Consider the following 57671-nt stretch of genomic DNA (forward strand, 5'->3'; position numbering starts at 1 on the left):
CGTGACCTCCGCGGCTTACAGCTTCACGGCCACGGCGGGCAGCGCCTACACGCTGAACGAAGCCATGGCGCCGGGCAGTGTTTCGGCGCTGTCGCTCTATACGCAAGGGGTCTCGTGCAGCAACGCGGGCGGGCCGACCAACGTGAGCGGCATCGCCACGCTGCCGATCAACATCACGCCCGCTGGGGGCGACAACATCAGTTGCCTGATCACCAACTATCCGACACTGGGTCCCGATGGCGGACCAGGGCCGAACCCGGGGCCGACGCCGATCTGCAATGCAGATCCGGTCATCGCGGGCACGACCTTCACCAACGGCGCTTGGGTCAGGTCGGGGTGGACCACCACAGGGAACAGTTTCTCTGCCTTGAGGAACAACGGACCCGCCAACCAGACCCAGGTCCTCAGCGGCGTGACGCCGGGCGCGCTGCTCAATTTCGTCTGGAACTTCGGCAACGGCACGGTCGCCGGCACATCCAGCACCCTCACCGCGAGCTATGGCCCCGCTGGAGCGGAAACGGTGTACTGGACCGCCACCGTCAGCAACAACGCCATCGATCCGACCGCCGTGGCCAGCGCCAGCAACGGCGCCGTGTGCGTGACCGGCTGTGCCTCGCCGGTTAAGGACATCGCCAACTCCGTGCAGCTCCGGCTGCCGGTCGGCATCCCGAAGAACGCCAGGCTCAGGTTCACCGCTACGGGCGCCAACGGCACTGGCTCCCCCTACATCGCCGTCGGTGCACCGATCTCGATCCAGAACACCGGCATCTGCCTGGCCAAGACGAGCCTGGGCACCACGGGCACGTTCAACTACACGACCACCGGTGTCGATACCACCATGGGCGGCGGCGGCACCACGGCCAGCATCACCACCGCGGCGGTCAACACCACGCGCTACTACGACGCGAGCGCCACCCTTGCGAACAACCAGCCGCTGCTCATCACCAGCCCGGGCGCCACGGCCAACGTCACCATCAACGAGACGCCGGCGACCGGCTTCGTGCTCGACAGCGTCAGCTGCCCCGGCCTGAGTCCCGTGCGAACGGGCAATTCAGTCACCATCGCCAACGTGCCGCGCGACACGGTGACCACCTGCACCTTCACCAACCGGCCCTCGATCATCAACCTGAGCAAGGCGCTCTCCGGCAACCGCGTCGGCGCAGGCGACAACTTTTCGGTGGCCATCCGCACCGGGGGGGCCACCGGTCCCATCGTAAGCTCGCCGGTCTCCGCCACCAGCACCGGTAGCGGTTCCACCATCGACCCCGGCACCGGCACCACCGACGACTTCTATACCGTTCCCGGCACGCTCTACACGCTGACCGAATCGGGCACCGGCGGCGCCAACCTCGCCAACTACAACGCCTCGCTCACCTGTACCGATGCGACGGGCCTGACCCCGGCATCGTCCTTGCCCACCAACGAGCCCTTCAACCCAGCCGTCGGCCGGGCCGTGACGGCGGCGACCGGCGCGAACCTGCGCTGCGTCATCACCAACAGCGCCGGCACGCCCACCGTCACCGGCCGCGTGTTCCTGGACACCGGCACTGGTGGGGGCACCGCCAACGACGGCCTCCTCAACGGCGGTGAGGCTCCGCAGGCCGGCGTCACCGTGCGGCTGACCAACTGCGCGGCCACCGTGTACGCCACGGCCGTCACCAACGCCGTGGGCGGCTACAGCCTCGCGCCGCCCTCGGGCACCGCCAGCGGCGCGGCCCTGTGCGTCGAAGAGACCAACGCCAGCGGCCACGCCTCCACCGGCGCCTCCGCCAGCGGCACCGCGCTGCCTTCGGGCACCGCCACCGCGGTGGGCGGCACCAGCTACACCTACACCCGCACCGGGGCAGGCGACCGCATCGCCTTCGCCTGGAACGGCACCGGCCATAGCAACCTCGACTTCGGCGACGTGCCCAACGCCACCTTCGCCACCAGCGGCGCCAAGAACGGACTGCCCGGCACCACCGTCACCTACGGCCACACCTTCACCGCGGGCACCGCCGGGGCCGTGCGCTTCGTCATCGCGAGCGAGACCGCCACGCCGGCCATCGCCGGCTGGACGGCCAGGATCTTCGACGACACGGGCTGCACCGGCAGCCTGCAGCCTGGCGCGGCGCAGCTGTACCCGCCTGCGGCCGGTGCCGGTGCGCCCGTTGCCACTGGCGGGCAAAAGTGCATCGTCGTGCAGCAGTTCATCCCGGCCACCGCCACGCTGGGTGCGAACAACAAGCTCGTGGTGCAGGCGAACTTCGACTATGCCAACGCCACCCCCGCGCTGAGCGCGAGCTACGTGCTGGAGGACACCACCACCGTCGGCAGCCAGGCGCTGGACCTGAAGAAGGAGGTGCGCAACGTCACGCAGGGCGTGGCGACCTTCGGCATCAGCAACCAGGCCAAGTCGGGCGAGACGCTGGAATACCGCATCACGTACCTGAACAACAGCGCCGCGCCGATCAGCAGCCTGGTGGTCAACGACACCACGCCGGGCTACACGACCTTCGTGAGCGCGAGCGCGGGCACGACGCCGGCGAGCCTGACGAGCTGCACCAAGAACACACCGGCCAATGCGCTGCCGGCGGCGGCCGTGTCTTGTGGGACGGCACAGACTGCGGGTGGCACGGGGCCTATCGAATGGAAGTTCGTCGGCACGGTCGAGCCGGGCAGCTTGGGTATGGTGCTGTTCAGAGTGAAGGTGGACTGACGAGCGTGAAGATGCTCAGGAATGCCCGTCCACCCGCATCTGGAACAGAAAGTAGGGCGGAATGCATGCGCCGCGTCCTTCGGGCCGGCCCTCGGCCTGGGCGCAGATGTAGTCGTCGCGGCACGGCTCGCCGGCCGAGCAGCTTCGAAGGTTGCCGGGCCGTGTGTGCTTCGCGAGGCATTCGCCGAACGGCCGGTTGGCGGCCAGGCACTGGTTGAAATCGCTGAGCACAGCGATGCCGCCGCAGGTGCCGAGGCGGTCGTTGGGGTCGCAGGGGCCCGAGCACATGCCGCCCGGGAAACCGACCAAGGTCTTTTCGCAGACGGAGGACGCGCCCTCGCAGGCTACGCGCGCCAGCTTGACGGCGCGGTCGCGCCATGGGTCGGCCGAGGGCGTGATGCGTGTTGGCTCGCAACTTGCGCCCACCACGGCCCGGCCTCTCGTGCCGCCGATGACGCCGGGCTCGGCAAGCGGGCGAAACGCGTCGGGCCGCGGCGTCCACAGCGCTGCCTGCAGGTAGCGGCCACGCCGCGCCAGCTCGTCCTGCAGATGCGGCGAATGCGCCAGCGCGAGCGCGTTGCCCGCTGTGAAAGTGCGCGAGGCGCCGCGCCGATCGACGCCGAGCAGGTGGAAGCCCGCGACCGCACGGCTCTGGTGGCAGCCCGCGCAGCCCAGGTCGTCGAGCCGGCGCAGCACGGCCTCGGGCGACTGCAGCGTGCGGCTTGCGGGCACCGCCTGCCATTCGCCGGGCTGGAAGACCTGGGCAAAAGGCCGGTTCGCGAGACGCTCCAGGCCGCGCGGCGCCACCGACACGGCCTCGGTGGCGAGGAACTTCTCGGGAATGCGCAGCGTGGCGTCGTCGAGCGCGCGCAGGTTGGCGGACTGCTGCAGCCATTGGCGCAGCTCTTTCTTCAGCGCGGCATCGGCCTTGAGGCGTGCGACATCGGGCGTGTTCTCGAGGGGCGCCACATCGAAGCGCTGCGTGCCCGCGTTCCAGCGGAACGCGCGCAGCATGTATTCGGCATGGCCGCCCAGGTCCGGCCGCACCGCCGAGGGCCAACGCACGCTCTGGAGGTTGGTCGTGACTTGCGCGATGCGCGCCGGCGCGAGGCGCTCGCGCGCGAGCGGGCCCGTGGACGACACCAGCCAGCGACCGAGCGCCTCGTCCGCCATGCCGGCCCGCGGCGGCTGCCAGCGCCTGGCAGCGTCCGCGCAACTGCCGGCTGCATCGGGCGCATCGCCGCGCAACTCGACCGCGACCGTCATCGGAAGGCGCGACTGCATCGCGGCCGTGCGGTAGGCGAGCCGGTAAACCAGCCGCGTCTCGCCGCAGGCGCCGTCCTGGAACGGACGCCGGTCCATCCGGTTGGCAACGCCCACGAGTTCGAAGAACGCGTCTGCGCTCGAAAGCCAGCGCGCGTCGAACAGGCGGTGCGGATAGCGCGCGATGCCGACGCCCGCCTGCCGGTCGCGACGCTGCAGGGCGGCGAGGCTGCCGTTCAGCGGCCCGGCGACCGACTGCCACGATGGTGAACGCGCGATGGCCTGGTTGGTTGCGATGCCGCTTGCAGCTGCAGGCACGTCGAACCAGCGGCCGAATGCGGCCCCGCCTTGCTCGGCGGCTTGCAGGGCCAGCGGCGAGGTGACGAGCAGAAGCGGTTCTGCCGCGTGGCCGCGCGGCGCGACGAGCGAGAAGGCCAGCGAAAGTCCGAGGGGAAGAAGAAGGCGAGCGATGGGGCGCACGCGCACGATTGTGCCGCCGCGCGCCGCGCGCCGGGCGGCTCAGCGGCGTGGAATGCCGAGCGCGCGGCAGAACTCGTAGAAGTCCTCGAGCTGCAGCGATTTGTCGAACACCGCATCGACACCCGCCGACAGCGCGTCCTCGCGCACTTCGGAGGTGGCGTGGTTCATGAACACCACAGTGCGCTGCGCGGGCGACTTGCGTTCTTTCAAATGGTTGACGACGGTCAGCCCGTTGCCCTGGGCGAGGAAGATGTCGATCACCGCAGCGTCCCAGCCATCGGGGTTCGCGTCGAGCCAGTCGATCGCCTCGTCGGCGCTGGCGGCGGTGGCGACGACTTCGCATCCGGAGAACTCGCGCAGCCCGTCGGACAGGGTGGTGGCGATCAGGGGGTTGTCTTCTATGAGGTAGATGCGGGTCATCGGTGCGGAACCTGGAGAGGGAATGCGTCGGCTTCGTGCACGTCAGATGGGGGGCGGGCCGCCGCAGGTTTACCCATTGTCACGAATGCAGGCGCGATGCGGAGTCGGACAAGACCCACCCATCCGCGTCCGCAACGCGCCCCAAACTCGTCGTTGTGCAGTGCGGAAAACCATCGCGTGAGAAACTACCGGCCCGAGCCAGCGCCCGCGTATGAACGACAAGTCCTTGAATCTGAAAGAGAAAACCCTCTCCATCGCACCCATGATGGACTGGACGGACCGCCATTGCCGGTTCTTCCACCGCCTCATGACGCGCCATGCGCTGCTCTACACCGAGATGGTGACCACCGGCGCGCTCATCCATGGCGACGTGCCGCGGCATCTGCGCTTCCACGACGCGGAGCATCCGGTGGCGCTGCAGCTCGGCGGCAGCGAGCCGGCCGACCTTGCGCACTGCGCGAAGCTCGGCGAAGAGTGGGGCTACGACGAGATCAACCTCAATTGCGGCTGCCCGAGCGAGCGGGTGCAGCGCGGAGCATTCGGCGCCTGCCTCATGAACGAGCCGCAGCTGGTGGCCGACTGCGTGAAGGCGATGGTCGACGTGGTGGATGTGCCTATCACGGTCAAGCACCGCATCGGCATCGACAAGATCGAGCGCTACGAATTCGTGCGCGACTTCGTCGGCGCGGTGAGCGAGGCCGGCTGCAAGACCTTCATCGTGCATGCGCGCAATGCCTGGCTCCAGGGCCTGAGCCCGAAGCAGAACCGCGAGATCCCGCCGCTGCGCTACGAGATCGTGCACCGGCTGAAACACGAGTTTCCTCATCTCGACTTTTCCGTCAACGGCGGCCTCACGACCAATGCACAGGTGCACGAGCACCTGCGGCTGCTCGACGGCGCGATGATCGGGCGTGAGGCGTACCACAACCCGTGGTGGCTGGCCGAATGGGATGCCGAGTTCTACGGCGCCCAAGCGCAGCCGCTCACACGAGAAGACGTGGAATCGCTGATGTGCGACTACATGGAGCGCGAGGCGGCCGAACACGGCACGCTCTGGTATTCCATCGCACGCCACATGCTGGGCCTGCGCAACGGCCTGCCCGGCGCGCGGCGCTGGCGGCAGGTGTGGAGCGACCACAAGCTCAAGACGCGCCCGCCGCGCGAGGTGATGGCGCTCGCGCACGAGCCTGTCGCCCAAGCCGCGTAGCCGACAAGGTCATGCCAGGAACACCGTGGAACCGGCTTTGCCGGGCCACCGGTGTTGCCCCCTTGAGGGGGAGACGGCTACACGAAGTGAGCCGTTTCGGGGGTGGGCCTAGTTCGCGGCTTCCAGCCCGTTCGCGAAGTGTTCGCGCATGCGCGCCATGGCCGCCGTCGCGTCGCGCGTGTCGATCGCCGCCATGACCGCGCGGTGCTCGGCCAGCGATTCGGCGATGCGCCCCGCCTTCAGCAGCGAGTTGTGGCGGTTGAGCTTCATCACCTTGCGGAGGTCGGCCACCATCTGGTCGCGCCACTTGTTGTTGGCAATCGCCAGCAGCCGCATGTGGAAGCGCTCGTTGACCGCGAAGAAGTGTTCGCGGTCGACCTTGCCGGGCGCGGCGGCGGCCTCGAGTTCGGCATGCAGCGCCTTGAGTTCCTGGCGCTGCTCGGCGCTGGCGCGCTCGGCCACCACGCCCGCCGCGTCGCTCTCGAGCAGCGACAGCAGGTGGTACACGTCCGCCAGGTCCTGCTCCGACACCTCGGTCACGTAGGCGCCGCGGCGCACCTTCATCGTCACCAGGCCCTCGGCCGCGAGCACTTTCAGCGCCTCGCGCAGGGGGGTGCGGCTGATGCCGTATTCGTCGGCCAGCTTGAGTTCGTCGATCCAGCTGCCGGGCTCGAGCTCGCGGCGGAAGATCCGCTGGCGCAGCAGCTCGGCCACCTCTTCATAGAGGGCGCGCGGGGTGAGGGTGACGGCGGACATGGGCGCGAATGTACCTCAAAACTGGGTTTGAATTAATAATTACGGATCGGTTAGACTCGCGGCCGACCTGCAAATCCGTGCGGGCGCATGCGACGATTCCTGCAAGACGACACTGCACCACGGCCCCTTCATGAGCAGCACACCCGAACCCACTTTCAAGCCCGCAACCCTCGACGACTGGGCCAAGGCCGCGGCCAAGTCGGCGCCCGGCGGCGACCTGAACGCGCTGAACTGGCTCACGCCCGACGGCATCACCGTGAAGCCGCTCTACACGGCCGCCGACCTGAAGGGGCTGAAGTACGCCGACACGCTGCCGGGCTTCGAGCCGTACCTGCGCGGCCCGCAGGCCACGATGTACGCGGTGCGCCCGTGGACCATCCGTCAATACGCCGGCTTCTCGACCGCCGAGGAATCGAATGCCTTCTACCGCAAGGCGCTGGCTGCCGGCGGCCAGGGCGTGAGCGTGGCCTTCGACCTGGCCACGCACCGCGGCTACGACAGCGACCATCCGCGTGTGACCGGCGACGTTGGCAAGGCCGGCGTGGCGATCGATTCGGTCGAGGACATGAAGATCCTGTTCGACCAGATACCGCTCGACAAGGTGAGCGTCTCCATGACGATGAACGGCGCGGTGCTGCCGGTGCTGGCGGGCTATGTGGTGGCGGCCGAGGAGCAGGGCGTCGCGCAGGACCAGCTGAGCGGAACCATTCAGAACGACATCCTCAAGGAGTTCATGGTCCGCAACACCTACATCTTTCCGCCCGCGCCGAGCATGCGGATCATCGGCGACATCATCGAGTACACGGCCCAGAAGATGCCGAAGTTCAACTCGATCTCGATCAGCGGCTACCACATGCAGGAGGCTGGCGCCAACCAGGCGCTGGAGCTGGCCTTCACGCTGGCCGACGGCAAGGAATACGTGAAGACCGCGCTCGCAAAGGGCCTCGACGTCGACGGCTTCGCCGGGCGGCTGTCGTTCTTCTGGGCCATCGGCATGAACTTCTACCTCGAGGTGGCCAAGATGCGCGCGGCGCGCCTCTTGTGGTGCCGCATCATGAAGGAGTTCAACCCGAAGAACCCCAAGAGCCTGATGCTGCGCACGCACTGCCAGACCTCGGGCTGGTCGCTGACCGAGCAGGACCCGTACAACAACGTGGTGCGCACCACCATCGAGGCCATGGCCGCGGTGTTCGGCGGCACGCAGAGCCTGCACACCAACGCGCTCGACGAAGCGATCGCGCTGCCGACGGAGTTCAGCGCGCGCATCGCACGCAACACGCAGCTCATCATCCAGGAAGAGACGCACATCACGAACGTGATCGACCCCTGGGCGGGCAGCTACATGATGGAGAAGCTCACGCAGGACATGGCCGATGCGGCCTGGGCCATCATCGAGGAGGTCGAGGCCATGGGTGGCATGACCAAGGCGGTGGACAGCGGCTGGGCCAAGCTCAAGATCGAGGCCGCGGCGGCCGAGAAGCAGGCGCGCATCGACTCGGGCCGCGACGTGATCGTGGGCGTCAACAAGTACAAGCTCAAGACCGAAGATGCGATCGACAGCCTGTCGATCGACAACGTGATGGTGCGCGAGCAGCAGGTGGCGCGGCTGCAGAAGACCCGCGCCTTGCGCGATGCTGCCAAGGTGCAGGCCGCGCTCGACGCGCTGACCGAGGCGGCCGAGAACGGCACCGGCAACCTGCTCGCGCTGAGCATCGACGCGGTGCGCCTGCGCGCCACGGTGGGCGAGATCTCCGACGCCCTCGAAAAATCATTCGGCCGCCATCGAGCCGACACGCAAAAGGTGACCGGTGTGTACGCTGCTGCCTACGACTCGGCCGAAGGCTGGGAAGCCCTCAAGACCGAGATCGACGCCTTTGCCGAAGCGCAGGGCCGCCGCCCGCGCGTGATGATCTCCAAGCTCGGGCAGGACGGCCACGACCGCGGTGCCAAGGTGGTGGCTACCGCCTTCGCCGACCTGGGCTTCGACGTCGACATGGGGCCGCTGTTCCAGACGCCCGAGGAGTGCGCGCGCCAGGCGATCGAGAACGACGTGCACGCGGTGGGCGTGAGCACGCTCGCGGCGGGGCACAAGACGCTGGTGCCCGCGATCATCGAAGAGCTGAAAAAGCAGGGCGCCGACGACATCATCGTGTTCGTCGGCGGCGTGATCCCGAGGCAGGACTACGACTTCCTGTACGAGGCGGGCGTCAAGGGCATCTATGGCCCCGGCACGCCGATCCCGGCCAGCGCGAAGGACGTGCTCGAGCAGATCCGCGCCGCGGTGTCTTCCTGAATCAGGCGCGTGTGGGAAGCAACGTGAAAGATCTCCTGTCGCGGCTGTCGCTGCAGCCGGTGGACTCCGGCGATTTCGAGGCCATGCTGGCCCTGCGCATCGATGCGATGCGCCCGAGCCTGGAGCGCGTCGGGCGCTTCGATCCCGAGCGTTCGCGCGAGCGGCTCTCGGCAGGCTTCGTCGTGCCGTACATGCACCACATCGTGCTCGACGCAGACCAGCGCATCGGCTTCGTCACGCTCAAGCCCGAGGGCGGCGATGCGCTGCGCCTCGATCACCTCTACCTGCGCACCGGCTTCCAGAACCTGGGCATCGGCGAATGGGTGCTCGAATGGGCCAAGTCGGAGGCGCGCGCGCAGCAGCGAGACATCAAGCTCACCGCGCTTGTGAAGAGCGATGCCAACCGCTTCTACCTGCGCCACGGCTTCGTGCTCGAGGCCGAGGACGGCTTCGACCTGCATTACCGATGGCGCGCGGCAGTGGGGGAGGCGTGCTGAACTCGGCCGAGGCGCTCGACCGGGCGCTGGCCGCGCCACAGGGCATGGCGCAGCGCCGTGCCATCGCCAAGGCCATCACGCTGCTCGAATCGACCCGCGCGGACCATCGCGCCGAGGCCGACGCGCTGCTCACGGCGCTGCTGCCGCGCACCGGCCAGTCGTTCCGGCTCGGCATCTCGGGCGTGCCGGGCGTGGGCAAGTCGACCTTCATCGAGACGCTCGGGCTGCTGCTGATCGAGCGCGGCCACCGCGTGGCGGTACTCACGATCGATCCGTCGTCCACTGTCTCGGGCGGCTCCATCCTCGGCGACAAGACGCGCATGGAGCGGCTGTCGGTGCACGAGCGCGCGTTCATCCGGCCGAGCCCGTCGAGCGGCACGCTGGGCGGCGTGGCCGAGAAGACGCGCGAGGCCATGCTGGTGTGCGAGGCCGCGGGCTACGACATCGTCATCGTCGAGACCGTGGGCGTGGGCCAGAGCGAGACGGCGGTGGCCGGCATGACCGACATGTTCGTGCTGATGCAGCTACCCAATGCGGGCGACGACCTGCAGGCGATCAAGAAGGGCGTGATGGAGCTCGCCGACCTCGTCGTCATCAACAAGGCCGACCTCGACCGCGACGCTGCTACGCGCGCCGAGGCGCAGATCACTTCGGCGCTGCGGCTCTTCGGCCACCAGGGCAATCCCGATCACGCGCATGCGGCGCACGACGCGCACAGCGGCGCCGAGGTGCGCTTCTGGCTGCCCCGGGTGCTGCAGCTCAGCGCGCTCGCGAACACCGGCGTCGACGCTTTCTGGGACGCGGTGACGCAGTTCAAGGCGCTGCAGACGTCCAACGGCAAGCTCACCAGGCGCCGCGAAAAACAGGCCACCGCGTGGATGTGGGAGCGCATCGACGCGGGCCTCAAGCAGGCCTTCAGGCAGCATCCGCAAGTGCGCGAGCTGCTGCCGCAGCTCACGCGCCAGGTGGCCGAGGGCGCGCTGCCCGCGTCGACCGCGGCGCGCCAGCTGCTCGCGGCCGCGGCCATTGCGGCCAAGGCATGAAGCCACCACCCACAGATTCAGGACCACAGCTTCGGAAGCACAACATGCAAGAACTGATCGAACAACTCGAAAAGCGCCGCGCCCAGGCGCGTCTCGGCGGCGGGCAGAAGCGCATCGACGCGCAGCATGCCAAGGGCAAGCTCACCGCGCGTGAGCGCATCGAACTGCTGCTCGACGACGGCACCTTCGAAGAATGGGACATGTTCGTGGAGCACCGCTCGGTCGATTTCGGCATGGCCGAGCAGAAGATCCCGGGCGACGGCGTGGTCACCGGCTACGGCATGATCAACGGGCGCCTGGTGTTCGTCTACAGCCAGGACTTCACGGTCTTCGGCGGCGCGCTCAGCGAAGCGCACGCCGAGAAGATCTGCAAGGTGATGGACCAGGCCATGAAGGTCGGGGCACCGGTCATCGGCCTCAACGACTCGGGCGGCGCGCGCATCCAGGAAGGCGTGGCCTCGCTCGGCGGCTATGCCGACGTGTTCCAGCGCAACGTGATGGCCTCGGGCGTGGTGCCGCAGATCAGCATGATCATGGGCCCGTGCGCGGGCGGCGCGGTGTACTCGCCCGCCATGACCGACTTCATCTTCATGGTGAAGGACTCGAGCTACATGTTCGTCACCGGCCCCGATGTGGTGAAGACGGTGACGCACGAGAGCGTCACGGCCGAGGAGCTCGGCGGCGCCATCACCCACACCACGCGCAGCGGCGTGGCCGACATGGCGTTCGAGAACGACGTCGAGGCGCTGATGATGCTGCGGCGCCTGTACAACTACCTGCCGCTCAACAATCGCGAGAAGCCGCCGGTGCGCCTGGGCAACAATGGCCAGGGCGACCCGGCCGACCGGCCCGACTATTCGCTCGACACGCTGGTGCCCGACAACCCGAACAAGCCGTACGACATCAAGGAGTTGATCCACAAGGTGGCCGACGACGGCGACTTCTTCGAGCTGCAGCCCGACTATGCGAAGAACATCGTGATCGGCTTCGCGCGCATGGAAGGCCAGACCGTCGGCATCGTGGCGAACCAGCCGCTGGTGCTGGCCGGATGCCTCGACATCAAGTCGAGCATCAAGGCCGCGCGTTTCGTTCGCTTTTGCGATGCCTTCAACATTCCGGTGGTCACCTTTGTCGACGTGCCCGGCTTCATGCCCGGCACCGGCCAGGAGTACGGCGGCATCATCAAGCACGGTGCCAAGCTGTTGTACGCCTACGCCGAATGCACGGTGCCCAAGATCACCGTCATCACGCGCAAGGCCTATGGCGGCGCCTACGACGTGATGGCGTCGAAGCACCTGCGCGGCGACGTCAACCTGGCCTGGCCGCGCGCCGAGATCGCGGTGATGGGCGCCAAGGGCGCGGTCGAGATCATCTTCCGCGAGGACAAGAACGACCCCGCGAAGCTCGCTGCGCGCGAGGCCGAATACAAGGCGCGCTTCGCCAATCCGTACGTGGCAGGTGCCCGCGGCTACATCGACGACGTGATCCTGCCGCACGAGACGCGCAAGCGCATCTGCCGCTCGCTCGTGATGCTGCGCGAGAAGAAGCTCGAGAACCCGTGGCGCAAACACGGCAACATCCCCTTGTGAGTGCTGCGGAGAAGAAGAACATGTTCAAGAAGATCCTGATTGCCAATCGCGGGGAGATCGCTTGCCGCGTGATCCAGACGGCCAAGAAGATGGGCATCCTCACGGTCGCCGTCTATTCCGACGCCGACAAGGAAGCGCGCCACGTCGAGATGGCCGACGAGGCCGTGCACATCGGTGCCGCGCCGAGCCGCGAAAGCTATCTGCAGGCCGACCGCATCATTGCCGCCTGCAAGGCCACGGGCGCCGAAGCGGTGCACCCGGGCTACGGCTTCCTGTCGGAGAACGAAGCCTTCGCGCGCAAGGTCGAGGAAGAGGGCATCGCCTTCATCGGCCCGAAGCACTATTCGATCGCGGCGATGGGCGACAAGATCGCCTCGAAGAAGCTCGCGAACGAGGCCAAGGTCAACACCATCCCGGGCTGGAACGACGCGATCGAGACAGCCGAGCGGGCGGTCGAGATCGCCAAGGACATCGGCTACCCGGTGATGATCAAGGCCTCGGCCGGCGGCGGCGGCAAGGGGCTGCGCGTGGCGTGGAACGACAAGGAGGCCTTCGAGGGCTTCACTTCGTGCCGCAACGAGGCACTCAACAGCTTCGGCGACGATCGAGTGTTCATCGAGAAATTCGTCGAGGAGCCGCGCCACATCGAGATCCAGGTGCTGGGCGACTCGCACGGCAATGTGATCTACCTGAACGAGCGCGAGTGCTCGATCCAGCGGCGCCACCAGAAGGTGATCGAGGAGGCGCCGTCGCCCTTCATCAGCGAGGCCACGCGCCGCGCGATGGGCGCGCAGGCGGTGGCGCTCGCCAAGGCGGTGAAGTACCAGAGCGCGGGCACGGTGGAGTTCGTGGTCGGCAAGGACCAGAGCTTCTATTTCCTGGAGATGAACACGCGCCTGCAGGTGGAGCATCCGGTGACCGAGTGCATCACCGGGCTCGACCTGGTCGAGCTGATGATCCGCGTGGCGGCCGGCGAGAAGTTGCCGCTCGGCCAGGACGACGTGAAGCGCAATGGCTGGGCCATCGAGTGCCGGATCAATGCCGAAGACCCGTTCCGCAACTTCCTGCCTTCGACCGGCCGGCTGGTGAAGTTCCAGCCGCCGCCCGAGACGATGTTCGCAGCCGACACCGAGCGCCTGAACGGCGTGCGCGTTGACACCGGCGTGTACGACGGCGGCGAGATCCCGATGTACTACGACTCGATGATCGCCAAGCTCATCGTGCACGGCAAGGACCGCAACCATGCGATCGCACGCATGCGCGAGGCGCTCAACGGCTTCGTGATCCGCGGCATCAGCACCAACATCCCGTTCCAGGCGGCGCTGCTAGCGCATCCGAAGTTCGTGGCGGGCGACTTCAACACCGGCTTCATCGCCGAACACTACGGCCAGGGCTTCCATGCCGAGGACGTGGCGCATGCCGATTCCTCGTTCCTGGTGGCGCTGGCGGCCTATGTGCACCGCCGCTATCGCGCGCGCGCCTCGGGCATCAGCGGCCAGCTCGAAGGCCACGGCGTGAAGGTGGGCGAGCAGTTCGTGGTGGTCGAGCTCGGGGCCGAGGGCCAGCATGTGCACCATCCGGTGTCGGTGACCGACTTCCACGGCAAGACCGGTGCCTGCGCGGTGGCGGTGGACGGCAAGACCTACAAGATCGACGGCGGTTCCGCGCTCGGCGCGATCCGGCTGCAGGGCACGGTGAACGACCGGCCATTCACCGCGCAGGTCGAGCGCGGCGCCGGCCGCAGCCCGCTGGCGCTGCGCGTGGCGCACGACGGCAAGCAGATCGAGGCCATGGTGCTGTCGCCGCTGGGCGCCCGCCTGCTCGCGCTGATGCCCTACAAGGCGCCGCCGGACTTGAGCAAGTTCCTGATGTCGCCGATGCCGGGGCTTCTGGTCGAGGTGTCGGTGCAGCCGGGCCAGCAGGTACGCGCGGGTGAGAAGCTCGCGGTGATCGAAGCCATGAAGATGGAGAACGTGCTGTTCGCCACGCAGGACGGTGTGGTCGGCAAGATCTCGGCGAACAAGGGCGAGTCGCTCGCGGTCGACCAGGTCATCATGGAGTTCAACTGATGGGTGCGAACGATCTGCAGCAGCCGGTCAAGCTGCACCGCCCGGCGCCCAAGGCCGCGGCACCGCAAGGCCCGTGGACGGTCGAGGCCATTCAGGCGCTGCTCGACAGGCCGCTGATGGACCTGCTGTTCGAGGCGCAGACGGTGCACCGTGCGCATTTTCCCGCAGGCGACATCGAGCTCGCGACGCTGCTCTCGGTCAAGACCGGCGGCTGTCCCGAGAACTGCGGCTACTGCCCGCAATCGGCCGAGTTCGACACCGGCGTGAAGGCGCAAAAGCTGATGGAGGTCGATGAGGTGCTGCGCGCCGCGCAGGCCGCCAAGGACGCGGGCGCCACGCGCTTCTGCATGGGCGCGGCCTGGCGCGCGCCCAAGGACCGCGACGTGGAGAAGGTGGCCGTGCTGGTCGAGGCCGTGAAGGGCCTGGGCATGCAGACCTGCGCCACGCTCGGCATGCTCGAGCCGCATCATGCGCAGCAGCTCAAGGCGGCGGGCCTCGACTACTACAACCACAACCTCGACACCGCGCCCGAGTACTACACCGACGTGGTCGACACGCGCACCTACCAGGATCGGCTCGACACACTGGCGCATGTGCGCAGCGCGGGCATCAGCGTGTGCTGCGGTGGCATCGTGGGCATGGGCGAGCAGCCGGTGCACCGCGCGGGGCTGATCGCGCAACTGGCCAACCTCGACCCGTATCCGGAGTCGGTGCCGATCAACAGCCTGGTGCGCGTGCCCGGTACGCCGCTGGCCGATTCGGAACCGGTCGACCCCTTCGACTTCGTGCGCATGATCGCGGTCGCGCGCATCACCATGCCGACCGCCCGCGTGCGCCTGTCGGCCGGCCGCCAGCAGATGGGCGATGCGGTGCAGGCGCTGTGCTTCATGGCGGGCGCCAACTCGATCTTCTACGGCGACAAGCTGCTGGTGACCGGCAACCCCGATGTCGAGGCCGACACGGTGCTGCTCAAAAAACTGGGGCTCAACGCGACGCGCTCGCAGGAGCCGCACGCATGACAACGACACAACGCCCGTTCAAGGTGCTCGGCATCCAGCAGATCGCGATCGGCGGACCCGATAAGCTGCGCCTGCAGAAGCTCTGGGTCGACATGCTCGGGCTCGAAGTGACCGGCACCTTCCGCAGCGAGCGCGAGAACGTCGACGAGGACATCTGCGCGATGGGAAGCGGACCGTTCAAGGTCGAGGTCGACCTGATGCAGCCGCTCGACCCCGAGAAGAAACCCGCGGTGCATGCGACGCCGCTCAACCATGTGGGCCTGTGGATCGACGACCTGCCGAAGGCCGTGGAGTGGCTGACCGCGCAGGGCGTGCGCTTTGCGCCCGGTGGCATCCGCAAGGGTGCGGCGGGCTTCGACATCTGCTTCCTGCACCCGAAGGCGAACGAGGAGTTTCCGATCGCGGGCGAGGGCGTGCTGATCGAGATGGTGCAGGCGCCGCCCGAGGTGGTGGCGGCGTTCGCCGCGCTCGCGGCTACGCGTTGACGATCTTCCGGATCGGCGGCTTCACGTCCGAGCGGTGCGGCGGCAGCATCGGCTGGTGCTCGCGCGCCGGGTTCAGGATGATCGAGGTCGCGGTCTCGGTGAGGATGCAGAACTTGGTGACCACGGCGTCGAGGTGGCTCACGTCGATGACCGCGATCTCGAGAATCCAGCTGTCGTCACCGGTTACGTTGTAGGCATTCACGCATTCGGGCGTCTGCTGGATCAGCTGGACCACGCGGTCGTATTCGGCGCGGCCGACGCGGATCAGCGCACGGATGCCGTAGCCCAGCTTGGAAAGATTGACAGTGGCGCGGTAGCCGCTGATGACACCCGCGGCCTCGAGCTTCTTCACGCGCTCGGTCACGGCCGGCTGGCTCAGATGCACGCGGCGGCCGAGTTCGGCCATCGTGAGGCGCGCGTCCTTCTGTAGTTCGGCCAGGATGCGCGTGTCGTGGGCGTCCAGCGTGGGGTTCAAGGCGGAATCCATGGAAGTCCTTCAAAACAACGGTGGGAAGGGCGCTAGAACCATGAGATTGGCATGGTTGAACGCGAACCGCTTTCATACCATGGCGCATTCGCCGCCACAACCATCGTCCCCATGCCCACGCTCGCCTCCCCATCTCAAGCCGCGCCCGCGTCCGCTGCCGGCACCATGCCGCCGATCCTCTGGCTCTGCCTCGCCGCCACCTGGCTGGTCTGGGGATCGACCTACCTGGCAATCAAGTACGCGCTGGTCAGCTTTCCGCCATTTCTCCAGATGGGCTCGCGCTTCCTGTTCGCCGGCGTGGTGCTGCTCGCCTGGATGCGTTGGCGCGCGGCCGCCTGGCCGTCCCCCGTGCAGTGGCGAAATGCCTTCGTGGTGGGCGCGCTGATGCTCGGCGGCGGCATGGGCGGCACGGCCGTGGCCGAGGTGTCGATCGGCTCGGGGTTGGTGGTGGCCTTCATCGCGGTGGTGCCGCTGCTGATCGCGCTGCTGAACCTGGTCTGGGGCATCCGGCCCACGCGCCTGGAAGCAGCGGGCATTGCCGTGGGACTTGTCGGCGTGCTGATGCTGACGCAGGGCAGCGGCTTCCAGTCATCGCCTGCAGGGTTGGCCGCGATCTCGATCGCCTGCGTGTGCTGGTCGATGGGCAGCGTGCTGAGCCAGCGCAGCCTGCCGCTCGCGCCGGGCGCGATGGGTTTCGCGAGCGAAATGATCTGCGGCGGCGTGGTGCTGATGGCGCTGGCGGCCGCTGCCGGCGAGCGCCTGGCCTGGCCGTTCGATCCGCTCGCGGTCGGCGCGTGGCTGTACCTGGTGGTCTTCGGTTCGCTGATCGCGTTCAACGCCTACATGGTGCTGCTCGCCAGGGCGCCGGCGGCGCTGGCCTCGAGCTATACCTTCGTGACGCCGGTGATCGCGATGCTGCTCGGCGTGTGGATCGCGAACGAGACGGTCACGCGCTTCGAGTGGTACGCGGTGGGCGTGGTGCTCGCGGGCGTGTTGCTGCTGCTGTTCAAGCGCCCGAAGAAGCGCTGACCCCCGCTCCCAACAAGTCGCTCAAGGCTTGGCCGTGGGTGGGCGCAGCAGCGAGGCAGCGCGGGCGCGCGCCAGCGCGGCCTCGACGATGGAGCGCTTGCGCGTGTCGGCGGCCTGCGGCTCGGCAGGGGTAGGCGACGGCTCGTCGATGCGCTTGGCGAGCCGGCGATGCGTGCCGTGCCGCTGGTAGCGCTGCAGCGCCGCTTCGGCTTGGGCCTCGGACCACGCGGCCCAGCCGCTGCGCCCGGCCGTTTCGACCTCGAGCGAGATGCAGTCGACCGGGCACACCGGAATGCAGAGTTCGCAACCCGTGCAGTGCGCCTCGATCACGGTGTGCATGCGCTTGTGGATGCCCAGGATGGCGTCGGTCGGGCAGGCATCGAGGCAGAGCGTGCAGCCGATGCACCAGGCTTCGTCGATGACCGCCATGCTGCGCGGGCCTTCGGTGCCGAACTGCGCGTCGAGCGGCTGCACCTCGCGGCCGGTGAGCCGCGCCAGCCTCGCAATGCCTTCGGCGCCGCCGGGCGGGCACTGGTTGATGCCTGCTTCGCCTTCGGCCACGGCCTGCGCATAGCCGGCGCAATCGGCATAGCCGCACCGTGTGCACTGCGTCTGCGGCAGTGCCTGGTGGATGCGTGCGGCCGGCGCGTTCACTTCCTGCGGGCCGCAGGCTTCCTGGCGGCAGCGGCCGTCACGGGTTTTTTGGCGGCGGCCGCGACGGTCGTCTTGCGGGCGGGCTTGACCCGGTCTTCGGCAGGCAGGGTTTCGCGTGCGCCGGCGCGGCGCTGCGGCTCGTCGTGCGCCGCGATGAACTTGGCCATCCGCGGATAGACCAGATCGCGCCAGCGGCGGCCGCTGAAGATGCCGTAGTGGCCCGCGCCCTTGACTTCGTAGTGCTCGCGCTTCGCGTCGGCGATGCCGGTGCACAGGCTGTGCGCGGCCTCGGTCTGGCCCGAGCCGGAGATGTCGTCGAGTTCGCCCTCGACCGTGAGCAGCGCGGTCGAGCGGATGTCCTGCGGCCGCACGCGCTCGAGCACGCCCTTGGGGTTGCGCACGTCCCAGGTGCCGTTCACCAGGTCGAACTCCTGGAACACGGTGCGGATGGTCTCGAGGTAATAGTCGGCGTCCATGTCGAGCACCGCGTTGTACTCGTCATAGAACTTGCGATGGGCCTCTGCGCTCGTGTCGTCGCCCTTGATAAGGTTCTTGAAGTAGTCGTAATGGCTGGTGGCGTGGCGGTCGGGGTTCATCGCCACGAAGCCCGTGTGCTGCAGGAAGCCGGGGTACACACGGCGGCCTTCACCCGGAAAGCCGTGCGGCACGCGGTAGATCACGTTGTTCTCGAACCACTCGTAGCTCTTGTTCATCGCGAGGTTGTTCACCGCGGTGGGCGACTTGCGCGCGTCGATGGGCCCGCCCATCATCGTCGTGGTGAGCGGCAGCGGCTCGCCGCGGCTGGCCATCAGCGACACCGCCGCGAGCACCGGCACCGTCGGCTGGCACACGCTCACCACGTGGCAGTTGCCGTATTCGGCCTGCAGTCGGCGGATGAACTCCTGCACGTAGTTGATGTAGTCGTCGAGGTGGAATTCGCCTTCGGAGAGCGGCACCAGGCGTGCGTTCTTCCAGTCGGTGACGTAGACCTTGTGCGCTTGCAGCATGGTGCGGACGGTGTCGCGCAGCAGCGTGGCGTAGTGGCCCGACAGCGGCGCCACGATCAGCACCACGGGCTGGCTCTTGAGCGTCTTGAGGATGTGCGGCTCGTCGGTGAAGCGCTTGAACCGGCGCAGCTCGCAGAAGGGCTTGTCGAGCTCGATGGCTTCCTGGATCACGACCTCTTCGCCGTCGACCTTGACGCTCTTGATGTTGAACTCGGGCTTCTCGTAGTCCTTGCCCAGGCGGTAGAGCAGGTCGTAGCCGGCTGCCATGCGTTGCGCCATCGGCAGCTGGCCGTACACGGCGCCATGGCCGTAGAGCTTGGACGCCGCCTGCGCGAAATCGGCAAACGGCTCCATCAGGGAGCGCTGGGCTTCGTAGAGTTGATACAGCATCGTGGTCCCGGAAAGAAAATGTTGCAGTGCAATATATCAGTCCACGGAGCGCGCTGCAGGGGGCGAACCCTAGGCCGACCCTGAAGGCAGGGTCGTTTTGGCCCGAAATGTGGAGAACTTTACATGAACAATAAAGTTCTCGTTTCGATCGTCAGATGACTTTGGCGATCGACGCACAGACGTAGTCGATGTTCTTGCTGTTGAGGGCTGCCACGCACATGCGGCCGGTGTCGGTGCCGTAGACGCCGAATTCGCTGCGCAGGCGCACCATCTGGTCCTTGCTGAGGCCCGAGTAGCTGAACATGCCGATCTGGGTGGTGATGAAGCTCATGTCTTCCTTCACGCCGGCGGCCTTGAGGCCCTCGACCAGCTTCTGGCGCATGGCCTTGATGCGCACGCGCATCTCGCCGAGCTCTTTTTCCCAGAGCGTGCGCAGCTCGGGGTTGCCGAGCACCGCGGCCACCACGGCGCCGCCGTGGATCGGCGGGTTGCTGTAGTTGGTGCGGATCGCGATCTTGAGCTGCGAGAGCACGCGGCCAGCTTCTTCCTTGCTCTCGCACAGTACCGACAGCGCGCCGACGCGCTCGCCGTAGAGGCTGAAGCTCTTCGAGAACGAGGTCGAGACGAAGAAGGTCAGGCCGGCCTCGACGAACTTGGCCACGGCGGCGCCGTCTTCCTTCAGGCCATAGCCGAAGCCCTGGTAGGCCATGTCGAGGAAGGGCACCAGGCCCTTGGCCTTGACCGCGGCGACGACCTGGTCCCACTGGGCCGGGGTGATGTCGTAGCCGGTGGGGTTGTGGCAGCAGGCGTGCAGCACCACGACCGTGCCGGCCGGTGCGGCCTGGAGCGCGGCCAGCATGCCATCGAAATCGACGCCGCGCTTGGCCGCGTCGTAATAGGGATAGCTTTCGACCTGGAAGCCGGCCTGGGTGAAGAGCGCGCGGTGGTTTTCCCAGCTCGGGTCGCTGATCAGCACCTTGGCTGCGGGGTTGAGCTTCTTGAGGAAGTCGGCCCCGACCTTCAGGCCGCCGGTGCCGCCGATGGCCTGGATGGTGGCGACGCGGCCCGACTGCACGGGCTCGCTGTCGGGCCCGAAGACCAGGCCCTTGACCGCGTTGTCGTAGGCCGCGATGCCGTCGATCGGCAGGTAGCCGCGGGCCGAAGGCGCCTTCATCATGTCCTGTTCGGCGGCCTGCACGCACTGCAGCAGGGGCAGCTTGCCGTTGTCGTCGTAGTAGACGCCGACGCCGAGGTTGACCTTGTGGGGGTTGGTGTCGGCTGCGTATTGCTCGTTGAGGCCGAGGATCGGGTCGCGCGGTGCCATTTCGACCGCGGTGAACATAGACATGGAAAGGTCCTTTGGGGTGAAAGCTGCGCTGCAACCGGAGGAGGTTTAAGCTTGCCGGTTGCCTTGAATTTTACCGGCCACACGCCACCTGTCGGAAACAGCCATGCCAGAGATCAACGAAGCCGTAGCAGACCTGAAGAAGCTCGACCCGATCGGTCCCGCTCCGCAGGGCGAATTCGTCCGCTTTCCGGACTCGCCGTTCGAGCTGTACCAGCCGTACCCGCCGGCCGGCGACCAGCCGAAGGCGATCGAAGGGCTGGTGCAGGGCGTGCGCGACGGCGAGGTCTTTCAGACGTTGCTGGGCGTCACGGGCTCAGGCAAGACCTTCACGATGGCCAACGTGATCGCACAGCTGGGCCGCCCCGCGATCGTCTTCGCGCCCAACAAGACGCTGGCGGCGCAGCTCTACAGCGAATTCCGCGAGTTCTTCCCGAAAAACGCCGTCGAGTACTTCGTAAGCTACTACGACTACTACCAACCCGAGGCCTACGTGCCGCAGCGCGACCTGTTCATCGAGAAGGACTCGTCGATCAACGAGCACATCGAGCAGATGCGGCTGTCGGCCACCAAGAGCGTGCTGGAGCGGCGCGACACTGTCATCGTGGCCACGGTGAGCGCCATCTACGGCATCGGCACGCCCGAGGACTACACCCAGATGCGCTTCATCATGCGCGTGGGTGACAAGATCGGGCAGCGCGACGTGATCGGCCGGCTGATCCGCATGCAGTACACGCGCAACGAGCAGGATTTCTCGCGCGGCACCTTCCGCGTGCGCGGGGACACGATCGACGTGTTTCCGGCCGAGCACAGCGAGCTCGCGATCCGCATCGAGCTGTTCGACGACGAGATCGAGACGCTGCAGCTGTTCGATCCGCTCACCGGGCGCATCCGCCAGAAGATTCCGCGCTTCACGGTCTATCCGTCGAGCCACTACGTGACCCCGCGCGACAAGGTGCTGGGCGCGGTAGAGACCATCAAGATCGAACTGGCCGAGCGGCTCAAGGAGTTCGTTTCCCAGGGCAAGCTGGTCGAGGCGCAGCGCCTCGAGCAGCGCACCCGGTTCGACCTCGAGATGCTGGCCGAGATCGGCCACTGCAAGGGCATCGAGAACTACACGCGCCATCTCTCGGGCGCCGCGCCGGGCCAGCCGCCGGCCACGCTCACCGATTACCTGCCGAAGGACGCGCTGATGTTCCTCGACGAGAGTCACCAGATGGTCGGGCAGCTCGGCGGCATGTACAACGGCGACCGGGCGCGCAAGACCACGCTGGTCGAGTACGGCTTCCGGCTGCCGAGCGCGCTCGACAACCGGCCGCTGAAGCTCGAGGAATTCGAGGCCCGCGTTCGCCAGTGCGTCTTCGTCTCGGCAACGCCGGCCGACTACGAGAAGCAGCACGCCGGTAACGTGGTCGAGCAGCTGGTGCGGCCCACCGGCCTGATCGACCCCGAGGTGGAGGTGCGCCCGGCCACGCACCAGGTGGACGACGTGCTGGGCGAGATCCGCATCCGGGTCGAGAAGCACGAGCGCGTGCTGATCACCACCCTCACCAAGCGCATGGCCGAGCAGCTGACCGACTACCTGGGCGACAACGGCGTGAAGGTGCGCTACCTGCACAGCGACATCGACACCGTGGAGCGCGTCGAGATTCTGCGCGACCTGCGCCTGGGCACCTTCGACGTGCTGGTGGGCATCAACCTGCTGCGCGAAGGGCTCGACATTCCCGAGGTGTCGCTGGTGGCGATCCTCGACGCCGACAAGGAAGGCTTCCTGCGCGCCGAGCGCTCGCTGATCCAGACCATCGGGCGCGCCGCCCGCAACCTGAACGGCAAGGCCATCCTCTACGCCGACCGGATGACCGAGTCGATGAAGAAGGCCATCGGTGAGACCGAGCGCCGCCGCGCCCGCCAGATCATCCACAACGAGGCCAACGGCATCACGCCGCGCAGCATCAACAAGCAGGTGCGCGACCTGATCGACGGTGTCTACAGCGAGAAGAGCGGCAAGGAAGCGGCCAAGCTCGACCTGGAGCGCGCCAAGGTCGAGGACATGAGCGAGAAGGACATCGCCCGCGAGATCAAGCGGCTCGAGAAGCTCATGATGGAACACGCCCGCAACCTCGAGTTCGAGAAGGCAGCCCGGGTGCGCGACCAGCTCGCGCTGCTGCGGGAGCAGGCATTCGGCGCCGCCGGCGGCGACAACATCGCCGTTCTGCCGGTCTGAGCGCGCGCCCGTCTACTCCGCATCGCGGCCCGATGGGGTTTACCCGAGCAGAACTCGGGGACATCTGCTATACTTGAGTGAAATACTCAACAACAAATAAGAAACTTCGCGATGAAGGTTCGATCCCACTGGCTGGTTCACCAGCGCCAGGGGTCGGGCAGGGCGGAGACGAAGTCACCGCGGTCCAGGGCCAAGGTGTCATTTCAACGGTAAGCACTTGAAGGAGCTTGCGATGCGTCTCACTACCAAAGGCCGTTTTGCGGTCACAGCAATGATCGATCTGGCATTGCGCCAGAACACGGGTCCGGTCACGCTGGCTGCGATCAGCCAGCGGCAGCAGATTTCGTTGTCGTATCTCGAACAGCTGTTCGGCAAACTGCGCCGTCACGAGCTGGTCGAATCGACCCGCGGCCCCGGCGGCGGCTACAGCCTCGGCCGCAAGGCTGCGGATATCACCGTCGCAGACATCATTGTTTCCGTCGATGAACCCATCGATGCCACCCAGTGCGGCGGCAAGGAAAACTGCCTCGGCGAACAGGGCCGCTGCATGACGCACGAACTCTGGGCTTCGCTGAACCAGCGCATGGTCGAGTTCCTCGATTCCGTCACGTTGCAGAAGTTGGTCGACGACCAGATCGCCAAGGGCGTGCAGATCGAGAACAAGCCGGTCGTCAAGCGCGCGATCTCGGCGCAGCCGGTGGTCAAGCCGATTCGCGTGAACGCGCCGAATTCGGTCTTCGCCCTCGGCAACGCCTTCGCGAAGTCCTGAAGGCCCGCGGCGCCTCCGGGCGCTGCGGCTAGAAGTTTTCTTCGACACATCGACACATAACAACCCCACGCCAGCACGAGCCAGCCATGGACGTAACTCCTCATTTCCCGATCTATCTCGACTACGGCGCGACCACGCCGGTCGACCCGCGTGTGGTCGACGCCATGATTCCCTGGTTGCGCGAACACTTCGGCAACCCGGCGTCGCGCAGTCACGCCTGGGGCTGGGAAGCTGAAGAGGCGGTCGAGAAGGCGCGCGGCGAGGTGGCCGCACTGATCGGCGCCGATCCACGCGAGATCGTCTGGACCTCTGGCGCGACCGAGTCGAACAACCTCGCGCTCAAGGGCGCGGCCCAGTTCTACAAGGGCAAGGGCAAGCACCTGATCACGGTGAAGACCGAGCACAAGGCCGTGCTCGACACCATGCGCGAACTCGAACGCCAAGGCTTCGAGGTGACCTACATGGACGTCGAGGAAGACGGCCTGCTCGATCTCGAGAAGTTCAAGGCCGCGATCCGTCCCGACACGATCCTCGCCAGCGTGATGTTCGTGAACAACGAGATCGGCGTGGTCCAGGACATGGTGGCGCTGGGCAATGTATGCCGCGAGAAGGGCGTGATCTTCCATGTCGACGCGGCCCAGGCCACCGGCAAGGTCGAGATCGACATGGCCAAGCTGCCTATCGACCTCATGAGCCTGGCCTCGCACAAGACCTACGGCCCCAAGGGCATCGGCGCGCTGTACGTGCGCCGCAAGCCGCGCGTGCGGCTCGAGGCGCAGATGCACGGCGGCGGCCACGAGCGCGGCATGCGCTCGGGCACCCTGCCGACGCACCAGATCGTGGGCATGGGCGAAGCCTTCCGCATCGCCCGGCTCGAAATGAAGGACGACATCGCCAAGGCGGCACGCCTGCAGAAGCGCCTGCTCGACGGGTTCAAGGATGTCGAGCAGGTGTTCATCAACGGCGATCTCGAGCGCCGCGTGCCGCACAACCTCAACATGAGCTTCAACTATGTCGAGGGCGAGTCGCTGATCATGGGCATCAAGGGCCTGGCGGTGTCGTCGGGCTCGGCCTGCACCTCGGCCAGCCTCGAGCCGAGCTACGTGCTGCGCGCACTCGGCCGCAGCGACGAGCTGGCCCACAGCAGCCTTCGCATGACCATCGGCCGCTTCACGACCGAAGAAGAGATCGACTACGCCATATCGACCATCAAGCACAACGTGGCCAAGCTGCGCGAACTTAGCCCCTTGTGGGAGATGTTCCAGGATGGCGTCGACATCAGCACGATCCAGTGGTCGGCCCACTGAGATTCCCGGATCCAGGCCGCACCAGGCTCCACGATTGAACAAAGTTTGAGAGGTACACCATGGCATATTCTTCCAAGGTCATCGACCACTACGAAAACCCCCGCAACGTCGGCTCGTTCGAAAAGGGCGACGATTCGGTCGGCACCGGGATGGTGGGCGCACCGGCCTGCGGCGACGTGATGAAGCTGCAGATCAAGGTCAACCCCGAAACCGGCGTGATCGAAGACGCCCGCTTCAAGACCTACGGCTGCGGCTCGGCCATCGCCTCGTCTTCGCTCGTGACCGAATGGGTCAAGGGCAAGACGCTCGACGAAGCGGCGGCACTCAAGAACGCGCAGATCGCCGAAGAGCTGGCGCTGCCGCCGGTCAAGATCCACTGCTCGATCCTCGCCGAGGACGCGATCAAGGCCGCCGTGAGCGATTACAAGGCCAAGCACGGCGCAAAGAGCGGCGCTGCCGCCGACGCGGAAGCCGTCCACTGACATGGCCGTCACGCTGACCGACGCTGCTGCGCGACACGTCACCCGCTACCTCGGCAAGCGGGGCAAGGGCGTGGGCGTGCGGCTGGGCGTGAAGACCACCGGGTGCTCGGGCCTGGCCTACAAACTCGAGTACGTGGACGAGCTTTCGCCCGAAGACGTGGTGTTCGAGGACCAGGGCGTGAAGGTGCTGGTCGATCCGAAGAGCCTGGCCTACATCGACGGCACGCAGCTCGACTTCGTGCGCGAAGGCCTCAACGAGGGGTTCAAGTTCAACAACCCGAACGAACGCGACCGCTGCGGCTGCGGAGAGAGCTTTCGCATCTGATGCATCGTCGCTGACCGCGACCAAGGCCGCCACCATGTCATGTGCTGGCGGTTTTTTCTTGCCATGAATCTCAACGACACCGACTTTGAACTGTTCGCCGTACCGGCGACCTTTGCGCAGGACCGCGCCGTGCTCGATGCGCGCTGGAAGGAACTGCAGCGCGAAGCGCACCCCGACCGCTTCGCCGCGCAGGGTGCCGCCGCGCAGCGCGTGGCGATGCAGTGGTCGGTCCGCATCAACGAGGCCTACCAGCGCCTCAAGAACCCGGTGCGGCGCGCGAGCTACCTCTGCGAACTGAACGGTGCTCCGCTCGATGCGGAGAACAACACGGCGATGCCGTCCGACTTCCTGATGCAGCAGATGGAATGGCGCGAGGCGCTCGAAGACGCCCGCGACGTCGCCGCGGTCGAGCGGCTGCAGGCCGAGGTCGAGACCGGCCGTGCCCGCGTGCTCTCGTCGCTCGACTGGCTGCTCGACGAGAAGGGCGACCACCCCGCCGCCGCGCAGCAGGTGAGAGCCCTCATGTTCATTGAGCGCTTCTCGCACGACGTCGAGGCCAGGATCGATCAATTGGGACAATAGGCGCTGAACGTTATGGCTCTTCTCCAGATTTCCGAACCGGGCCAGGCGCCCGATCCTCATCAGCGTCGCATCGCCGTGGGCATCGACCTCGGCACCACGCACTCGCTGGTGGCCGCAGTGCGCAACGGCGTGGCCGAGTGCCTGCCCGACGACCAGGGCCGCGTGCTGCTGCCGTCGGTGGTGCGCTACCTCGAAGGCGACCGTCGCCAGATCGGCTTCGATGCCGCGGCGGCGCGCGGCGAAGACCCGGGCAACACCATCACCTCCGTCAAGCGGCTCATGGGCCGGGGCCTGGCCGACATCACGAACCGCGAATCGATGTCGTACCGGATCGCCGGCGAGGATGGCGGCATGGTGAAGGTGCAGACACTCGCTGGCGAGAAGTCGCCGGTGGAGATCAGCGCCGAGATCCTCGCCACGCTGCGCTACCGTGCCGAGGACACCTTCAACGACGATCTCTACGGCGCGGTCATCACCGTGCCCGCCTACTTCGACGAGGGCCAGCGCCAGGCCACGAAGGATGCCGCGCAACTCGCCGGCCTCAACGTGCTGCGCTTGATCAGTGAACCCACGGCCGCGGCCATTGCCTATGGCCTCGACAATGCGAGCGAAGGCGTCTATGCGGTCTACGACCTCGGTGGCGGCACCTTCGACATCTCGATCCTGCGGCTCACGCAGGGCGTGTTCGAGGTGATCGCCACGGGCGGCGATTCGGCCCTCGGCGGCGACGACTACGACCATGCGCTCGCGGACTTGGTGCTTGCGCAGACCGGCGCGCGCACCGCGAGCGACACCGACAGGGCCGCGATGCTCGTGGCGGCGCGCGCCGCGAAGGAGGCGCTGACCGAGGCGGCAACGACGGCCTTCCGCGCCGAACTGGCTGGCGGCGCGGTGGCATTCGACCTGTCGCGCGAGCAATTCGATGCGGCGACCCGTCCGCTCACCGACCGAACCATTGCCGCGGTGCGCAAGGCGCTGCGCGACGCGAAGCTCAAGCCGCAGGAATTGCAGGGCATCGTGCTCGTCGGCGGCTCCACGCGCATGCCGCAGGTGCGCCGCGCCGTCGCCGACTTCTTCGGCCGCGCACCGCTCGTCAACCTGAACCCCGATGAGGTCGTGGCGCTCGGCGCCGCGATCCAGGCCAACCAGTTGGCGGGCAACGGCGGCGCCGACGACCTGCTGCTGCTCGACGTCATCCCGTTGTCGCTCGGCATCGAGACCATGGGCGGCCTTGTCGAACGCATCGTGCCGCGCAACCAGACCATCCCGACCGCGATGGCGCAGGACTTCACGACCTACCAGGACGGCCAGACGGCGCTCGCGCTGCACGTGGTGCAGGGCGAACGCGATCTGGTGGCCGATTGCCGCAGCCTGGCTCGCTTCACGTTGCGCGGCATCCCACCGATGGCGGCGGGCGCGGCGCGCATCCGCGTGACCTTCACGGTCGACGCCGACGGCCTGCTCAGTGTGAGCGCGAAGGAGCAGGCCAGCGGCGTCGAGGCCAGCGTCACCGTCAAGCCGTCGTACGGCCTCTCGGACGATCAGATCGCCAACATGCTGCAGGAGAGCTTCAGCACCGCGCAGCAGGACATGCAGGCGCGCGCGCTGGTCGAGGCACGCGTGGATGCCGAACGCATGCTGCTCGCGACCCGGAGCGCGCTCGACGCCGACGGCGACCTGCTGGCCGCGGATGAGCGCGCCGTGATCGAGGCTTCAATGGACCGGTTGCGCGAAGCGGCAGCCAGCAGCAGCGACGCCGCGGCCATCGAAAGCGCGACCAAGGCGCTGGCGCACGACACCGAGGCCTTCGCCGCACAACGCATGAACGCGGGCATTGCGCGTGCGCTGTCGGGCCGCAAGGTCGAATCTCTCTAAGAACAACATGCCCATCATCAAGATATTTCCGCATCCAGAGTACTGCCCCGAGGGTGCAGAAATCACGGCACCCGCAGGCACCTCGATCTGCGAGGCGCTGCTCGACAACCACATCGACATCGAGCATGCGTGCGAGATGAGCTGCGCCTGCACCACCTGCCATGTCATCGTGCGGCAGGGCTTCAATTCGCTCAACGAGGCCGAGGAGGGCGAGGAAGACCTGCTCGACCGCGCGTGGGGCCTGGAGCCACAATCGCGGCTCAGCTGCCAGGCCATCCTGGCGCGTGAAGATGTCACGATCGAGATCCCCAAGTATTCGATCAACCACGCCAAGGAAAACCATTGATGAGCCACGCATGACGCGCCAGATCGTCCTCGACACCGAAACCACCGGCCTTTCCGCCGAGAACGGCGACCGCATCATCGAGCTCGGCTGCGTCGAGCTGTTTGCGCGCAAGCTCACCGGCAACGACCTGCACATCTACTTCAATCCCGGGCGCGAAAGCCACGAGGATGCGCTCAAGGTGCACGGCCTGACGACCGACTTCCTGCGCGACAAGCCGAAGTTCGCCATGCTCGCGAACGACGTCGTAGAGTACCTGCGTGGCGCCGAGCTGATCATCCACAACGCGGCCTTCGACGTCGGCTTCCTCAACAAGGAGTTCGAGCTCGCGGGCCTGCCGCCGCTGCAGAGCTTCGTGGGCGAGGTGACCGATACGCTCGCGATGGCGAAGCAGGTCTATCCGGGCAAGCGCAATTCGCTCGACGCGCTGTGCGACCGCTTCGGCGTCGACCGCTCGAACCGCACCTTCCACGGCGCCAAGCTGGATGCCCAGCTGCTCGCCGACGTGTACATCAACCTGACGCGCGGGCAGGACGCATTGCTCATCGACGTCGGCTCGAATGAGCCGGCCCAGGGTACGACCGTGGTGGCCATCGACCTGAGCCAGTTCGAGCTGCCGGTCATCATGGCCGGGGAGCAGGAGCTCGCTGCGCACGAGGCGCTGTTGTCCCAGCTCGACAAATCCAGCAACGGACGCACGCTGTTTCGCCAGATTGACGAAAATCCTGTGGCATAATCGAAGGCTTCGCACAGCGCGATTCATGCCGGGGCAGCGGAAGGCAGCCAAGGCTGAAAGGGCGGTTAGCTCAGGGGTAGAGCACAGCATTCACACTGCTGGGGTCGGAGGTTCGAAGCCTCCACCGCCCACCAAGATTTTGCAGAAAGCGACCAGGAACACCGGGTCGCTTTTTTTGCGTCCGCCTAAGTCTCGTACGACATGACCCGACGCAGATCGCCGGTGCGGGCCGGCCGACACGCCTCGTGTTGAAGCCTAAAAAGGCAAGACACACGAAAGCAAACACCATGGCAACCCACCCCGATCTTCCGCCAGACCTGCCCGTGGAGCCCGACGAGGGCCCCAGCATTCCGCCCGGCGACAACCCCACCGAACCCGAGCCGGCGCCGTCCTGACGGCGCGCGGCGCGCGTCGTCCATGCCGCGATAAGCTCGCGGCATGGACGAACTCGATTGCGCCGTTATCGGCGCCGGTGTGGTGGGCCTGGCCGTGGCGCGTGCGTTGGCGCTCGCAGGCAGGGAGGTGGTGGTGCTCGAATCGGAAGGTGCGATCGGCACCGGCACCAGTTCGCGCAACAGCGAGGTGATTCACGCGGGCATCTACTACCCGCAAGGCTCGCTCAAGGCGCGCCTTTGCGTGGAAGGGCGCGAGGCGCTCTATGCCTACGCCGTCGAGCGGGGCGTGCCGCACCGGCGCTGCGGCAAGCTCATCGTGGCGACCTCGCTCGAGCAGGTCGGACAGCTCGAAACGATCCGCGCCAAGGCCGCCGCCAATGGTGTCGACGACCTGCAGATGATCTCCGCGCAGCAGGCTGCTGAGATGGAGCCGCAACTGCATTGCCTTGCGGCGCTGCATTCCCCGAGCACCGGTATCGTCGACAGCCATGCGCTGATGCTGAGCCTGCTCGGCGACCTCGAGAATGCCGGCGGCATGCTGGCGCTCAAATCGCCCGTGGCGCGCGCGGAATGCGGCCCGGAAGGCATCGTGCTGGTGGCGCAGGACGGCACGGCCTTGCGCTGCAACACCGTTGTCAACGCCGCCGGCCTCGGCGCCCCCGCACTTGCACGGCGTTTCGAAGGCCTGCCGGCGGCGGCGGTGCCCCGGGCCTATTTTGCGAAGGGCAGCTATTTCACGCTGTCCGGCCGGACGCCGTTCGGGCGCCTGATCTACCCGGTGCCGGAGCCCGGCGGGCTGGGCGTGCACCTGACGATCGACCTGGGTGGCCAGGCCAAGTTCGGTCCCGACGTGCAGTGGGTCGATGCGGCGGACGATCTCGTGGTGGACGCGGCGCGCGGCGAGGGCTTCTATGCGGAGGTGCGCAAGTACTGGCCTGCGCTGCCGGATGGGGCCCTGATCCCCGGCTACGCGGGCATGCGCCCGAAGATTTCGGGCCCGCACGAGCCCGCCAGCGATTTCGTGATCGACGGGCCTGCGAGGCACGGCGTGCCCGGACTGGTCAACCTGTTCGGCATCGAATCGCCGGGGCTCACGAGCAGCCTGGCCATCGGACGCCACGTGGCGCAAATGCTCGCTCATGCGTAACCAAAATGTGACTAGACGCCCACCACGTGCAGGAGTCGACAACTTCGTGATTTATTAGGGGCTTTTGTGCCTGTAACATGACGGCACGCCATTTCGCTGGCGTGAGCCGCCGGCGCGTTGCCGGTGTCATCACGGAGGACAGATTCCAATGAGTGCATCCAACAACATCGAAGCCGCAGCCGAAGACATCGCGAGCGACATCCGCGGGGTCCTGGCCAGCAAGGACCTGGATTCGGTTCCCCACATCAAGGCGCTGCGCCAGCGCATCGACTCGAAGCTCGCGATCGCACGCGAACTCGCGGCCGAAAAAAGCAAGCTCGCCGCGAAGAAAGCGCGCGATGCCGCCACGTCGGCCAATGCCTATGCGCACGATGAGCCGTGGCAGATTGCCGGCGCCGCGCTTGCCGTCGGCCTGCTGGTGGGTCTGCTGCTTGGCCGCCGCTGACGCATGAAGCTGTTGTCCCTCTTCGGACTCGATGCCCGTCTGCGGCGCTTGCGGATTGCCGCTGCCGAAGGTGCGCTGGCCGCCGAGGACCGCATGCAGCTCTTGCGCATGGGGTGGGAGGACGAGAAGCGGCGCCTCAAGGTCGCGCTCGTGCTCGTGGTCGCAGTGGGCGGCCTGACCACGGTGGCCGTGGCGCTGCTGTCGATGGCCGTGGTGGTGCATTTCTGGGACACGCCGCATCGCATTGCGGCAGCCTGGTGGGTGGCCGCGGTCTGGGGCTTGCTCTGGCTGGCGGCTGCGTTGGGCCTGCTCTCGTCGCTGCGCGGTGCCTCGAACAGCTTCGAGCCGGCACGCCGTGAACTCGAACGCGACTGGGCCTGGGCCCAGGAGAGTTTCGGCTTCGGCAAGGACTCCGACCCGGAAGGTGAGGAACCGACGCCAAGGCGGCCTGCCACGCGCGAGGAACTGCTTGCGCGCATTGCGCATCAGCGCGAGCGCATTGCCACGGTTCAGGCTCCGCGTACCGATGCCTCCGCCACTGCGGCGGCTTCGGCCAAAGCCCCGCCGGCCAACGAATCGGCGGCAGATGCGGCGCTGCGGATTGCGCGGGAGCATCCCGTCGCCGTGGGTGCGGCTGCAGCCGTGGCGATGGTGGTGATTCGCCCCAAGCGCCTGCTGCGCCTGACGGCGTTTCTGGCGCCCATCCTCTGGCGCATGCGCTGAGAAAGACGGCTCAGGCGGCGCTGCGACCTTGCAGCAACGCCTGGGCTGCTTCTCGCACGAGCCCGGGGCCCCGGTAGATGAGGCCGGTGTAGATCTGCACCACGTCGGCACCCGCGGCCACCTTGGCCTTGGCATCGGCCGCGCTCAGGACGCCGCCCACGCCGATGATCGGAAAACCCGAACCCAGTGCCGCGCGCAGTTGCGCGACCACGCGGTTGCTGCCTTCGCGCACCGGCGCCCCCGAGAGCCCACCTGCTTCCTCTGCATGCCGCAGCCCGGCGACCGCATCACGCGCCAGCGTGGTGTTGGTGGCAATCACGCCGTCCATGGCGTGGCGCCGCAGCGTGGCGGCAATCACGGCGACCTGCGGCGCGTCGAGATCGGGCGCGATCTTGACGAACAGCGGGACGCGCCGGCCTGTCTGCACAGCGAGCGCCTCGCGACGCTCGGCGATCGCGCCGAGCAGGGCATCGAGCGCCTCGTCGCTCTGCAGCGAGCGCAGGTTCGCCGTGTTGGGGCTCGAGATGTTGATCGTCACATAGTCGGCATGCGCGTACACGCCGTCGAGACAGGCGAGGTAGTCGTCGACCGCGCGTTCGATCGGGGTGCTGGCGTTCTTGCCGATGTTCAGGCCGAGCAGCATCGGTGCGGCCCCGTTGCGCACTGCCTGCCGGAAGCGCGACTTCTGCACGTTGGCCAGAAAGGCCGCCAGCCCTCCGTTGTTGAAGCCGAGCCGGTTGATCAGCGCGTCGCGCTCCGGCAGGCGAAACATGCGCGGCTTCGGATTGCCTGGCTGCGCCTTGGGCGTGACCGTGCCGACCTCGACGAAGCCGAAGCCCATGGCGGCGAAGGCGTCGATGCAGCGGGCGTTCTTGTCGAGCCCTGCCGCCAGACCCACGCGGTTGGGAAACCGGAGTCCGGCCAGCGTGACGGGGTCTTCGACGCGAGGTGCAGCGTAGGCGCAGGCGAGCGGCGTGTTCTGGGTGCGGGCCAGCGCGTCGAGCGTGAGTTCGTGGGCATGCTCCGGGTCGAGACCGAACAGGAAGGGCCGGGCCAGGCCGTAGAGAGAGGAAGGTAGCAGGGGCATCGGATAATTCTCGACTTCAATGAGCCAAGGATTCTCCGCGATGACCGCACCCACTTCTTCCGCTGCTCCCGGCGGCGCTATCTCCCAGGACGAACTCAAGGCCCAGGTTGGCCGCGCCGCGCTCGCCTACGTGGCCAAGGGCGAGATCGTCGGCGTGGGCACCGGCTCGACGGTGAACAAGTTCATCGACGCGCTGGCCACGATCAAGGACCAGATCAAGGGCGCGGTGTCGAGCTCGGTCGCGTCCACGGAGCGGCTGCGCGCGCTGGGCATTCCGGTGTTCGACAGCAACGAGGTCGACGAACTCGGCGTCTACATCGACGGTGCCGACGAGATCGACCACCGCGGCTTCATGGTGAAGGGCGGCGGTGCGGCGCTCACGCGCGAGAAGATCGTTGCTGCGCAGTCGCGGCGCTTCGTCTGCATTGCCGATGAGTCCAAGCTCGTGACCACGCTCGGCGCCTTTCCGCTGCCCGTGGAGGTGATCCCGATGGCGGCGCGGCGCGTGATGCGCCAGTTCGAGGCCATGGGCGGCGTTGCGCAGGTGCGCGAGAAGGACGGCCTGCCGCTGGTGACGGACAACGGCCAGCACATCGTCGATGTGACGGGCCTTCAGATCAGCGATCCGCTCGCCTTCGAATCGGAAGTGAGCCAGTGGCCCGGCGTGGTCACGGTGGGCGTGTTCGCGCACCAGAGGGCCCATGTCTGCCTGCTCGGCACGCCTGCGGGCGTTCGGACGCTGCAGTTCGACTGAGGAGCCGCGCTGCGCGAGCGCGGCGCTCGCTCAGAACTTGATGCCCGCGGGATTGCTGGGCGTCGGCCCGCTCGGTGGCGGTGCGGGCGGCTGCGGGGCCGGGGCAGGCTGCTCCTGCGCCACCGGGGCAGGCGCCGTGCCGGGCGCGGGCTGCTGCGCGACCAGCGGCCGCGCAGCGGGCTGGCGGTAGCCGGCGGGCAGGCTGTTGCTCTTCGGGTAGCCCGCGGCATCGAGGTATTGCGACCATTCGGCGTCGGAGAAGCCCTTGAGCTGCTGCGAACCGATGGTCAGCAGCGGCAGCGAGGCCTGGTTGCTGAGGCGCTGCAGTGCCTCGACGTCCTGGCGCGATTTCACGGTCCGTTCCTCGAACGGAACGCCGCGCGTGATGAGCAGCGAACGGGCGGCGCCGCAGGGCTCGCATTCCTCGCCGCTGTACAGCGTGACTGGATAGCGCTGCGCCACCTGCCTCAGTTCATAGGGCAGGCCCGCGCTGGCCGCGGACGCGCTGGCGGCCTGCGGCGCGGCGGCGGGCGCCGTGCTCGCAGTTGGCGCGCGGTCCGAAAAGCTGACCTTGCCGTCCTTGTCCACGTTGCGGTAGATCGGCTGGGCCATGACGCCGGCAGCGGCCAGCAGCAGCACCAGGGTGAGGCCGGACAGGCGCGGCAAGGCGGTTTTCGGGTGAGTCGAATGCATCGCCCGAGTATCTCAAGCTTCAGCCGCGCATCAAGCGGGTTCGGCCTGCGCCATGCCCTGGTGTCGCAGCAGCGCGTCGAGCTGGGGCTCGCGGCCGCGGAAGGCCTTGAACGAATCCATCGCGCTGCGGCTGCCGCCTGCTTCGAGGATCGCCTGGCGGTAGCGGCGTCCGGTCTCGATGTCGGGCTGGCCATCGGCGCCCATGGTCTCTTCGAAGGCGGCATACGCGTCGGCGCTCAGCACCTCGGCCCACTTGTAGCTGTAGTAGCCGGCCGCATAGCCGCCCGAGAAGATGTGGCTGAAGGTGTTGGGCGTGCGGCTGAACGCAGGCGAGGGCATGACCGCCACTTCGCGGCGCACTTCGGCAAGCAGCGCGAGCACGCCGTCGGCCGCTGCGGCGCCAGCCTGGTATTCGGTATGCAGCAGCATGTCGAACAGCGAGAACTCGATCTGGCGCAGCGTCTGCAGCCCGCTCTGGAAGTTCTTGGCCGCGGTCATCTTGTCGAACAGTGCGCGCGGCAGCGGCTCGCCGGTGTCGACGTGGGCCGTCATGTGTTTGAGCACGTCCCACTCCCAGCAGAAGTTCTCCATGAACTGGCTCGGCAGTTCGACGGCATCCCACTCGACGCCGCTGATGCCCGAGACGTCGCGCTCGTTCACCTGGGTCAGCATGTGGTGTAGGCCATGGCCGAATTCATGGAAGAGGGTGGTCACGTCGTCGTGCGTGAGCAGCGGCGGCTTGCCGTCGACGCCGCTCGCGAAGTTGCACACGAGTTGCGCCACCGGCGTCTGCAATTCGCCGCCGTCGGGGCGCAGCCAGCGCGCGCGCACGTCGTCCATCCAGGCGCCGCCGCGCTTGGCAGCGCGTGCCGAGGGGTCGAGATAGAACTGCCCGACCTTCTGCGCGCCTTGCGGCGTCTGGCGCTCGATGCGGTAGAACTCGACGCTCGGGTGCCAGGTGGGCGCGCTGTCGCGGCGGATCGTCACTTCGAACAGCGTCTCGACGATCTTGAACAGTCCGGCCATCACCTTCGGCGCCGGGAAGTACTGCTTGACCTCCTGCTCGCTGAAGGCATAGCGCGCTTCCTTGAGCTTCTCGCCGACAAAGGTCCAGTCCCAGGGCTGCGGATCGGCGATGCCGAGCTGTTCCGACGCGAAGACACGCAGGTCGGCCAGGTCGCGCTCGCCATAGGGCTTGGCCTTGGCCGCCAGGTCGCGCAGGAACTTGATGACCTGCTCCGGCGAATCGGCCATTTTCGGCACGACCGAGAGCTCGCCGAAATTCTCGTAGCCCAGGAGCTTCGCCTCTTCTTCGCGAAGCGCGAGGATTTCGTTGATCAGCGTGGTGTTGTCGAAGGCCGGGTCGCCGAGTTCGCTGGCGCGCGTGACATAGGCGCGGTAGAGCGTCTCTCGCAGCGCGCTGCTCTTGGCGAATTGCATCACCGGCAGGTAGCAGGGCATCTTGAGCGTAAGCTTGTAGCCGTCCTTGCCTTCGGACTCGGCGGCCGCACGGGCGGCGCTCACCACGTCTTCGGGTACGCCTTCGAGCTCGCCGAACGACGCGTAGTAAGAAAACGCATCCGTCGCGTCGAGCGCGTTCTCGCTGAACTTCTGACTCAGCTCGGCCTGGCGCTCCTGGATCTCGGCGAAGCGCTTCTTGGCCTCACCCTGCAGCTCGGCGCCGCCGAGCACGAAGTTGCGCACCGCGTTGCGATGGGCCTGGCGCTGCTCGGGGTTCAGCGTCGCGGGGTCGATCGCTTTGTACTTTGCGTAGAGGCGCTCGTCGGAACCCAGGCGGGTCCAGAACGCTGTCACGCGTGGCATCGCCTCGTTGTAGGCGGCGCGCAGTTCGGGCGTGTCGGCCACGGCATTGAGGTGGCCCACGGCGCCCCAGGCGCGGCTGAAGCGTTCCGACGCGACATCGAGCACCTTCGAGATGGCGTTCCAGTCGGCCGGGAAATCGGCGGCGGTCACTGTCTGCAGTGCGTTTTCGGCATCGGCCAGCAAGGTGTCGATGGCGGGCGCGACATGCTCGGGGCGGATGCGGTCGAACAGTGGCAGGTCGGTGAAGTCGAGAAGCGGATTCGTCATGTCGTCCTTACTTGGCGGCGCGTTCGGCGGCTTCAAGGGTGTTCGCAAGCAGCATGGCGCGCGTCATCGGGCCTACGCCGCCGGGCACGGGCGTGATCCAGCCGGCCACATCCTTCACGCCGTCGAAATCGACGTCGCCGGCGAGCTTGCCGTCTTCCTTTCGGTTCATGCCCACGTCGATCACGACGGCTCCGGGCTTCACCATGTCGGCGGTCAGCAGGTTGCGCTTGCCCACGGCCGCGACGATCACATCGGCCTGCCGCGTGATGGCGCCGAGGTCTTGCGTGGCGCTGTGGCAGATGGTCACGGTGGCGCTCTTCGCGAGCAGCATCATGGCCATCGGCTTGCCGACGATGTTGCTGCGGCCGATCACCACCGCATGCTTGCCGCGCAGGTCGCAGCCGATCGATTCGAGCATCTTCATGCAGCCGTACGGCGTGCAGGGCCAGAAGCCCGGCGCACCGGTCATCAGCGCACCGGCGCTCGCGACGTGGAAGCCGTCGACGTCCTTGGCAGGCGAGATCGTCTCGATGACTTTCTGGCTGTCCATGTGCTTCGGAAGCGGCAGCTGCACAAGGATGCCATGCACCTTCGGGTCGTCGTTGAGGGCGCGGATGCGCGCCAGCAGGTCGGCTTCGCTGAGGTCGGCGGGGTAGGTCTCGAGCGTGGCCGCGAGGCCGGTCTGCATGCTGTCGTTGACCTTGTGTTTGGTGTAGACCTGGCTCGCAGGGTCTTCGCCCACGAGAATGATGGACAGGGCCGGGTTCACGCCCCGGGCCTTGAGCGCGGCAGTACGGCCGGCGACTTCGGCGCGAATGGTTTGGGCGAGGGCGTTGCCGTCGATCAGTTGGGCGGTCATCGGTTTCGATTTTCCAAGTAAAAACGCCCGCTTGCGCAGGCGTGGGGGTCGTTCGTCGCTATCGCGCGAATAGTTCTAGGCTTTGGCCGCAGGGGCCGCCTGACCGAGCGCGATCTTGAGCAGATCGGCCACGGTGTTGGCGTTGAGCTTTTCCATGATGTTGGCGCGGTGCGCCTCGACGGTCTTGATGCTGATGCCCAGGTCGTCGGCGATCTGCTTGTTGAGCCGGCCCGCGACGATGCGCTCGAGCACCTGCGCCTCGCGGCCGGTGAGCTTGGACAGCAGCGCGTCGCGGCTGGCCGACTGCTGGTGCTGCGTGAAGGCGCCGCGCGCATGCTCGAGCATGCGCTCGACGAGCCCGACGAGCTCTTCGTCGTTGAAGGGCTTCTGGATGAAATCCATCGCGCCCTTCTTCATGCTGTCGACCGCCATCGGCACGTCGCCGTGGCCGGTGATGACCACGATCGGCAGCGGCGAGCGGCGCTCGATCAGCCGGTCTTGCAGTTCGAGGCCCGTCATGCCCGCCATGCGGATGTCGACGATCAGGCAGGCGACTTCACGCGGGTCGTAGCGCGAAAGGAAGGATTCGGCGGAATCGAAACACCGCACTCTGTAGTCCTTGCCTTCGAGAAGCCATTGCAGCGAATCTCGCACGGCCTCGTCGTCGTCGACGACATAGACAGTGCCCTTCTTCGGAATCAAACTCATGCAGGTACCTTTGTCTCGTCGCTTGCTACCGAACTGGTAGCGTCCAACACCGGAATCCAGAAGGAAAAACGGCATCCGATCACATCCGGGCCATTGTAGATGTTCTCCGCCTGCATCCGGCCGCGGTGCGACTCGACGATGGTTCGGCAGAGATTCAGCCCGATGCCCATGCCCTCGGGCTTGGTGGAGAAGAAGGCCTCGTAGAGCCGTTCCATCACCTCGGGCGCGAGGCCCTTGCCCGTGTCCTGCACCGAGAACTCGATCGCATTCTGGCCTTCGATCATCTTGGGCAGCACGCGCAGTTCGACGCTGCGCCGCGCGAGCGGACGCTCGGCGATGTCGATCGACTCGGCCGCGTTCTTCAGCAGATTGACCAGCACCTGCTCGATCAGGATCGGGTCCACCTGCACCACCGGCAGCCGCGCGGCCACATAGTGGTTGAGCCGCACGTTGCGCCGCCGGAGCTCGATGCCCGCAAGCTCGACCGCTTCGCCGACCATGGTGGACACGTCGGAGGGTGTGCGGTTGGGTTCGCTGCGCTTCACGAAGGAGCGGATGCGCTGGATGATCTGGCCGGCACGCTGCGCCTGCTTGGAGGTCTTCTCCAGTGCCGCGAGCAGCGCCTCGGTGTCGATCGCCTGTCCCTTGATCCGCGACATCATGCCGTTGCAGTAGTTGGTGATGGCCGTGAGCGGCTGGTTGAGCTCGTGCGCCACGCTCGACGCCATTTCGCCCATCGTGATCAGCCGGCTCGCGGCCTGCGCGCGGTCGGCCTGCGCCGCGGCCTGCTCCTCGGCATCGCGCCGCGGCGTGATGTCGGTGGCGATCACCAGCTGGGCCAGCCGGCCGTCGACCCAGGTCAGATAGCGCGAGCGCACTTCGAGCCATTTGCCCAGGTGCGGCACGAAGATCTCGTTGTTGGCGGTCTGTGCCGCGGTCAGCGTGTCGATCGGCAGGCCGGCGTAGGGGTCGACGTCGTCGAGGCCCTCGTCGTGCGCATTCGATGCCGGCACGCCGGCCTGCGCGACCATGCCGAGATGGCCCACGGTGTCGGAGCCGAACCAGAGACGGTACAGCTTGTTGGCGAAAAGCAGCTCCTCGCTGCCGATCGGCGCGACCGAGACCGCGGCATCGAGCGCCTCCAGCACCGTGGTGAAGCGCTCGTACGAGGCCGAGAGCTGCTCGCGGATGCGGGTCGGCTCGGTGATGTCGGTCATCGAGGTCATCCAGCCCGTCTGGTGGCCGCGCGCGTCGATCAGCGGCGATACGTAGAGCCGCGCATTGAACACGCTGCCGTTCTTGCGCTTCACGCGCACCTGGAAGCCGCCGGGCAGCGCGCGGCCGTGCAGCTCTTCCTCGAGCCGTTCGTTCATCACCTCGCGGTCCGATTCGAGCCAGTAAGGGAAGGGGGGCGACTGGCCGACCAGTTCGGCTTCGCTCCAGCCCGTCATCGCGCAGAAGGCGGCATTCACGTAGGTGATGCGCCCCTGCAGGTCGAGCACCCGCATGCCGGTGAGCATCGAGTTCTCCATGGCACGGCGGAAATTGGTTTCGGCGACCAGCCGCTGCTGCGCCTGCTGGCGCCTGCGGGTGTGGCGCCAGGTGCCGATCAGCATCCAGCTCGTCAGCACGCTGAGTGCGCAGACCAGCCAGAACAGGCCATTGCCGACCACCCCCTGTGACGTACGGTAGGCCTGGGCCCGCAGCACCAGCGCATTGCCCACGGGCGACACCGGCACTTCATATTCGTTGGTTCGCTCGGGCCATGGCAGCAGCCGCGTGCCGCCTTCGCGCAGGTTCGCGGTGTTGCCGGCCAGCACGCTGCCCTTGGAGTCGAGCAGCGACACCGCATAGCGCGCCTGCACCTCCGACGGCATGCCGTAGCGCAGAAGGCCGTCGACCGAGAATTCGCCGAGCACCACGCCCGCGAAGAGGCCCTGGTCGAACAGCGGGATGTGCAACTGCAGCATCGCTGTCGGATCGCCGCCGGCCACGGGCTGCGAGAACACCGGCTGCCGCAGTTCGCGGGCAAGCGCGTAGTTGCTCTCGATCTCGCCCGGGCGCAGCACGTCGCCGATCAGGTGCTGCTGCGCGGGGTGGACGCTGGGTGCCGAATAGCCGGCCTTGAAGCGGCGCCGGTCGTCGATCCAGGCCACGGATTGCAACTCGGGAAACTGGCTCACCAGCGACTCGGCGCGGCTCGCGAATTCGACCGGATCGATCTCGCGGTTGGAGGCGTCGCGCGCCAGGCGCATCAGTTGTTCCTGCCGCTCGAGCAGGCGCAGGCGCATGCGCTGCTGGGCGTATTCGACGTCGCGCCGCACCGACTCCTGCTCGCGCTCGATTTCTTCGGTGCGCAGGTACCAGAACGCCGACACGATCGCAGCGAGGAACAACAGCACCGCCGCGATCGGCGCGAGCATGGCGACCGAGTCCTGCAGCACTGGTGTCTGGCGCCGCCACCAGCGCCGCCACCAGGACAGGATCGGCACGTTCGCGGCGCTGCGGGCGGCCGCGAGCGGAGAGGAAAAGGGCATCTTCCGAGTTTAGGTGTACAGGGCGCGGAAAAGATTCGGTGACATTGATTTCGACGCCGACGATCAGGCCAAGTTCGTTGATGAAATATCACATTAAGAAATCATCATGCGCCATTTGAAATCTAAGTATTTCTATGCGAAACTCCGCCGCGTTCGGCGCCCCAGCGCACTAAATTACAGCCACAGCCCTTATAGGAGAGACAAGCATGTCGGCAAATCCCGAGAACCTGTTCGGTTCGGCCGCGAACGACGCGGACGCCCAGGAAACCCGTGAATGGATGGATGCCCTGTCCTCCGTGATTCAGAGCGAGGGGCCCGAGCGGGCGCACTTCCTGCTGGAACAGCTGCTGGAGCATGCGCGTCAGCACAGCATCGACAAGCCGTTCTCGGCCAACACTGCCTACGTCAACACGCTCGAACCCGACCAGGAAGAGCGCTGCCCCGGCAACCTCGAGATCGAGGAGCGCCTGCGCGCCTACATGCGCTGGAATGCCATGGCGATGGTGGTCAAGGCCAACCGCCACCATCCGGCCGAAGGCGGCGACCTCGGCGGCCACATCGGCTCCTTCGCCTCGCTGGCCAACATGTTCGGTGCCGGCTTCAACCATTTCTGGCACGCCGAGAGCGAGAACCACGGCGGCGACTGTCTCTATATCCAGGGCCACGTGTCGCCCGGCATCTATGCGCGCGCCTACCTCGAAGGCCGCCTGACCGAGGAGCAACTGCTCAACTTCCGCCAGGAAGTCGACGGCAACGGCCTGTCTAGCTATCCGCATCCGAAGCTGATGCCCGAGTTCTGGCAGTTCCCCACCGTGTCGATGGGCCTCGGCCCGCTGATGGCGATCTACCAGGCGCGCTTCCTCAAGTACCTGCACGCGCGCGGCATCGCCAATACCGAGAACCGCAAGGTCTGGGTGTTCTGCGGCGACGGCGAGATGGACGAGGTCGAGTCGATGGGGGCCATCGGCCTGGCGGCGCGCGAGAAGCTCGACAACCTTATCTTCGTGATCAACTGCAACCTGCAGCGCCTGGACGGCCCGGTGCGCGGCAACGGCAAGATCATCCAGGAGCTGGAAGGCGAATTCCGCGGTTCGGGCTGGAACGTCCTCAAGCTGATCTGGGGCAGCGGCTGGGATCCGCTGATCGCGCGCGACAAGGAGGGTGCCTTGCGCAAGATCATGATGGAGACCAACGACGGTGACTACCAGGCCTTCAAGGCCAACGACGGCGCCTACGTTCGCAAGCACTTCTTCGGCCGCGATCCGCGCACGCTCGAGATGGTCTCGAAGATGAGCGACGACGACATCTGGCAGTTGCGCCGCGGCGGCCACGATTCGCAAAAGGTCTATGCCGCCTTCGACGCCGCTGTGAAGCACAAGGGTCAGCCGACGGTGCTGCTGATCAAGACGGTCAAGGGCTTCGGCATGGGCAAGATCGGCGAGGGCAAGAACAACGTCCACCAGACCAAGAAGCTCAGCGACGAGGACATCATGGCCTTCCGCGACCGCTTCAACATCCCGATCCCGGACAGTCAGATCGCCGACCTGCCGTTCTATAAGCCGGCCGACGACACGCCCGAGATGAAGTACCTGCACGAGCGCCGCAAGGCCCTCGGCGGCTACCTGCCCCACCGCCGCACCAAGGCGGAAGAGAGCTTCACGGTGCCTTCGCTCGAGACCTTCAAGTCGGTGATCGAGCCGACGGCCGAAGGCCGGGAGATCTCGACCACGCAGGCCTATGTGCGCTTTCTCACGCAGTTGTTGCGCGACAAGGCGCTCGGCCCGCGCGTGGTGCCGATCCTGGTCGACGAGGCGCGCACCTTCGGCATGGAGGGGTTGTTCCGCCAGATCGGCATCTACAACCCCGCAGGCCAGCAGTACACCCCGGTCGACAAGGACCAGGTCATGTACTACAAGGAAGACAAGGCTGGCCAGATCCTGCAGGAAGGCATCAACGAAGCCGGCGGCATGTCGAGCTGGATTGCGGCGGCCACCTCGTACAGCACCAACAATCGCATCATGGTGCCGTTCTACGTGTATTACTCGATGTTCGGCTTCCAGCGCGTCGGCGACCTGGCGTGGGCGGCGGGCGACATGCAGGCGCGCGGCTTCCTGCTCGGCGGCACCTCGGGGCGCACCACGCTGAACGGCGAAGGGCTGCAGCACGAGGACGGCCACAGCCACATCCTCGCGAACACGATCCCGAACTGCGTGAGCTACGACCCCACCTTCTCGCACGAAGTGGGCGTGATCCTGCACCACGGCCTGAAGCGCATGGTCGAGCGCCAGGACAACGTGTTCTATTACCTCACGCTGCTCAACGAGAACTACCCGATGCCCGGCCTCCAGCCCGGCACCGAGGAACAGATCATCAAGGGCATGTACCTGTCGAAGCAGGGTCCGGCACTCAAGGCGAAGGCGCCCACCGTGCAGCTGCTCGGCAGCGGCAGCATCCTGCGCGAGAGCTTCTTCGCGCAGGAACTGCTCGAAAAGGACTGGGGCGTTTCGGCCTCGGTGTGGAGCTGCCCGAGCTTCAACGAGTTGACGCGCGACGGCCAGGACGCCGACCGCTGGAACCTGCTGCACCCGACCGAGACCCCGCGCGTGCCGTTCGTGGCCGAGCAGCTCTCGGCCACCACCGGCCCCGTCGTGGCATCGACCGACTACATGAAGGCCTACGCCGAGCAGATCCGCCCCTTCATCCCGAAGGGCCGCACCTACAAGGTGCTGGGCACCGACGGCTTCGGCCGCAGCGACTTCCGCAACAAGCTGCGCGAGCACTTCGAGATCAATCGCCACTACATCGTGGTGGCGGCGCTCAAGGCACTTTCCGAGGACGGCACCGTGCCGGTCGCCAAGGTGGCCGAGGCGATCAAGAAGTACGGCATCAACGCCGACAAGATCAACCCGCTCTACGCGTAACAACAACCACGAACGCCTTTGCGGCGGGAGACACACAACATGGCAGCAGTGGAAGTCAAGGTGCCGGACATCGGCGATTTCGATGAAGTCGCGGTGATCGAGGTGCTCGTGAAGGTGGGCGACACGGTCAAGGCCGAGCAGTCGCTCATCACGGTGGAATCGGACAAGGCCTCGATGGAGATCCCGTCATCGAGCGCCGGCGTCGTGAAGGAGATCAAGGTCGATGTCGGCGCCAAGGTGAAGGAGGGCTCGGTGGTCCTCGTGCTCGAGGCCGAGGCGGCGGGCGCTGCCGCGGAAGCTGCACCTGCTCCGGCCCCCGCGGCCGCAGCCGAAGCACCGGCCCCGGTCGCCGCAGCACCGGCCCCGGCCGCCGCGCCCGCGGCTTCGGGCCCGGTCGAGGTCAAGGTCCCCGACATCGGCGATTTCAAGGACGTCTCGGTCGTCGAGCTTCTGGTCAAGCCCGGCGACACGATCGCCGCGGACCAGTCGCTGATCACGGTGGAGTCGGACAAGGCCTCGATGGAGATTCCGTCGTCGGCGGCCGGCGTGCTCAAGGAACTCAAGGTCAAGGTGGGCGATACCGTCAACATCGGCGACCTGATCGCGGTGCTCGAGGGCGCCTCGGGTGCCGCTGCACCGGCGCCCGCCCAGGCCCAGGCCGCCGCAGCACCGGCCGCGGCGAGCGCAAGCGCGCCGGCGGCACCTGCGCCGGCTTCTGCGCCTGCCGCAGCGCCCCCCGCGGCCGCCGCCGCGCCGCACGATCCCACCACGGCGCCCAAGGGCAACCTGCCGCATGCCTCGCCTTCGGTGCGCAAGTTCGCGCGCGAACTCGGCGTACCGCTCGAAGAGGTCAAGGGTTCGGGCCCGAAGGGCCGCATCACGCAGGAAGACGTCCAGAACTTCACCAAGGCCGTGATGAGCGGACAGGCCAGCACCAAGGCCGGGTCGGCCAAGGCGCCGGCCGGCGGCGCAGCGGACGGTGCGGCACTCGGGCTCATCCCGTGGCCGAAGGTCGACTTCGCGAAGTTTGGCGCGGTCGAGCGCAAGGACCTGTCGCGCATCAAGAAGCTCAGCGGCGCCAACCTGCACCGCAACTGGGTGATGATCCCGCACGTCACCAACAACGACGAGGCCGACATCACCGAGCTCGAGGCCTTCCGCGTCTCCACCAACAAGGAGAACGAGAAGTCGGGCGTCAAGGTCACGATGCTCGCCTTCGTGATCAAGGCCGTGGTCGCGGCGCTGAAGAAATTCCCCGACTTCAATGCCAGCCTCGACGGCGAGCAACTCGTCTACAAGCAGTACTACAACATCGGCTTCGCGGCCGACACGCCCAACGGGCTCGTGGTGCCGGTGCTCAAGGATGCGGACAAAAAGGGCATCCTGCAGATCAGCGCGGAGATGGGCGAACTCGCCAAGAAGGCGCGCGACGGCAAGCTCGGCTCGGCCGACATGCAGGGCGGCTGCTTCTCGATCAGCTCGCTCGGCGGCATCGGCGGCACGCATTTCACGCCGATCATCAACGCGCCCGAGGTGGCCATCCTCGGCCTCTCGAAGAGCGCGATGAAGCCGGTGTGGGACGGCAAGCAGTTCGTGCCGCGGCTCACGCTGCCGCTGTCGCTGTCGTACGACCACCGCGTGATCGACGGCGCCCTGGCCGCGCGCTTCAATGCCTACCTCGGCCAGGTGCTCGCGGACTACCGTCGAATCCTGCTATGACCACCGTGGTGGCCGTGCGCAAGGGCGGCCAGGTCGCCATGGCGGCCGATTCGCTGGTGACCTTCGGCGACACGCGGCTGTCGCACCGGTCCGAGGCGAACCAGAAGATCTTCTCCGTGGAAGATGCAGCGGGGCAGAGCCTCTTCGCCGTGGCCGGTGCTGCCGCGCACTTTCTGGTGCTGCAGCATGCGCTGGCCGCGCAGCCGCGCGAGGCGCTGCTGTTCGGCAGCAAGCACGAGATCTTCCGCACCTTCACGCTGCTGCACCCGGTGCTCAAGGACTCGTTCTTCATGCAGACCAAGGAAGACGACCACGAGCCGTACGAATCGAGCCAGTTCACGATGCTGATGGCCAACCAGAGCGGCATCTACGGCATCTACAGCTACCGCGAGGTGTTCGAGTTCAAGCAGTTCTGGGCCATCGGCTCGGGGCGCAGCTTTGCGCTCGGTGCCATGCACGCGGCCTGGGACGGCAAGTCGCGCAGCAACGCGCGCGACGTGGCGGAGGCGGGGATCGCCGCCGCCTGCGAATTCGATCGCAATTCGGCCCCACCGGTCGACGTTCTCACACTCAAACTGAAAGTGTCCAAATGAGCGAACAACAAATCAAGGTGCCCGACATCGGCGACTTCGACGAAGTCGCGGTGATCGAGGTGCTCGTCAACGTCGGCGACACGGTCAAGGCCGAGCAGTCGCTCATCACGGTCGAATCGGACAAGGCCTCGATGGAGATTCCCTCGTCGGCGGCCGGCGTCGTGAAGTCGATCGCCATCAAGGTGGGCGATAAGGTCAAGGAAGGCTCGGTCGTGCTGGTGCTCGAGGCCGAAGGCGCCGCGGCGTCCGCGCCGGCCGCTGCGGCACCTGCAGCGGCGCCCGCCAGCGCCGCCGTGCCCCCACCCCAACCCTCCCCCAGCGGGGGAGGGAGCAAGCCCGCGCCGGCTTCGGCCTACGGCGGCAAGGTCGACGTCGAGTGCGACGTCGTCGTGCTCGGTGCCGGTCCCGGCGGCTATTCGGCTGCCTTCCGTGCGGCCGACCTGGGCCTCAAGGTGATGCTGGTCGAACGCTATGCGACGCTCGGCGGCGTGTGCCTGAACGTCGGCTGCATCCCGTCGAAGGCGCTGCTGCACGTCGCGGCGGTGATGGACGAGGTCAAGCACTTCGCCGACCTCGGCGTGAGCTTCGGCGCGCCCACGATCGATCGCGCCAAGCTGCTCGGCCACAAGAACAAGGTGGTGGGCAAGCTCACCGGCGGTCTCGCGGCGATGGCCAAGATGCGCAAGGTGACGGTGCTGCGCGGCGTCGGCAACTTCGTCGATCCGCACCACATCGAGGTCGAGGAAAGCGCGGGCACCAGCTGGGAGACGACGGGCAAGAAGCAGACCGTCAAGTTCCGCAACGCCATCATCGCGGCCGGCTCGCAGGCCGTGAGCCTGCCCTTCATGCCGAAGGACCCGCGCGTGGTCGATTCCACGGGCGCGCTCGAGCTCGGCACCGAGCCCAAGCGCATGCTGATCCTGGGCGGCGGGATCATCGGGCTGGAGATGGGAACGGTCTATTCCTCGCTCGGCGCGCGGCTCGACGTGGTCGAGATGCTCGACGGCCTGATGCAGGGCGCCGACCGCGACCTCGTCAAGGTCTGGCAGAAGATGAATGCGCCGCGCTTCGACAACATCATGCTCAAGACCAAGACGGTCGGTGCCGAGGCCACGAAAGACGGCATCAAGGTGAGCTTCGAGGGCGAGAACGCACCCAAGGAGCCGCAGGTCTACGACCTGGTGCTGCAGGCCGTGGGCCGCAGCCCCAACGGCAAGAAGATCGGCGCCGAGAAGGCGGGCGTCGCGGTGAGCGACCGTGGCTTCATCCCGGTCGACATCCAGATGCGCACCAACGTGCCGCACATCTTCGCGATCGGCGACATCGTGGGCCAGCCGATGCTCGCGCACAAGGCGGTGCACGAGGCGCATGTGGCGGCCGAAGTCATCGCGGGCGAGCAGCAGGGCGACAAGGAGCTCGCGAGCGCCGCCTTCAATGCCCGCGTGATCCCGAGCGTGGCCTACACCGACCCCGAGGTGGCGTGGGTGGGCCTCACCGAAGACCAGGCCAAGGCCGAGGGCGTGAAGGTCAAGAAGGGCCTGTTCCCGTGGAACGCCTCGGGCCGCGCGATCGCCAACGGCCGCGACGAGGGCTTCACCAAGCTGCTGTTCGATGCCGAGACGCACCGCATCGTGGGCGGCGGCATCGTGGGCACGCATGCGGGCGACATGATCGGGGAGATCGCGCTCGCGATCGAGATGGGCGCCGACGAGGTCGACATCGGCAAGACCATTCATCCGCACCCCACTCTGGGCGAGAGCATCGGCATGGCGGCGGAGGTGGCGCACGGTACCTGCACCGACATACCGCCGCAGAAGAAGGCCTGAGCGCCTCCTGCACCGCTTCGAACGATCGAAGCGGGCACAAAAAATCCCGCCGAGGCGGGATTTTTTGTTTGTCGGCGGCCAGGAGGCTCAGTTGCCCGTGCTCCTGATCTCGTCGGTCGGCGCGGCGCCGGCCAGCACGCGGCGCGCGCCGTCGAAGCGGCGGCTCCAGTAGCTGCCGTTCATGTCTTCCACGCGCACCTGGGCGCCGGTACGCGGCGAATGGATGAACTTGCCCTCGCCGACATAGATGCCGACGTGGCTGAAGGCGCGGCGCATGGTGTTGAAGAAGACCAGGTCGCCGGGCTTGAGCTGGCTGCGGTCGATCTTCTCGGTGGCGGCGGCCTGTTCTTCAGCGCGGCGCGGCAGCACATGGCCGAGCGTCTGGTTGTACATCGCGCGGACGAAGCCGCTGCAATCGAAGCCGGATTCCGCGGTGTTGCCGCCGCGGCGGTAAGGCACGCCCAGGAAACCGATGGCGGTCACGACGAGGTCGGAAGTGCGTTCGGCGACGGTCTGGCGGACTTGCTGGAGCTGGCCGAGCAGGCCCTTGTCGGCCAGAAGCCGGGCCAGTTCGTCATCGGATCGATCCTGTTGAGGAGCGGCCTGGACGGCAACGGCAAACAGGAGGGAAGCGGGTAGGACGAAAAAACGCATGGCGCGTAGGATATGGATGACGCGCGGTTATGTCAACTTAACCCCGATTCGGGAATGTGTCCACAAACCGTTGATTTGTTTGAAGATTTTCGAATGACTCAAAGAAAAGATGTAACAGTGAACGCTTATGCTCCATAAGTGATTGCATTTCAAAAGGCCCTTGCGGACACCGTGAATTGGCCAACATACTGGATCAAAGCCGTATTCGGTCCGAAGATGCCCTGAACTGTGGGGAAATGACATGAACTTCCAACTTCGCGCCCTGCGCCGTGCGGCCTTGCGCTGCGCGGCCACAGCAATCCTGGGTATTTGTTTTGCCGCCACAGCCCAGATACGTCCCGAAACCATATCGACGGGGCTGCAGAACCCTTGGGGCGTGGCCTTCCTGCCCGATGGCCGCTATCTGGTCACCGAGCGTCCGGGCCGGCTCCGGCTGATCGCCGCCGACGGCAAGATCGGCCCGCCGGTCAACGGGCTGCCGGCCATCGCGGCGGGGGGCCAGGGCGGCTTGCTCGACGTGCTGGCAGATTCGGCCTTCGAGCGGAACCGCACGCTGTACTTCTGCTTCTCCGAGCCCGAGCCCGGCGGCTCGGCCAACAGCACCGCGCTTGCCAGTGCCCGCCTGGCCGAAGACGGCACGCGGATCGAAAACCTGCGCATCCTCTTCAGCCAAAAGCCCAAGGTGGCGAGCCGCAGCCATTTCGGCTGCCGCATCGTGGAGGCGCGCGACGGCACACTGTTCCTCACGCTCGGCGACCGCTACAGCCGCATGGACGATGCCCAGAAGCTCGACAACCACATTGGCAAGATCGTGCGCATCGCCAAGGACGGCGCCGCGCCGAAGGACAACCCCTTCGTGGGCCGAGCGGGCGCGCTGCCCGAAATCTGGAGCTATGGGCACCGCAACGCCCAGGGCGCGGCTCTCGCGCCGGACGGCCGCTTGTGGATGACCGAGCACGGCCCCCAGGGCGGCGACGAGATCAATGTGCCGCAGGCCGGCCGCAACCACGGCTGGCCGGTGATCACCTACGGCGAGAACTATGGCGGCGGGAAGATCGGCGAGGGCGTCACCTCCCGCCAGGGCATGGAGCAGCCGCTGCACTACTGGGTGCCCTCGATCGCGCCCTCGGGCATGGCGTTCCTGACCAGCGACCGCTACGGCGCCGCGTGGAAAGGCAACCTGTTCGTCGGCTCGCTCAAGTTCGGCTACCTCGACCGTATCGAACTGAAGGACGGCAAGGTGGTGGCCGAGCACAAGCTGCTCGCCGATCGCACCGCGCGCATCCGCGATGTGAAGCAGGGGCCCGACGGCTGGCTCTATGTGCTGACCGACGAAGCGGACGGCAAGCTGCTGCGGCTGCGGCCCAACTGACCTCGCGCGGCCTTCAGCCGGGGCAGCCCGGCAGCGGCAAGGTCGGCAGCATCCGGCGCCAGAGCCGCGTCCATTCGGGCCAGTCGTGGCCGCCCTCGGTGGTGAACACGCGCTCTTGCGGCAACGCCGCGGCGAGCAGCCGGTGGCTGAAGGCGAAGCGATCGTCGGTGCCGTAGCCCAGGTAGAGCGGCGGACGGGCGCCGAAGGTGGCGGTATGGCCCGCGTACCCGCGCAGCCACTGCCACAACTGGCTTTCGTTCGGCCGCCGCGGATCGCTGCCGGGCCCAGCGCCCAAGGGGCCGGTCCATCGCACCAGGCCGCCGGCATTGGCGATGTCCGCGGCCAGCGTGCGCTCGCCGAGGTAGGGCGCGATCGTCACGAGGCCTGCGAGTTCTCCTGGATGGGTCTGCGCGTAGAGCAGGCCGCCGAAGCCGCCGACCGAGATGCCGACGATCCAGATGGCCTTGTAGCCGCCCGCGCGCGCCGGCGCCATGATGTCTTTCTCGAGCCGCTCGAGAATGCTCCGATCGTTGTAGTAGCCCAGGTGCGCGTCGACCCGCATCGCATCGACCGCCAGCCGGTTGTCGTTCAATGCCTCGATGAAGCCCTCGCGCACGAATTCGTCGGGGCTCGAGTACGCGCCGGGCAGGAGCACCATCAGCGTATCGGCCCGGGCCGTGCAACGGCTCTTCTCGAGTGTGGCGGCTAGCGGCACCCTGGACGGGCGCAGGCCGCCGCAGCCGGCCAGCACGAATGCCGCGCAAAGGCTCAAAATCGAAACAAGGCGACCGGGCGCGAGAATCTGCATCCGCCGGAGTCTAGAGGGCCGCTCGCCGGCGCGCTGTTTTCGGTGGTACGGTCACGCCGCTCCAACGCCATTCTTTTTCTGAAAGTTCCCGTTCCATGCTGCTCGACGCCTCGCAATCCCAACTCGTGCTGGTCGACTATCAGGCCCAGCTGATGCCGGCGATCTTCGAGGCCGATGCCGTGGCGCAGAACGCGGTTCGCCTCGGCAAGATGGCACGGCTGCTCGGCGTGCCCGCATGGGGTACCGAACACAATCCCTCGAAGCTGGGCGAAAACCTGCCAGCGCTGCGCGCGCTGTGCCAGCGCACGCTGTCGAAGATGCACTTCAGCGGCGTCGAAGAGGGGCTCGGCGAATGGCTGCGCGCGCCGGCCAAGGTGCCGCAGGGCAATGCCCGCAGCCTGCCCAAGCATCTGCAGAAACCGGCCGCGGGCGCCGAAGAGCGCAACAGCATCGTGATTGCGGGCTGCGAGGCGCACGTCTGCTTGCTGCAGACCGCGCTCGACCTGCTCGAGGATGAGTTCGAGGTCTGGATCGTGACCGATGCCTGCAGCTCGCGCACCGAGCGCAACCGCGATGCCGCGTTCGACCGGCTGGCAGGCGCGGGCGCCGAGCTCGTGACCACCGAGATGGTCGGGTTCGAGTGGCTGCGCACCGCGGAACACCCGGCCTTTCCCGAACTGCTTGCGCTGATCCGCTGACCCGGTCGCGGGGCCGGCAAAGGCGCTGGCAACCAGAATCGAAGCCGCGAGATTCACAGGAGACATGCAGATGAGCCGCTACGAAGAGTTCCATCGCCAGTCCATCGAGGCGCCCGAGGCGTTCTGGGCCGAGCAGGCGAAGCTGATCGACTGGCACGCGCCCCCAGAGCAGGTGCTCGACGCGAGCGAGCCGCCGTTCGCACGCTGGTTCGTCGGCGGCACCACCAACCTCTGCCACAACGCGGTCGACCGCCACCTGGCCGCGCGCGGCGACCAGCCTGCGTTGATCTTCGTCTCGACCGAGACCGGCACCGAAAGAAGCTACAGCTTCAGCGAACTGCACGCCGAGGTGCAGCGCACGGCCGCCAGCCTGGTCGAGCTCGGGGTCGAAAAGGGCGACCGCGTGCTGATCTACATGCCGATGATCCCGGAGGCAGCATTCGCGATGCTGGCCTGCTCGCGCATCGGCGCCATCCACTGCGTGGTGTTCGGCGGTTTCGCGAGCGGATCGCTGGCCTCGCGCATCGAGGATGCCGAACCCAAGGTGATCGTCAGCGCCGACGCGGGATCGCGCGGCGGCAAGGTCATCGCGTACAAGCCGCTGCTCGACGAGGCGATCCGCCTGTCGACGCACAAGCCCGCCGCCGTGCTGCTGGCCGACCGCGGCCTGGCGCCCATGGCACTGACCGCCGGCCGGGACCATCTCGCAAGCGAACTGCGGCAGAAGCACCTCGACGCCGAGGTGCCCTGCGCATGGCTCGCCGCCACCGACATCAGCTACACCATCTACACCAGCGGAACGACCGGCCGGCCCAAGGGCGTGCAGCGCGACGTGGGCGGCTATGCCGTGGCGCTCGCGGCGAGCATGAAGCACATCTTCGACGGCCGCGCCGGCGAAACCTACTTCTGCACCAGCGACATCGGCTGGGTGGTGGGCCACAGCTACATCGTCTACGGCCCGCTCATCGCCGGCATGGCGACCCTCATGTACGAAGGCCTGCCGACGCAGGGCATCGACCGGCAGCCCGACGGCGGCATCTGGTGGCGACTGGTCGAAAAATACCGCGTGACGGTGATGTTCAGCGCGCCCACCGCGGTGCGCGTGCTGAAGAGGCAGGACCCGGCACTGCTGAAGGCCCATGACCTGTCGAGCCTGCGCGCGTTGTTCCTCGCGGGCGAACCGCTCGACGAGCCCACGGGCCGCTGGATCGGCGAGGGCCTCGGCGTGCCGATCATCGACAACTACTGGCAGACCGAATCGGGCTGGCCGATTATCACCATCGCCAACGGCGTGGAGCGCAAGCCGAGCAAGTTGGGCAGCCCCGGCGTGCCGATGTACGGCTACAACGTGAAGATCCTGCACGAGGCGACCGGCGAGGAACTCACCGGCGCCAACCAGAAGGGCGTGGTGGTCATCGAAGGCCCGACGCCGCCTGGCTTCATGCAGACGGTGTGGCGGGACGACGCGCGCTTTGTCGACACCTACTGGAAGAGCGTGCCCGGCCGGATGGTCTATTCGACCTTCGACTGGGGCATTCGCGACGAGGACGGCTACTTCTACATCCTCGGGCGTACCGACGACGTGATCAACGTGGCGGGCCATCGCCTGGGCACGCGCGAGATCGAGGAAAGCATTTCCGGCCACCCGGGCGTGGCCGAGGTGGCGGTGGTGGGCGTGGCCGACACGCTCAAGGGCCAGGTCGCGATGGCCTTTGTCGTGCCGCGGGAGGGCGCCGCGCTGGCCGATGCCGATGCGGCGCTGAAGCTCGAGGGCGAGATCATGAAGCGGGTCGCCGACCAGCTCGGCGCCCTGGCGCGACCAGCCCGGGTGCGCTTCGTGGGCGGGCTGCCCAAGACCCGCAGCGGCAAATTGCTGCGGCGCGCCATCCAGGCCGTCTGCGAGCAGCGCGATCCCGGCGACCTGACCACCATGGACGACCCCGCGACGCTGCGGCAGATCCGGCAGTCACTTTCCCTTTCCTGAGCGTCGAACACTGGCCCTTGTGCCGCCGCGCCACACCGTCACAGGGTGAACGTGGCACAATGCCCCAGTACTCAGGCCCTTCCCCAGCCACAGTCGCATCCGCCAACCGGTTCAGCCGTGTCGCGGAAGGTTTCTCAACCAGCTAATGCTTCCTGCAGGGAAGCGAAGGTCAGCGGATCATGAGCGATTCCCCCAAGCCCTCGGCGTACGCCGCGTATCAGGGCAACACGTACCTCTTCGGCGGCAACGCGCCGTATGTCGAAGAGATGTACGAGAACTATCTTTCCAATCCCGGAAGCGTTCCCGACAACTGGCGCACCTACTTCGACGCGCTGCAGAACGTGCCCGCCGTCGACGGTTCGAACACGCGCGACGTGCCGCACTTGCCGGTCGTCAACGCCTTTGCCGAGCGCGCCAAGCAGGGCACGACCAAGGTCGTGCAGGCGAGCGGTGCCGACTCCGAACTCGGCCGCAAGCGCACCGCCGTCCAGCAGCTGATCGCCGCCTACCGCAACGTCGGCGCCCGCTGGGCCGACCTCGATCCGCTCAAGCGCGCCGAGCGCCCGGCGATTCCGGAGCTCGAACCCTCGTTCTACGGCTTCACCGATGCCGACCTCGAGACGGTGTTCAACACCAGCAATACCTTCTTCGGCAAGGAGACCATGTCGCTGCGCGACCTGCTCAATGCCTTGCGCGAAACGTACTGCGGCACGATGGGCGCCGAGTACATGTACACCACCGACCAGAACCACAAGCGTTGGTGGCAGCAGAAGCTCGAGAGCGCGCGCACCAACCCGCAGCTCACGACCGAGCAGAAGAAGCACGTGCTCAACCGCCTGACGGCCGCCGAAGGCCTCGAGCGCTTCCTGCACACCAAGTACGTCGGCCAAAAGCGCTTCTCGCTCGAAGGCGGCGAGAGCTTCATCGTCTCGATGGACGAGCTGATCAACCAAGCCGGCATCCGCGGCGTGCAGGAAATCGTCATCGGCATGGCCCACCGCGGCCGCCTCAACGTGCTGGTCAACTCGCTCGGCAAGATGCCGGCCGACCTGTTCGCCGAGTTCGACCACACCGCGCCCGAAGACCTGCCGAGCGGCGACGTGAAGTACCACCAGGGCTTCAGCTCCGACGTGACCACCCCCGGCGGCCCGGTCCACCTGAGCCTCGCGTTCAACCCTTCGCACCTCGAGATCGTGAACCCGGTGGTCGAGGGTTCGGTTCGCGCCCGCATGGACCGCCGCGCCGACCCGCAGGGCAAGCAGGTGCTGCCCGTGCTGGTGCACGGTGACGCAGCCTTCGCGGGCCAGGGCGTCGTGATGGAGACGCTGGCGCTGGCCGAGACGCGTGGCTACTTCACCGGCGGCACGGTGCACATCGTCATCAACAACCAGATCGGCTTCACCACCAGCGACCCGCGCGACAGCCGCTCGACGCTGTACTGCTCGGACATCGTCAAGATGATCGAGGCGCCGGTGCTGCACGTGAACGGCGACGATCCCGAAGCCGTGGTGCTCGCGACCCAGCTCGCCCTCGAATTCCGCATGGAGTTCCAGAAGGACGTGGTGGTCGACATCATCTGCTTCCGCAAGCTCGGCCACAACGAGCAGGACACGCCGTCGCTCACGCAGCCGCTCATGTACAAGAAGATCGCGCAGCACCCCGGCACGCGCAGGCTGTACGCCGACAAGCTGGCCACGCAGGGCCTCGGCGACACGCTCGGCGACGACATGGTCAAGGCCCAGCGCGCCGCCTTCGACGAAGGCCGCAACACGGTCGACCCGGTGCTCACGAACTTCAAGAGCAAGTACGCCGTCGACTGGAGCCCGTACCTCAACAAGAAGTGGACCGACGCCTCCGACACCGCGATTCCGACCACCGAGTGGAAGCGGCTGGCAGAAAAAATCACGACCGTGCCCGAAGGCTTTACGGTGCATCCGCTCGTGAAGAAGGTGCTCGACGACCGCGCCGCGATGGGCCGCGGCGAGGTGAACGTCGATTGGGGCATGGGCGAACACATGGCCTATGCCTCGCTGGTGGCCAGCGGATATCCGGTGCGACTGTCGGGTGAAGACTCGGGCCGCGGAACGTTCACGCACCGCCATGCCGTGCTGCACGACCAGAACCGCGAGAAGTTCGACGAAGGCACCTACACGCCCCTGCAGAACGTGGCTGAAAACCAGGCTCCGTTCGTCGTCATCGACTCCATCCTCTCGGAAGAGGCTGTGCTCGCATTCGAGTATGGCTATGCCTCGAACGACCCGAACACGCTCGTCATCTGGGAAGCCCAGTTCGGCGACTTCGTGAATGGCGCCCAGGTGGTGATCGACCAGTTCATCGCCTCGGGCGAAGTGAAGTGGGGCCGTGTCAACGGCCTCACGATGATGCTGCCGCACGGCTACGAGGGCCAGGGCCCCGAGCACAGCTCGGCGCGCCTCGAGCGCTTCATGCAACTGTCGGCCGACATCAACATGCAGGTGGTGCAACCGACCACGGCCAGCCAGATCTTCCACGTGCTGCGCCGCCAGATGGTGCGCAGCCTGCGCAAGCCGCTGATCATCATGACGCCGAAGTCGCTGCTGCGGAACAAGGACGCGACGTCGCCGCTGTCCGAGTTCACCAAGGGCAGCTTCCAGACCGTGATCCCGGACAACAAGGCCTTGAAGGCCGAGAAGGTCAAGCGCCTGATCGCCTGCTCGGGCAAGGTCTACTACGACCTCGCCAAGAAGCGCGAAGAGCGCGGCGACGAGGACGTGGCGATCGTGCGCGTCGAGCAGCTCTATCCGTTCCCGCACAAGGTGTTTGCCGCGGAGATCAAGAAGTACCCGAACCTCGTCGACGTGGTCTGGTGCCAGGACGAGCCGCAGAACCAGGGCGCCTGGTTCTTCGTGCAGCACTACATCCACGAGAACATGCAGGAAGGCCAGAAGCTCGGCTACTCCGGCCGCGCCGCTTCGGCGTCGCCCGCCGTCGGTTACTCGCACCTGCACCAGGAACAGCAGAAGGCGCTCGTCGATGGCGCGTTCGGCAAGCTCAAGGGCTTCGTGCTGACCAAGTAGCAGTCGCCAATACGCCAAGCCTCCTTTCAAACGAACACCCTGAAGAACAAAACGGAGCTCACTCCAAATGTCCATCGTAGAAGTCAAAGTCCCCCAGCTTTCCGAATCCGTGGCCGAAGCCACCATGCTCACCTGGAAGAAGAAGGCCGGCGAAGCCGTCGCTGTCGATGAAATCCTGATCGAGATCGAGACCGACAAGGTCGTGCTCGAAGTGCCCGCACCCTCCGCCGGCGTGCTGGCCGAGATCGTGCAGCCCGACGGCGCCACCGTGGTCGCCGAACAGGTGATCGCGAAGATCGACACCGAGGGCAAGGCCAGCGCTGCGGCACCTGCCGCTGCAGCCGCTCCGGCGGCCGCACCGGCGGCTGCCGCTCCGGCACCCGCCGCGGTCGCAGCCGCCACCGGTGGCGCCAAGTCCGACGTCGCCATGCCGGCCGCAGCCAAGCTGCTGGCCGACAACAACCTGAAGACCAGCGACGTGGCCGGCACCGGCAAGGACGGCCGCGTCACCAAGGGCGACGTGCTCGGCGCCGTGGCTTCGGGCGCCAAGCCCGCGGCCGCTGCCGCCATCCCCACGCCGGCCGCCAAGCCAGCGCTGCCGCAGGTCGCGCCACCGGCCGGCGCGCCCGACCTGGGCGAACGCCCCGAGCAGCGCGTGCCGATGAGCCGCCTGCGCGCGCGCATCGCCGAACGCCTGCTGCAGTCGCAGTCGACCAACGCGATCCTCACGACCTTCAACGAGGTCAACATGGCGCCTGTCATGGAACTGCGCAAGCGCTTCCAGGACAGCTTCACCAAGGAACACGGCGTGAAGCTCGGCTTCATGAGCTTCTTCGTGAAGGCCGCGGTCCATGCGCTCAAGAAGTACCCGGTGATCAATGCGTCGGTGGACGGCAACGACATCCTGTACCACGGCTACTTCGACATCGGCATTGCCGTCGGTTCGCCGCGCGGCCTGGTGGTGCCGATCCTGCGCAACGCCGACCAGATGAGCTTCGCCGACATCGAGAAGAAGATCGCCGAGTACGGCAAGAAGGCCCAGGAGGGCAAGCTCGGCATCGAGGAGATGACCGGCGGCACGTTCTCGATCTCGAACGGCGGCACCTTCGGCTCGATGCTGTCGACCCCGATCATCAACCCGCCGCAGTCGGCCATCCTCGGCGTGCACGCGACCAAGGACCGCGCGGTGGTGGAGAACGGCCAGATCGTCATCCGCCCGATGAACTA

At 66.9% G+C, this 57671-nt stretch carries 48 protein-coding genes and 1 tRNA gene (2 of these 49 running past the window's edge); 34 read left to right on the forward strand and 15 right to left on the reverse strand.

Annotated features, from left to right (window positions below; genetic code table 11):
* A protein-coding gene (locus AC3A6R_RS02625) for a beta strand repeat-containing protein (protein ID WP_487863697.1) crosses the window boundary here: on the forward strand, positions 1–2698 show its 3' portion. 1637 nt of this gene lie to the left of the window's left edge; 2698 of the gene's 4335 nt are visible here — the last part of the coding sequence; its start codon lies off the left edge, out of view; the stop codon is at positions 2696–2698.
* A 15-nt stretch (positions 2699–2713) separates the two neighbouring features.
* Here the strand turns inward: AC3A6R_RS02625 and AC3A6R_RS02630 are convergent, their stop codons facing one another.
* Both AC3A6R_RS02630 and AC3A6R_RS02635 read right to left on the reverse strand, forming a co-directional pair.
* Positions 2714–4441, reverse strand: coding sequence for a hypothetical protein (locus tag AC3A6R_RS02630; protein ID WP_487863698.1), 1728 nt, complete (start codon positions 4439–4441; stop codon positions 2714–2716).
* 39 nt (positions 4442–4480) lie between these two features.
* Positions 4481–4861 (reverse strand): response regulator, encoded by a 381-nt coding sequence (locus AC3A6R_RS02635; RefSeq protein ID WP_487858760.1) that lies wholly within the window; start codon positions 4859–4861, stop codon positions 4481–4483.
* Positions 4862–5072: 211 nt separating this feature from the next.
* Between AC3A6R_RS02635 and dusA the strand changes: the two genes are divergently transcribed.
* Positions 5073–6068: a tRNA dihydrouridine(20/20a) synthase DusA gene (gene dusA, locus AC3A6R_RS02640; RefSeq protein WP_487863699.1), complete on the forward strand. Its 996-nt coding sequence runs from the start codon at positions 5073–5075 to the stop codon at positions 6066–6068.
* Between the two features lie 108 nt (positions 6069–6176).
* Here the strand turns inward: dusA and AC3A6R_RS02645 are convergent, their stop codons facing one another.
* The gene (locus AC3A6R_RS02645) at positions 6177–6824 is read right to left on the reverse strand and encodes a GntR family transcriptional regulator (protein ID WP_487858762.1); all 648 of its coding nucleotides are present in this window, start codon (positions 6822–6824) and stop codon (positions 6177–6179) included.
* 130 nt (positions 6825–6954) lie between these two features.
* On the opposite strand from AC3A6R_RS02645, the gene scpA reads away from it, so the two are divergent.
* Genes scpA through AC3A6R_RS02680 form a run of 7 tightly spaced genes read left to right on the forward strand, consistent with a single transcriptional unit; the run spans position 6955 to position 15819 of the window.
* Positions 6955–9117: a methylmalonyl-CoA mutase gene (gene scpA / locus AC3A6R_RS02650; protein WP_487863700.1), complete on the forward strand. Its 2163-nt coding sequence runs from the start codon at positions 6955–6957 to the stop codon at positions 9115–9117.
* 23 nt (positions 9118–9140) lie between these two features.
* Positions 9141–9614 (forward strand): GNAT family N-acetyltransferase, encoded by a 474-nt coding sequence (locus tag AC3A6R_RS02655; RefSeq protein WP_487858764.1) that lies wholly within the window; start codon positions 9141–9143, stop codon positions 9612–9614.
* Positions 9584–10657, forward strand: a complete 1074-nt coding sequence (gene meaB, locus AC3A6R_RS02660; RefSeq protein ID WP_487863701.1) for a methylmalonyl Co-A mutase-associated GTPase MeaB — start codon at positions 9584–9586, stop codon at positions 10655–10657. The genes AC3A6R_RS02655 and meaB overlap by 31 nt, the downstream gene beginning before the upstream one ends.
* A 44-nt stretch (positions 10658–10701) precedes the next feature.
* Positions 10702–12246, forward strand: a complete 1545-nt coding sequence (locus AC3A6R_RS02665; protein WP_487858766.1) for an acyl-CoA carboxylase subunit beta — start codon at positions 10702–10704, stop codon at positions 12244–12246.
* Between the two features lie 20 nt (positions 12247–12266).
* The gene (gene accC / locus AC3A6R_RS02670; protein ID WP_487863702.1) at positions 12267–14315 is read left to right on the forward strand and encodes an acetyl-CoA carboxylase biotin carboxylase subunit; all 2049 of its coding nucleotides are present in this window, start codon (positions 12267–12269) and stop codon (positions 14313–14315) included.
* A complete protein-coding gene (gene bioB, locus AC3A6R_RS02675) occupies positions 14315–15334 on the forward strand; it encodes a biotin synthase BioB (protein ID WP_487858768.1) in 1020 nt (339 codons plus the stop codon). Before accC ends, bioB begins: the two co-directional genes overlap by 1 nt.
* Positions 15331–15819, forward strand: a complete 489-nt coding sequence (locus AC3A6R_RS02680) for a VOC family protein (protein ID WP_487858769.1) — start codon at positions 15331–15333, stop codon at positions 15817–15819. The genes bioB and AC3A6R_RS02680 overlap by 4 nt, the downstream gene beginning before the upstream one ends.
* Here AC3A6R_RS02680 and AC3A6R_RS02685 read toward each other — a convergent pair.
* Positions 15809–16306: an Lrp/AsnC family transcriptional regulator gene (locus tag AC3A6R_RS02685; RefSeq protein WP_487858770.1), complete on the reverse strand. Its 498-nt coding sequence runs from the start codon at positions 16304–16306 to the stop codon at positions 15809–15811. The genes AC3A6R_RS02680 and AC3A6R_RS02685 overlap by 11 nt on opposite strands.
* 111 nt (positions 16307–16417) lie before the next feature.
* Here AC3A6R_RS02685 and AC3A6R_RS02690 point away from each other — a divergent pair, with 111 nt between their 5' ends.
* Entirely contained in the window at positions 16418–17335 is a 918-nt protein-coding gene (locus tag AC3A6R_RS02690; protein WP_487863703.1) for an EamA family transporter, read from the forward strand.
* A 21-nt stretch (positions 17336–17356) separates the two neighbouring features.
* Here AC3A6R_RS02690 and AC3A6R_RS02695 read toward each other — a convergent pair whose 3' ends face one another.
* The 3 genes from AC3A6R_RS02695 to AC3A6R_RS02705 form a co-directional block, all read right to left on the reverse strand.
* Entirely contained in the window at positions 17357–17989 is a 633-nt protein-coding gene (locus AC3A6R_RS02695) for an RnfABCDGE type electron transport complex subunit B (RefSeq protein WP_487863704.1), read from the reverse strand.
* Complete coding sequence (locus tag AC3A6R_RS02700) at positions 17986–19386, reverse strand: polyhydroxyalkanoate depolymerase (protein WP_487858773.1); 1401 nt, start codon at positions 19384–19386, stop codon at positions 17986–17988. The genes AC3A6R_RS02695 and AC3A6R_RS02700 overlap by 4 nt, the downstream gene beginning before the upstream one ends.
* Before the next feature lie 151 nt (positions 19387–19537).
* The gene (locus AC3A6R_RS02705; RefSeq protein WP_487863705.1) at positions 19538–20734 is read right to left on the reverse strand and encodes an amino acid aminotransferase; all 1197 of its coding nucleotides are present in this window, start codon (positions 20732–20734) and stop codon (positions 19538–19540) included.
* Between the two features lie 103 nt (positions 20735–20837).
* Between AC3A6R_RS02705 and uvrB the strand changes: the two genes are divergently transcribed.
* The 14 genes from uvrB (at position 20838) to AC3A6R_RS02775 (ending at position 32084) form a co-directional block, all read left to right on the forward strand.
* On the forward strand, positions 20838–22955 hold the full coding sequence (gene uvrB / locus AC3A6R_RS02710) for an excinuclease ABC subunit UvrB (protein WP_487863706.1): 2118 nt from the start codon (positions 20838–20840) through the stop codon (positions 22953–22955).
* A gap of 232 nt (positions 22956–23187) precedes the next feature.
* The gene (iscR, locus tag AC3A6R_RS02715) at positions 23188–23724 is read left to right on the forward strand and encodes a Fe-S cluster assembly transcriptional regulator IscR (RefSeq protein ID WP_280817610.1); all 537 of its coding nucleotides are present in this window, start codon (positions 23188–23190) and stop codon (positions 23722–23724) included.
* Positions 23725–23810: 86 nt separating this feature from the next.
* Complete coding sequence (locus AC3A6R_RS02720) at positions 23811–25031, forward strand: IscS subfamily cysteine desulfurase (protein ID WP_487863707.1); 1221 nt, start codon at positions 23811–23813, stop codon at positions 25029–25031.
* A gap of 59 nt (positions 25032–25090) precedes the next feature.
* On the forward strand, positions 25091–25513 hold the full coding sequence (iscU, locus tag AC3A6R_RS02725) for a Fe-S cluster assembly scaffold IscU (RefSeq protein WP_487858777.1): 423 nt from the start codon (positions 25091–25093) through the stop codon (positions 25511–25513).
* Position 25514: 1 nt separating this feature from the next.
* The gene (gene iscA / locus AC3A6R_RS02730) at positions 25515–25838 is read left to right on the forward strand and encodes an iron-sulfur cluster assembly protein IscA (protein ID WP_487858778.1); all 324 of its coding nucleotides are present in this window, start codon (positions 25515–25517) and stop codon (positions 25836–25838) included.
* 63 nt (positions 25839–25901) lie between these two features.
* Complete coding sequence (hscB, locus tag AC3A6R_RS02735; RefSeq protein WP_487858779.1) at positions 25902–26420, forward strand: Fe-S protein assembly co-chaperone HscB; 519 nt, start codon at positions 25902–25904, stop codon at positions 26418–26420.
* 12 nt (positions 26421–26432) lie between these two features.
* Complete coding sequence (hscA, locus tag AC3A6R_RS02740; RefSeq protein WP_487863708.1) at positions 26433–28295, forward strand: Fe-S protein assembly chaperone HscA; 1863 nt, start codon at positions 26433–26435, stop codon at positions 28293–28295.
* A 7-nt stretch (positions 28296–28302) separates the two neighbouring features.
* The gene (fdx, locus tag AC3A6R_RS02745) at positions 28303–28641 is read left to right on the forward strand and encodes an ISC system 2Fe-2S type ferredoxin (RefSeq protein WP_487858781.1); all 339 of its coding nucleotides are present in this window, start codon (positions 28303–28305) and stop codon (positions 28639–28641) included.
* Positions 28642–28651: 10 nt separating this feature from the next.
* Complete coding sequence (gene dnaQ, locus AC3A6R_RS02750) at positions 28652–29374, forward strand: DNA polymerase III subunit epsilon (protein ID WP_487858782.1); 723 nt, start codon at positions 28652–28654, stop codon at positions 29372–29374.
* Positions 29375–29433: 59 nt separating this feature from the next.
* Positions 29434–29508, forward strand: a tRNA-Val gene (locus tag AC3A6R_RS02755).
* A 153-nt stretch (positions 29509–29661) separates the two neighbouring features.
* Positions 29662–29769, forward strand: a complete 108-nt coding sequence (locus AC3A6R_RS02760) for a stereocilin (protein WP_487858783.1) — start codon at positions 29662–29664, stop codon at positions 29767–29769.
* Between the two features lie 43 nt (positions 29770–29812).
* The gene (locus AC3A6R_RS02765; RefSeq protein ID WP_487863709.1) at positions 29813–30916 is read left to right on the forward strand and encodes an NAD(P)/FAD-dependent oxidoreductase; all 1104 of its coding nucleotides are present in this window, start codon (positions 29813–29815) and stop codon (positions 30914–30916) included.
* 148 nt (positions 30917–31064) lie between these two features.
* Positions 31065–31361, forward strand: a complete 297-nt coding sequence (locus AC3A6R_RS02770) for a glycine zipper domain-containing protein (RefSeq protein WP_487858785.1) — start codon at positions 31065–31067, stop codon at positions 31359–31361.
* Between the two features lie 3 nt (positions 31362–31364).
* Positions 31365–32084, forward strand: coding sequence for a phage holin family protein (locus AC3A6R_RS02775; RefSeq protein WP_487858786.1), 720 nt, complete (start codon positions 31365–31367; stop codon positions 32082–32084).
* Between the two features lie 10 nt (positions 32085–32094).
* On the opposite strand, the gene AC3A6R_RS02780 is transcribed toward AC3A6R_RS02775, so the two are convergent.
* Positions 32095–33171, reverse strand: coding sequence for a quinone-dependent dihydroorotate dehydrogenase (locus AC3A6R_RS02780; protein WP_487858787.1), 1077 nt, complete (start codon positions 33169–33171; stop codon positions 32095–32097).
* A gap of 40 nt (positions 33172–33211) precedes the next feature.
* Here AC3A6R_RS02780 and rpiA point away from each other — a divergent pair, with 40 nt between their 5' ends.
* On the forward strand, positions 33212–33925 hold the full coding sequence (gene rpiA, locus AC3A6R_RS02785) for a ribose-5-phosphate isomerase RpiA (RefSeq protein WP_487858788.1): 714 nt from the start codon (positions 33212–33214) through the stop codon (positions 33923–33925).
* 30 nt (positions 33926–33955) lie between these two features.
* Here rpiA and AC3A6R_RS02790 read toward each other — a convergent pair whose 3' ends face one another.
* From AC3A6R_RS02790 to AC3A6R_RS02810, 5 genes are all read right to left on the reverse strand, one after another.
* Positions 33956–34618, reverse strand: coding sequence for a glutaredoxin family protein (locus AC3A6R_RS02790; RefSeq protein ID WP_487863710.1), 663 nt, complete (start codon positions 34616–34618; stop codon positions 33956–33958).
* Between the two features lie 30 nt (positions 34619–34648).
* Positions 34649–36709, reverse strand: a complete 2061-nt coding sequence (locus AC3A6R_RS02795) for a M3 family metallopeptidase (RefSeq protein WP_487858790.1) — start codon at positions 36707–36709, stop codon at positions 34649–34651.
* Between the two features lie 7 nt (positions 36710–36716).
* The gene (gene folD, locus AC3A6R_RS02800; protein ID WP_487858791.1) at positions 36717–37568 is read right to left on the reverse strand and encodes a bifunctional methylenetetrahydrofolate dehydrogenase/methenyltetrahydrofolate cyclohydrolase FolD; all 852 of its coding nucleotides are present in this window, start codon (positions 37566–37568) and stop codon (positions 36717–36719) included.
* A 75-nt stretch (positions 37569–37643) separates the two neighbouring features.
* Positions 37644–38276 carry a response regulator transcription factor gene (locus AC3A6R_RS02805; RefSeq protein ID WP_487858792.1) on the reverse strand — a complete coding sequence of 211 codons (633 nt, stop codon included), beginning with the start codon at positions 38274–38276 and terminating at the stop codon, positions 37644–37646.
* On the reverse strand, positions 38273–40813 hold the full coding sequence (locus AC3A6R_RS02810) for a PAS domain-containing sensor histidine kinase (RefSeq protein WP_487863711.1): 2541 nt from the start codon (positions 40811–40813) through the stop codon (positions 38273–38275). The genes AC3A6R_RS02805 and AC3A6R_RS02810 overlap by 4 nt, the downstream gene beginning before the upstream one ends.
* Before the next feature lie 206 nt (positions 40814–41019).
* Between AC3A6R_RS02810 and aceE the strand changes: the two genes are divergently transcribed.
* From aceE to lpdA, 4 genes are read left to right on the forward strand one after another with little or no spacing between them, the layout of a single operon-like run.
* Entirely contained in the window at positions 41020–43734 is a 2715-nt protein-coding gene (gene aceE / locus AC3A6R_RS02815) for a pyruvate dehydrogenase (acetyl-transferring), homodimeric type (protein ID WP_487863712.1), read from the forward strand.
* Positions 43735–43773: 39 nt separating this feature from the next.
* Positions 43774–45453, forward strand: coding sequence for a dihydrolipoyllysine-residue acetyltransferase (aceF, locus tag AC3A6R_RS02820; RefSeq protein WP_487863713.1), 1680 nt, complete (start codon positions 43774–43776; stop codon positions 45451–45453).
* Positions 45450–46046: an MFS transporter gene (locus AC3A6R_RS02825; protein WP_487863714.1), complete on the forward strand. Its 597-nt coding sequence runs from the start codon at positions 45450–45452 to the stop codon at positions 46044–46046. The genes aceF and AC3A6R_RS02825 overlap by 4 nt, the downstream gene beginning before the upstream one ends.
* A complete protein-coding gene (gene lpdA / locus AC3A6R_RS02830) occupies positions 46043–47872 on the forward strand; it encodes a dihydrolipoyl dehydrogenase (RefSeq protein ID WP_487863715.1) in 1830 nt (609 codons plus the stop codon). The genes AC3A6R_RS02825 and lpdA overlap by 4 nt, the downstream gene beginning before the upstream one ends.
* Positions 47873–47959: 87 nt before the next feature.
* Here lpdA and AC3A6R_RS02835 read toward each other — a convergent pair whose 3' ends face one another.
* Positions 47960–48526: a C40 family peptidase gene (locus AC3A6R_RS02835; RefSeq protein ID WP_487863716.1), complete on the reverse strand. Its 567-nt coding sequence runs from the start codon at positions 48524–48526 to the stop codon at positions 47960–47962.
* Between the two features lie 241 nt (positions 48527–48767).
* Between AC3A6R_RS02835 and AC3A6R_RS02840 the strand changes: the two genes are divergently transcribed.
* Positions 48768–49898 (forward strand): PQQ-dependent sugar dehydrogenase, encoded by a 1131-nt coding sequence (locus tag AC3A6R_RS02840; protein WP_487863717.1) that lies wholly within the window; start codon positions 48768–48770, stop codon positions 49896–49898.
* Between the two features lie 13 nt (positions 49899–49911).
* On the opposite strand, the gene AC3A6R_RS02845 is transcribed toward AC3A6R_RS02840, so the two are convergent.
* Positions 49912–50556, reverse strand: a complete 645-nt coding sequence (locus tag AC3A6R_RS02845) for an alpha/beta hydrolase family protein (RefSeq protein ID WP_487863718.1) — start codon at positions 50554–50556, stop codon at positions 49912–49914.
* Between the two features lie 245 nt (positions 50557–50801).
* Between AC3A6R_RS02845 and AC3A6R_RS02850 the strand changes: the two genes are divergently transcribed.
* The 4 genes from AC3A6R_RS02850 to odhB all read left to right on the forward strand — a co-directional run.
* Entirely contained in the window at positions 50802–51404 is a 603-nt protein-coding gene (locus AC3A6R_RS02850; RefSeq protein ID WP_487863719.1) for an isochorismatase family protein, read from the forward strand.
* A gap of 70 nt (positions 51405–51474) precedes the next feature.
* On the forward strand, positions 51475–53388 hold the full coding sequence (locus AC3A6R_RS02855) for a propionate--CoA ligase (RefSeq protein WP_487863720.1): 1914 nt from the start codon (positions 51475–51477) through the stop codon (positions 53386–53388).
* 179 nt (positions 53389–53567) lie between these two features.
* A complete protein-coding gene (locus AC3A6R_RS02860; protein WP_487863721.1) occupies positions 53568–56444 on the forward strand; it encodes a 2-oxoglutarate dehydrogenase E1 component in 2877 nt (958 codons plus the stop codon).
* A 67-nt stretch (positions 56445–56511) separates the two neighbouring features.
* On the forward strand, positions 56512–57671 hold the 5' portion of the coding sequence (gene odhB / locus AC3A6R_RS02865) for a 2-oxoglutarate dehydrogenase complex dihydrolipoyllysine-residue succinyltransferase (protein WP_487858804.1). Its footprint extends 112 nt past the window's final position; the window shows 1160 of its 1272 coding nt (coding positions 1–1160); the start codon lies at positions 56512–56514; its stop codon lies off the right edge, out of view.

The organism is Variovorax sp. Soil_C_19 (assembly GCF_057657255.1).

Excerpts from the sequence above, each read along its gene's own strand:
- AC3A6R_RS02635 (WP_487858760.1), bottom strand. The coding sequence starts at position 4,861 with ATGACCCGCATCTACCTCATAGAAGACAACCCCCTGATCGCCACCACC.
- dusA (WP_487863699.1), top strand. The coding sequence starts at position 5,073 with ATGAACGACAAGTCCTTGAATCTGAAAGAGAAAACCCTCTCCATCGCA.
- AC3A6R_RS02645 (WP_487858762.1), bottom strand. The coding sequence starts at position 6,824 with ATGTCCGCCGTCACCCTCACCCCGCGCGCCCTCTATGAAGAGGTGGCC.
- scpA (WP_487863700.1), top strand. The coding sequence starts at position 6,955 with ATGAGCAGCACACCCGAACCCACTTTCAAGCCCGCAACCCTCGACGAC.
- meaB (WP_487863701.1), top strand. The coding sequence starts at position 9,584 with ATGGCGCGCGGCAGTGGGGGAGGCGTGCTGAACTCGGCCGAGGCGCTC.
- AC3A6R_RS02665 (WP_487858766.1), top strand. The coding sequence starts at position 10,702 with ATGCAAGAACTGATCGAACAACTCGAAAAGCGCCGCGCCCAGGCGCGT.
- accC (WP_487863702.1), top strand. The coding sequence starts at position 12,267 with ATGTTCAAGAAGATCCTGATTGCCAATCGCGGGGAGATCGCTTGCCGC.
- bioB (WP_487858768.1), top strand. The coding sequence starts at position 14,315 with ATGGGTGCGAACGATCTGCAGCAGCCGGTCAAGCTGCACCGCCCGGCG.
- AC3A6R_RS02680 (WP_487858769.1), top strand. The coding sequence starts at position 15,331 with ATGACAACGACACAACGCCCGTTCAAGGTGCTCGGCATCCAGCAGATC.
- AC3A6R_RS02685 (WP_487858770.1), bottom strand. The coding sequence starts at position 16,306 with ATGGATTCCGCCTTGAACCCCACGCTGGACGCCCACGACACGCGCATC.
- AC3A6R_RS02690 (WP_487863703.1), top strand. The coding sequence starts at position 16,418 with ATGCCCACGCTCGCCTCCCCATCTCAAGCCGCGCCCGCGTCCGCTGCC.
- AC3A6R_RS02700 (WP_487858773.1), bottom strand. The coding sequence starts at position 19,386 with ATGCTGTATCAACTCTACGAAGCCCAGCGCTCCCTGATGGAGCCGTTT.
- AC3A6R_RS02705 (WP_487863705.1), bottom strand. The coding sequence starts at position 20,734 with ATGTCTATGTTCACCGCGGTCGAAATGGCACCGCGCGACCCGATCCTC.
- uvrB (WP_487863706.1), top strand. The coding sequence starts at position 20,838 with ATGCCAGAGATCAACGAAGCCGTAGCAGACCTGAAGAAGCTCGACCCG.
- iscR (WP_280817610.1), top strand. The coding sequence starts at position 23,188 with ATGCGTCTCACTACCAAAGGCCGTTTTGCGGTCACAGCAATGATCGAT.
- AC3A6R_RS02720 (WP_487863707.1), top strand. The coding sequence starts at position 23,811 with ATGGACGTAACTCCTCATTTCCCGATCTATCTCGACTACGGCGCGACC.
- iscU (WP_487858777.1), top strand. The coding sequence starts at position 25,091 with ATGGCATATTCTTCCAAGGTCATCGACCACTACGAAAACCCCCGCAAC.
- iscA (WP_487858778.1), top strand. The coding sequence starts at position 25,515 with ATGGCCGTCACGCTGACCGACGCTGCTGCGCGACACGTCACCCGCTAC.
- hscB (WP_487858779.1), top strand. The coding sequence starts at position 25,902 with ATGAATCTCAACGACACCGACTTTGAACTGTTCGCCGTACCGGCGACC.
- hscA (WP_487863708.1), top strand. The coding sequence starts at position 26,433 with ATGGCTCTTCTCCAGATTTCCGAACCGGGCCAGGCGCCCGATCCTCAT.
- fdx (WP_487858781.1), top strand. The coding sequence starts at position 28,303 with ATGCCCATCATCAAGATATTTCCGCATCCAGAGTACTGCCCCGAGGGT.
- dnaQ (WP_487858782.1), top strand. The coding sequence starts at position 28,652 with ATGACGCGCCAGATCGTCCTCGACACCGAAACCACCGGCCTTTCCGCC.
- AC3A6R_RS02760 (WP_487858783.1), top strand. The coding sequence starts at position 29,662 with ATGGCAACCCACCCCGATCTTCCGCCAGACCTGCCCGTGGAGCCCGAC.
- AC3A6R_RS02765 (WP_487863709.1), top strand. The coding sequence starts at position 29,813 with ATGGACGAACTCGATTGCGCCGTTATCGGCGCCGGTGTGGTGGGCCTG.
- AC3A6R_RS02770 (WP_487858785.1), top strand. The coding sequence starts at position 31,065 with ATGAGTGCATCCAACAACATCGAAGCCGCAGCCGAAGACATCGCGAGC.
- AC3A6R_RS02775 (WP_487858786.1), top strand. The coding sequence starts at position 31,365 with ATGAAGCTGTTGTCCCTCTTCGGACTCGATGCCCGTCTGCGGCGCTTG.
- AC3A6R_RS02780 (WP_487858787.1), bottom strand. The coding sequence starts at position 33,171 with ATGCCCCTGCTACCTTCCTCTCTCTACGGCCTGGCCCGGCCCTTCCTG.
- rpiA (WP_487858788.1), top strand. The coding sequence starts at position 33,212 with ATGACCGCACCCACTTCTTCCGCTGCTCCCGGCGGCGCTATCTCCCAG.
- AC3A6R_RS02790 (WP_487863710.1), bottom strand. The coding sequence starts at position 34,618 with ATGCATTCGACTCACCCGAAAACCGCCTTGCCGCGCCTGTCCGGCCTC.
- AC3A6R_RS02795 (WP_487858790.1), bottom strand. The coding sequence starts at position 36,709 with ATGACGAATCCGCTTCTCGACTTCACCGACCTGCCACTGTTCGACCGC.
- folD (WP_487858791.1), bottom strand. The coding sequence starts at position 37,568 with ATGACCGCCCAACTGATCGACGGCAACGCCCTCGCCCAAACCATTCGC.
- AC3A6R_RS02805 (WP_487858792.1), bottom strand. The coding sequence starts at position 38,276 with ATGAGTTTGATTCCGAAGAAGGGCACTGTCTATGTCGTCGACGACGAC.
- AC3A6R_RS02810 (WP_487863711.1), bottom strand. The coding sequence starts at position 40,813 with ATGCCCTTTTCCTCTCCGCTCGCGGCCGCCCGCAGCGCCGCGAACGTG.
- aceE (WP_487863712.1), top strand. The coding sequence starts at position 41,020 with ATGTCGGCAAATCCCGAGAACCTGTTCGGTTCGGCCGCGAACGACGCG.
- aceF (WP_487863713.1), top strand. The coding sequence starts at position 43,774 with ATGGCAGCAGTGGAAGTCAAGGTGCCGGACATCGGCGATTTCGATGAA.
- AC3A6R_RS02825 (WP_487863714.1), top strand. The coding sequence starts at position 45,450 with ATGACCACCGTGGTGGCCGTGCGCAAGGGCGGCCAGGTCGCCATGGCG.
- lpdA (WP_487863715.1), top strand. The coding sequence starts at position 46,043 with ATGAGCGAACAACAAATCAAGGTGCCCGACATCGGCGACTTCGACGAA.
- AC3A6R_RS02835 (WP_487863716.1), bottom strand. The coding sequence starts at position 48,526 with ATGCGTTTTTTCGTCCTACCCGCTTCCCTCCTGTTTGCCGTTGCCGTC.
- AC3A6R_RS02840 (WP_487863717.1), top strand. The coding sequence starts at position 48,768 with ATGAACTTCCAACTTCGCGCCCTGCGCCGTGCGGCCTTGCGCTGCGCG.
- AC3A6R_RS02845 (WP_487863718.1), bottom strand. The coding sequence starts at position 50,556 with ATGGTGCTCCTGCCCGGCGCGTACTCGAGCCCCGACGAATTCGTGCGC.
- AC3A6R_RS02850 (WP_487863719.1), top strand. The coding sequence starts at position 50,802 with ATGCTGCTCGACGCCTCGCAATCCCAACTCGTGCTGGTCGACTATCAG.
- AC3A6R_RS02855 (WP_487863720.1), top strand. The coding sequence starts at position 51,475 with ATGAGCCGCTACGAAGAGTTCCATCGCCAGTCCATCGAGGCGCCCGAG.
- AC3A6R_RS02860 (WP_487863721.1), top strand. The coding sequence starts at position 53,568 with ATGAGCGATTCCCCCAAGCCCTCGGCGTACGCCGCGTATCAGGGCAAC.